This is a genomic window from Bartonella sp. ML70XJBT.G, from assembly GCF_028618575.1.
Classification (GTDB): domain Bacteria; phylum Pseudomonadota; class Alphaproteobacteria; order Rhizobiales; family Rhizobiaceae; genus Bartonella.
On record NZ_JAQITA010000008.1, the window covers coordinates 57,672 to 103,944 of the forward strand.

Consider the following 46,273-nt stretch of genomic DNA (forward strand, 5'->3'; position numbering starts at 1 on the left):
CATTTGCTCCAATGTGACAGAAAGATTGGCACGAACATGCGCCCCTTGTTGCGGTTGATTATATCGTGCAGAATTTGAAAAACCTTCTCTTCTGCCAAACAGATCACGAAAAATATCACTCGCATCAAATCCTGTGCCTCCTGAGGAAGTAAAATCAAAACCTTGTGCTCCTCTTGAAAAAGGATTATGATTATTGTTAAAATTTTCACCAGCACCATAGGTTTGATAAAGTGGTTTTCCCTCCATATCAATTTCACCGCGGTCAAATTGTGCCCTTTTGTCTTTATCACCTATAATTTCATAAGCTTGATTAATTTCAGAAAACTTCTCTTTAGCCTTTGCATCATCCATATTGTGGTCTGGATGATATTTCTTGGCCAATTTTCTAAATGCTGATTTAATTTCTTGCGGTTTTGCGGTACGTGCCACACCCAGAATTGTGTAGGGATCACGCATATTGCCCTCTTTTCAATTTTTCCGTATTCAAAATGTCAACTGATAGGTTGTTCAATATTCCTCATAGCTCATCAATCTTTTCTCAGAATGATTTCTCTCTGCCTTTATATGTCTATAAAGAAACCAAAATACCAGATAAAAGAGATATTTTATTTAATATAGCTCACTGTATTCTATACTAAAGAAAAAAATGATTTAAATACCATAATAATACATGACGGCATTGGCTTTTCAAAATAAGAAAAAACAGCGCTTTATTTTTTTATGATAAAGCAAATTAAAGAGTTCTCACTCATCCTCACGGATATTCGGAGATATTATGAGCAATAAAGTACAAACAGATGACGATTTTATACAAATGCAACAACCTTTTGCACTTTTTGCAAAGTGGCTTAAAGAGGCAACCGTGAACGAAATCAATGATCCTAATGCGATGGCTTTAGCAACGGTTGATGAAACGGGGGCACCTAATGTTCGTATGGTACTTCTCAAAGATTATAGTCCCCAAGGATTTGTTTTCTATACCAACTATGAAAGCCAAAAGGGGAAAGAAATTTTAAAATCAATGAAAGCATCTTTAAATTTTCATTGGAAGTCACTGCGCCGTCAGGTCAGAGTTCGCGGCATTGTTGAAAAAGTTAGTGTTCAAGAAGCAGATGCATATTTTCAATCGCGGCCCCGTAGTAGTCGAATTGGTGCATGGGCTTCCAAACAATCTCGGCCATTAGAAGACCGTTTTGTCCTCGAAAAAGCAATTGCCCAATATACAACACGTTATGCACTCGGAAATATCCCGCGCCCACCTTATTGGTCTGGATTTCGTGTTAAACCCCTTTCTATCGAATTCTGGCGTGATCGCCCGTTTCGTTTACATGACCGCCTGCTCTTTACACGCGATTCTGTTGAACAGGATAATTGGCAAAGGCAAAAACTTTATCCCTAATTTTCCAAATTCGCATAGTTATGAGGATTTTGTCCTCATAACTATAAAGCTCCCATTTGCAAAATTGAAAATGAAAGCATTAATTTGAATTGGAAGATAATATCTTCTATGGAAAAATTTGTTTGATAACAATTATTTGCTTACTGTATAACTTGAAAAAAGTTCCCGTGATCAAGATTAATTTAAAAGAAAAGGCTGTATTCAGCGAACCTTAAATGAGATCATCTGTCAGATTCAAACGGAGCATAGAAAAATGATCTTGTATCTTTCGACTCCAATGACATAAGCGGTCATGCATAATTTAATTTAAGATGAAAAAAATTAATTCGAATATTCCCACTTAAATCTGTTTTCAGTTTATCCTAGATAACAAGAAATTTAAAAACCAATGAAATCATTGCTTCACATTTTTGGTTCTCTCTTTTTTGAATGGGGACATACCCCTTATTAAAACAGAACGCCATTTTGTTGGGCATTCACGTGCTTTTTACAAAAAATATTTCTCAATGCACTCAAGTCTCTTGTACGACAGTGCCCATGAATGTAACGTAAAAAAACATTATGCCATACTCTCTTTACGCTTGCACAAGGACATGCCGGCAATATCATATCATTTACCATCCCCAATTTTATGACAGCTCTTATATTGGAGAGTATTCAGAGAAAGCACTTTTACTTCTCTCTTTAATTGTTTTTACCTACACATGAACTAGGTTTATAAACATGCAAGAAAATCATTTTCATTGATTTCATGTGAAAAGATTTAAGATAAGAGAAACTGATTGTCTTTGAAGTTGTTATTCAATATGAATGACAATGTGTCAGCATGATAAAGCAATATCTTATCACACATATTCATGGTAGCATTACATAACAGATGGTTTTATTTTTAGCTTCGTATTCTTAAATTGCAGGATAAAGTATCATCCATATACCACCGCATATTAAACCAGCGAAAACCGCAAAACCAATAAACGAATTCGATTTGAAAAGCTTGAGACATTGTGAACTGTCATTGATATCAATAACTTTAATTTGAACAAACATGTGGACACTTGCCACAAAAATCCCCAAAAAGCTAATAAGAGGGACTCCTGCCAAATAAAATGCCAAGCTGGTGAGAACCACAAAACCACTATATAAAAAGATCAAAGCACGCTTGGTGCCTTCACCAAAGAGCAGTGCCGTAGAACGTACCCCAACTGTAGCATCATCCTCTTTATCTTGATGCGCGTAAATTGTATCGTATCCTATTGTCCATAAGATGGATCCCATATAAAGTAAAATTGGTGCCCAACTCAGACTCCCATACACAACGGCCCACCCCATTAATGCCCCCCAATTAAATGCAATACCTAAAAAAAACTGGGGCCAATATGTTACGCGTTTCATAAAAGGGTAAAGTGCAACTGCTACCAATGACGAAATCCCTAGAAAAAAACTGTATCTATTAAATTGTGATAGAATGCCTAAACCAACCAAACATTGCACCAATATAAAAAGCTTTGCTTGAAAACGACTCACATGGCCTGTTGGTAATGGACGAGAACGTGTTCTCTCTACCTGAGAATCAATTTGATGATCGATAAGATCATTCCAAGTACACCCTGCCCCCCGCATCGCTACAGAACCTAAAAAGAACAGAAAGAGATACCAACACCAATGAAAGAACATTGATATAAAAGGTAATTGCTGCATTTCATAAGAGAGAAAAGCCATCGTTGTTGACCAAAAACAAGGCCACATCAATAGCTGCCACCCGATAGGACGGTCCCAACGTGCTAATTGAGCATAAAACCATACCGAAGCAGGCAGAAAACGATAGACCCACTGTTTGGAAGATGCATCCATCACTCGTCCCTGATTCTCGCAGGATTGAATATGTGCAATATTTTTACTTTTTTTCATCAAATAATCTTACCTTTAGTCTTGCGATAGAGGCATTTCATTCTTATGACAAGAATCAATTTAATTATCTTCTATGATAGGAGCAAATGATGAACATCCTTCTTATCGGCTCGGGCGGACGCGAACATGCTTTGGCGTGGAAAATAGCAGCATCGCCACTGCTAACGAAATTATATTGTGCTCCTGGAAATCCTGCAACAATGGAACATGGTGAAAATATTGATTTAAACATTGATGACCATTCTCTCGTCATTGACTTTTGTAAAACGCATTCTATTGATCTTGTCGTTGTTGGACCAGAAGCACCACTCGTTGCAGGTATAACAGATGCCCTTAATAAGGCTGATATCTGTGTATTTGGACCTACTCAACAAGCTGCCAAGTTGGAAGGTTCAAAAGCTTTTACAAAAGATCTATGCCGTCAAAATAACATTCCTACAGCCTCCTATCAATGCTTTGATGATTCTGCAAAAGCCAAAGCCTATATTCAGAAACAAGGTGTTCCCATTGTTGTTAAAGATGATGATTTAGCGGCCGGTAAAGGTGTTGTCGTTGCAACAACTCTGGAAGAAGCATTTAATGCTGTTGATGCCTGCTTTAAAAGTACCTCCTGCAATGCGGCAAAAAAAGTTGTTGTCGAGTCTTTCCTTGAAGGTGAAGAAGCAAGCTTCTTTTGTCTTTGTGATGGTAAAATTGCCCTTCCCTTTGGATCAGCACAAGACCATAAACGTGTGGGTGATGGGGATACTGGAGCAAATACCGGTGGCATGGGCGCTTATTCACCAGCTCCTATCATGACCAAAGAAATGATTGATCGTACCCTCAAAGAGATTGTTGAACCGGCTCTACATAGTATGAATGCAATGGGATCTCCCTTTAAAGGTATTCTCTTTGTCGGATTGATGATAACACAAAAAGGACCTGAACTTATTGAATTTAATGTGCGATTTGGCGATCCTGAATGTCAGGTTTTAATGATGCGTCTTGAAGATGATATTCTGCCAATTCTTTTTGCTGCTGCTCAGGGAAAACTTGAACAAAAATCCCTGCAATGGTCTCAAAAAACTGCCTTGACTGTCGTTATGGCTGCAAAAGGTTATCCAGAATCTCCCCAAAAAGGTACTGTTATCCGTAATCTTGACAAGGTCAATGCTCTCTCTGATGTGAAAGTTTTTCAAGCCGGCACTCTGTTGTGCAATGGAGAACTCATTGCTAATGGTGGACGCGTTTTAAATATAACAGCAACGGGCAAAACTGTTATGCAAGCACAAAAACGCGCCTATGAAGCTGTCGATTGTATTGATTGGCCCGAAGGTTTTGTCCGCCGCGATATTGGCTGGAGAGCCATTGCGCAAAAAAGCTGAATTCCTTGAACTTTTCCTTTTATGATTTCATAACTTCAAGCGGATAACATGTAACATGAATCTGCTAACCGTTCCACGCCTCTTGTGATTTTAGAAAAATATCAGTTATTTTTAAAAATAAAAATTATAAATAAACAATTCACGCCCTTCACGGAATAAGTAAAGCAATAATCTACCTTATGAGATTATGATTGGAACCATATAATTCTCAGTGTTTGTATTTCTTTAAAATTTATTTACCAAAGTATGAAAATAAATCTTACCTCTTGTCATTGCCTTGCACAAAAAATCCGTGAAATTTTTCTATTTTTACTTACCAACATGCTTTAATCACATCGCAAAATCAAAGCTTACATTTGTTCATAAGTTTTTTATTATCATTAAAACAATAACTTAATTGTCCTTAAGAAAACATTATTTTTGTCATCAAAATGGCAAAAATATCTACCGCGAAAACCTTCTGTAAACAGATGTTGTCAAGCAAAGCTCTCTTTGACAAGTGCAAACAAAACACAGCGGAATAAATAGCCATAGCAGTATAATCGTAGAAAAAAGCACATAAGGTCTATTGCAGGGCAACTCGATTCGCGATAACCAAACGCAAACCTAACGGATGGCTATAACGAAGTGAGAAACGCTTTTGCTTAGAATGCAGTGTTGTATAAAAAAAGCGGCGTAAATCAAAACGATCTTTGACAACCATAACACGATTATCTTCATTGATCATCAGCATAGGAAGATCATAAGTATCCGCCCATAAGCGCCAATCTAAAAGAACATTATTCAAATCTCTAGAAACTAAAAGAGGGATGCAAACTTCCTCATCTCTATGCAGCAATTCTAATGCAACGGCTCTTTCTCCTGAATGCGTTTCTACAGTACGTGCTGCAATTCCTTTGAAATGATAAGATGGCATTAAATGCGATAAGCTTGCAGGGGCCTCTGTTTTAAAGAAAACACCACGATCACTTAACGAACAAAGTATTTTATTGCCCGTTTTTGATGAAAAATAAGTCGTTGTTTGTGGCAAATGGCACGGATCCAACCGAAATTCAAGCACCGCTTTTGCCTGATTAAAGCATTGATTAGCCATATATAGTGTCCCAATTTATTTTAATAATACTATACCCTTTAACAGCTTTTTCTCATTGGATTATTAAAAGATTGAATAAAAAACAACTGGTTTCTTTTTTGGTTATTGAAATCTAAACAAAAACACATGACAAAATTTATCTCTCTTGCATTATAAGACTTTTCCAGGATTCATAATCCCTAAAGGATCGAGCACTTTCTTAATCGCTTGCATAATATCCAATGCAACAGGCGATTTGAAGGCACGAAGTTCCTCACGCTTAAGTTGACCAATTCCATGCTCAGCAGAAAACGCACCTTGATAGTGCATCACTAAACTATGAATACTATGGTTCATTTGTGACCATAACTGCAAAAATACTGCAGGATCAACTCCAACAGGTTGGGTAATATTATAGTGCAAGTTTCCATCGCCCATGTGACCAAAACAAACTATCCGCGCACCAGGAGCAATTTCTTCAACAATATTTTCTACATTGGAGATAAAATCAGGAATGGATGCAACAGGCACTGCAATATCGTGCTTAATAGATGCGCCTACTAATTTCTGTGCAGGTGATATACTTTCACGCAATTGCCAAAAAAAATCTTGCTGCTTTAACGATTGTGCAACAACGGCATCTTCTATCACACAATCTTTTAAAGACTCTTCCAAAATAACACTAAGTACTGAAAAGGCTTCCTTTTCCCCCTGTAATGATGAAATGTTAATCAATACATACCATTCATGCTCGTGTTCAAGAGGAGATCTTTCACACATCTTATAGTCTAAAGCCATTTGTAAGCTCAGTTTTCCCATAAGCTCAAAACCCGTCAACATCTCCCCTCCATGACATTGTGCAAGAGATAAAAGCTCTAGAGCCTTAGCTGGACTACATAAACCAACCAAAGCAACTGCTTTTCCTTTAGGTTTTGGAAACAGTTTTAAGACCGCTGCTGTTATAACTCCTAAAGTACCTTCTGCTCCAATAAAAAGGTTTTTCAAATCATAACCGCTATTGTCTTTCTTAACAAAACGTAAATCATTTAAAATACGACCATCAGGCAAAACGACTTCCAAACCAAGACAAAGTTCACGCATATTTCCATACGCTAAAACAGCTGTCCCCCCAGCGTTAGATGAAAGATTTCCCCCTATCTGGCAGGAACCTTCTGAAGCCAAAGAAAGAGGAAAAAAACGACCTGCTTCATCTGCTTTTTTCTGTAAGTCTTGTAAAATAACTCCAGCCTCCACCACAGCAAAATGACCTTCAAGATTTATACATCTTATCTTATTCAGTCGCTCCATAGATAAAAGAACGCTGTTCCCACTCTCATCTGGTTGTTGACCACCTACCAGACCCGTATTTCCTCCCTGCGGTACAATCGGTGTGCGCGATTGGCTAGCGAGTTGCATAATTGACGATACTTCTGCAGGAGAAGAGGGGCGTAAAAGCAATGGTGTCTTCCCATGGAATCGTCCGCGTTCTTCAAGCAAATAGGGTGCAATCAGTGCCTGATCTGTTATAGCGTTCCCAACACCAACAAGTTTTGTAAATTTTTCAATTAACTCCTGCTCCATCTTCATTCCTCTCTTGGAGCCGCTGCACGTATGAGACGATCATTAATTGCCTCACCTAACCCATATGTTGGAATCGGTTCTACGGCAATAGATCGTACCTTTAATGAATCCAACTCTCTCAAATATTGAAATAAATGAGAGGCGGCCTCTTCTAGCCGTCCGCTCTCGCTCAGATTTAAAACAGAAATAGCATTTTCAACCCCCATAATGCGTTCTCTACCAAATGCTAAAAGGGCTTCACCGTTTTCAACCTTATCCACATTTAAACGAATCACAGCATTTGGTGCATAATGCGATTTTAACATACCTGGTGCTTCAATCTCAGCCCGCTGATCTATCCGTTTTAATGATCTTCCTGCAACTTTTTCAATCTTTTGTGCCACAAGCCCTCCAGCACGCAAAAGGTAAATATCTTCATGACAAACCTTAATAATTGTTGATTCAATCCCTATTTTGCAACATCCTCCGTCCAGTATCAAAGGAACAGATCTCCCTAAAGATGCAAAAACAGCTTCAGCACACGTGGGACTAAGACGCCCTGACTGATTTGCACTAGGAGCAGCAAGAGGTCGACCAAAATATTCCACAATTTCTGCAAAACGACTATTGGGAAAACGAATAGCCAGTGTATTCAGACCAGAAGTGGTTAAAGAGTGGATATTATGCTGTGCCTTTAAAGGGAGAACAAATGTTAAAGGTCCTGGCCAAAATACCTCCATTAATCGACGCGAAAGAGAATCAATTTCAACATAGCGCTGCGCCATATCAATGCTGCTAACATGGGCAATAAGAGGATTAAATTGTGGACGCTTCTTTATCGAAAAAATAGAAGCCACTGCCTGCCCATTGGTTGCATCTCCTGCCAATCCGTAGACCGTTTCTGTTGGTAGAGCGACTAACTTCCCTTGTTCAAGAAATGCAACGGCTTGCTTTATCGAAGCGCTATTGAGAGGTAGAATTGTCATAAAACATCATTCCTATCCCCCCCTTTGAGAGGCGCAAAACTATAACGATGTAATCCCACAATTGGCCCATATTTATCAAGAGCAATACGATGTGCTCGCGTTGCGTAGCCTACATGCTTCTCTAAACCATAGCCTTTATAAACTTGTCCTGCATGTTCCATCATTCGATCCCGTGTTACTTTAGCAATAATAGACGCTGCTGCAATTGAAACCGAACGCTGATCGCCTTTAATCAAAGCAGTTGCTGGACATGGTAGCTCAAAGGGAATATCACGTCCATCAATGAGTGCATAGTGAACTGGAATTGCTAATCCTGTAAGACAGCGACGCATTGCTTCTAAAGTTGCTTTTCTAATATTAGACTGATCAATCGTATGAGCGCAAAGACTAGCAATTGAAATTGCTAAGGCATTTTGTAAAATTTCATTGTATAATTTTTTACGTTGTAGAAGAGACAACTTCTTTGAATCATTTAACCCATCAGGAATATGATCTTTATCCAAAATGACTGCTGCTGTTACTACAGGTCCAGCAAGAGGCCCACGCCCTACTTCATCAACACCCGCTATATGAAAAAAACCTTGGTTTTGCAAATCTGATTCATATGAAAAATTCGGCTGAAGTGGTAAATTGGACATTTTTTATAAATCACAAATACAAAGAAATATATCCATTTCACAGCCTGCTCTTTTCTGCAAGCCCTACAGTAAAAATAACTTCTCAAATATCTCCGTGAACTCTTCTATCAACACAGAAATAAAAGAAGGCAATTATAGAGTCTCTTGCAACACTCTCTGATTCTTCCGTGAAAATATTATCTTAGCATGTGCTTATCTGATCTAGAAAACAAAAATACTTATTCTCTTATCTCATCACTCCATTGCACATAATAAAAACCTTTATCAAATAAGCTCTTTCTTCACCTTTGTCTCTTCAGTCTTTCCTAAAGTTATGATCGGTTGCACAAACCAACTTGGATGCATCGATTTAATAAAAACAGCTGCTTGTTGTGCAGCTTGTTGATTCTTAAAAATACCAAAACAAGTTGCTCCCGTTCCAGACATACGAGAAAAAAGAGAGCCACACTCATCTAGTGTAGATAACACTTCCTGTAATTGAGGTGCAACTTTCAAGGCAGGAGCAAAAAGATCATTGCGCGTTTCTTGTAACGCCTCAACCAATGCATCAACTGTCTTCAGAGCTTCTGGATTAATCTTTAGAGGGAAATAGTTAGACTTTTCTAAAGCCTTAAAAACAGCTTTCGTTGCAATCTGTTGTCCATGATTTACTAACACCATGGCAAGAGAACAAGCCTCCTTTATTCGTGTCATATCTTGGCCAATCTCTTTGACAAAAAGCGGCTGCTGATATTCCAATGCCAAAAGGCACATGGGTACATCGGCACCAAGAACGACGCTCATTTCTGCTAATTTTTCATAAGAATAATCAAGATTCCACTGTTGATGCAATATACTTACAACAGCCGCGGCATCACCAGAGCCACCACCAATACCTGAAGCAATAGGCAATGTTTTAACAAGTTTCAAAAAAGCTGGTTTAGCATTTTCAGGAAAGGTCTTGCGCATAAAATCACGTGCGCGGATAACCAAATTCTCTGAATCAGCAATAAGGCCTTTTGCAAATGGACCTGTTAGAACAAAGTGATCATTTTTACACGGAGCATAGCTTAAACAATCACCACTGAGACTAAAATAGACTAAACTTTCTATTAAATGATAACCATCAGCGCGCTGTCCAACAATATGTAAAGCCAAATTCAGCTTAATGGGGGTGAATCTATAAGAATAACCTTTGAATGAAGTTCGTACATCCGAAATCATCTGACGTAATATTCACCTGTATAGGGATCCTTTACCAACCTACCCCGTTTTTTTGTACTCGGTTTAGCTTCTTCTATCCCTCCTCCCGACAACATCTTCTGCAACCGTTTCCTCATTAAATCATAAATATGAAAAGCTGCTATACACAATAAACTGAATGCAATCATTCGCACCACTTCAAGTCCGTTCTTTCTCACAACTATTTTTAGGTAAAATTACTAGCTCTCCCGCGTAGCTCTTAGATTGTCCCCCTCATCACAAACCATAACGTTGCCACAGTGCACGCTCTTGTGCGGTTATGAATACACTGTCAACTGCTGTAGAAACCACATGAGCCGTAACTCCTGCAGGCGTTTTAGGTCCTAAAAGACTTTTTGGAGGCGTAATTAATCGAAGTTTTGTATCATCCCCAAAGCGTTCTTTAATAACAGAACGCACATCATTCAATCCATCAACAAGGCCAAGTTCAATGCCTTTCTTCCCACTCCAAAACATTCCTGTAAAAATATCTGGATCATTTGATAGCTTTGCTGCACGCCGTTCTTTAACCAAATCAATAAACGTCTGATGAACTTCGAGTTGTAGAGATTTCAAATGCTCAATATCTGCCTTCTTTTCAGGTTGGAATGGATCCAAGGTAACCTTGTTTTTTCCCGCCGTGTAAACACGCCGCTCAACACCAATTTTCTTCAAAAGCTCAGGAAAACCAAAGGATGCTGACACAACTCCTATAGAGCCAACAATCGAAGAAGGATCAGCAAAAATCTCATCCCCCGCACAAGCAATCATATAACCACCCGATGCAGCTACATCTTCAATAAATACAAGAACCTGTTTCTTTTTTTCCTCTGCCAAATCACGGATGCGCTTAAAAATAAGACGTGATTGCACGGGCGAACCACCAGGAGAATTAAGAATAAGTGCAACAGCCGGCGCCTTTTTGTATGCAAAAGCCTTGTCTAAAAGATTTGCACACCTCCCCAAGGAAAGCGTCCGTGACATCAGTGTCGTTGAATCCATAATCGCCCCATGAAGGCGCACCACAGGGATTTCAAGTTTACTAGAATAAAAACGATGCGGAATAAGATTTTTGATAACTTCCATCAAAACAAAGCTTCCTTATAAGCTAGGAGAAAAGATAAACTAATAAAAAGGGAACAACATAACTAAACACAAAATTGGCGACACAAGTCCGAAATATAGTATCACATCCCACTTCACTCAAAATCTAAATCTCCTTTAGAGGGTTAAAGGTTAAGTTTGAATTTAAATAATAACTTGAAAAATACAAGATATCATTTAAAAAGTTCCCACAAACTTATACATCCATTATTGATTGCATCAATCCGCGGTGAAAAAGCATCACTCCTATCCTCATGCATAATCAATGCCGGTAATATAGATAGGGCCGCTCTACTTCCTCGTTTCGCATAAAATAAAACACGAATTGCCGCCGTTGTCGCACGTGCATGAACGGGAATGATACAGATACCACCAAAGCGTCCTTTTAAAGCGTAGAGAATATCATTTAGTGATTGCGGACGTGCAATTAACCCTAAATATCCACCTGGCTTAACAATTGCTGCTGCACTTCGTAACCAATGATCAAACATGTCTTCAGACATAACATGTGCCTCAGATTTTTGTTTATCAGGTGTTTTGCGATCGGTAAGATTGTTAAAAGGCGGATTCATAATCGCAAAATCAAAAGAATTATCCACCAATCCTACTTTTAAACGATTCTTCCCTTTCAAGGTAACATCTGCTTCTAACAAACAAATTCGCTCAGCTAATTTTTCATTCTGTTTGAGCATAAGTGTTTTTTGTGCGTAAGAGACCATAAAAACTGAGCGCTCAACCAATGTCACATGAACTTGTGGGCAACGCGCAGCAACCGCCAACCCTGCTGCACCAGCACCCGCTCCTAAATCAACAACCTTGCCCTTTAAATGACTGGGAACCAAACTGGCTAACAACATAGCATCCATTCCAGAGCGATGACCATGGGTGCGTGGTTGAACCAAATAAAACTTCCCGCGATGAAAACTGTCTATTGTTTCATCAGTCTGATTCGTTGTTTTATCCATTTATGAAAGCCTAATGTTTATTATAAACTATCTTTTTTCTTATTCAGTGCTGCTCAAACAAAGCTATTTCAAACTTTTCCTCTTGAACTTTATCACAGCAATATTCCACAAACTTCAAAACATTTCTTACAAAGATCATCCAAAGCTTGTGTCAAAACAAAACCCCCTTTATGTTAGTGGACAAAATAGAAATCACATAAGTCCATTGCAATACTCTAGGAGTAAACATATTGCGCGTAGCTACAAAACTAGATCAAACAAAAAACAATCAAATATCCCTCCAATCCCTCATTCATCTTACCCAAAATGATATGGAGCGCGTCAACCAATTAATCCTCTCTATGGCAAAATCAGAGGTTGAAATGATCCCTGAAATTTCCAACCATCTTATTTCATCAGGTGGAAAACGGTTACGTCCCATGATCACACTCGCTTCCGCTCATCTGTTTGGTTATCAAAATGATGGGCATATAAGGCTTGCAACAGCCGTTGAATTTATGCATACAGCAACCTTATTACACGATGATGTGATTGATGAGAGTGCTTTACGACGAGGAAAATCTACTGCACGAATGATTTGGGGAAATCAAGCAAGCGTACTTGTTGGTGATTTTCTGTTGGGACAAGCTTTTAAAATGATGGTTGATGTTGGTTCTATAGAAGCGCTCTCTGTCCTTGCAAACGCTGCGGCAATTATTGCTGAGGGAGAGGTGATGCAGCTTTCTGTTGCAAAAAATATTGAAACCAGTGCTTCAGACTATCTCAAAGTTATCAATGCAAAAACGGCAGCACTTTTTTCAGCTGCCGCTGAAGTCGGACCAATTATTGCTGGCTATGGAGATAAAGAGCGTTCTGCATTGCGTGAATATGGAACACTGTTAGGACTCGCTTTCCAATTGATTGATGATGCACTTGATTATGGTGGCTCTGCCCAAAGTTTGGGAAAAAATATAGGAGATGATTTTAGAGAAGGAAAAATCACAATGCCTGTTATTCTCGCATATGCACGTAGTGATACGGTAGAAAAAGCATTCTGGAAACAAGCTCTTGAAGACGGTCATAACAATAAGGAAGCCTTTGCATATGCACAGCAATTAATAGAAAAATATGATAGCCTCACAGATACCATAGAACAAGCTCGTCTTTATGGAAAGCGTGCAATTGACGCTCTTGCCCACCTCAACAAAAATCTTGCCCACAACGCTCTCACTGAGACTGTTGATTTTTGTATTGCGCGCGTAAACTGATACTTGGCAGGAAACACAATATTTTTCAACAAAAGTAATCGGACATGATCTATACACCATACAATCGATTGATTATCTTGAAAAGGATGAGCTCTATGTGCAGTGCTAGGGTATCCCGCTTTTTGACATTCTTTATCGCGGGTATCATGCTGATGCCATCAGCAACCTCTAGCAAAATAAACAGCACTCTAAATCCAACATCATTTACAGGTGCCTATTTAGCTGGAAGAGTGGCAAATCATGAAAATAAAATAGATCTTGCCATTCATTATTTTAAACAAGCACTCTCTTACAAACCTGATAATATTGAAACACAAAAAGAGCTCCTTGAGGCGATGCTTTCTGTGGGAAACTTTAAAGAAGCTGTTCAGCAAGCAAAAAAACTCAAAGAACAAAATGTTATAACTCCTTTTGTATCTTTGACATTGTCGATAGAAAGCCTCATCAAAAGAGATTACAAGAATGCTCACCTTCTTTTGCAATCAAAAGGCCCTCCTGCACGTCATAATAATCCAATACCTGAACTCATCGGTGCATGGATCACATTCGGATCTGGACAAAAAGCTCAAGCAATTGCTGATCTTGAAAAGATCAAGGGACCTGATTGGTATAGCCTTTTTATACATTATCATCTTGCGCTTATGAATGACCTTGCAGAGCGGACACAAGAGGCAAAAAAACATTTCATACAAGCACTCAATAACAAACAAGGGAATCTTATAGCTCCTAATACCTATGAACGTATTATTATAGCCTATGCCTCATTCCAATTGCGTCATAACATGCGCAATCAGGCTCTTCAAACTATGAGGCATGGCGAACAAATGTTGTCAGGCAGAGAGGTTCTTAAAAATATCCTGAAAAAAATTGAAAAAGGTGCGTCCTTAGAAAGATTAGTTAAAACACCTCAACAAGGAGCTGGTGAGGTATTGTACAACTTTGGAACAGCACTCAATTATAAAAATTCAGGACCAATTGCACGTATTTTCAAACAGTTATCTTTTGCCCTCTATCCTCAAAGTGATGCAACGCTGTTCCAACTCGCGCTTATTTCTGCTAAATTAAATAATCCTGATCAAGCCATTAAACTTTATCGCGCTTTACCACCTAAATCGCCTTATTATAAAGATGGACAGCTTCAGCTGGCATTTCTTCTTGCTAATCACAATAATTACAATGAATCTATCAAATTACTTCATGCATTAAATAAAAAATTTCCCAATGACCGCGCCATGTTAATAACGCTGGCTGCCTTTTATATGCAAGATCATAAATTTGTAGAAGCTACAAAAGTCCTAGATCGTGCTATTGCGCAGATAAAAAATTTTCAACGAGATGATTGGAAACTTTTTTATCAACGTGGTATTGCTTTTGAGCGTCTAGATCAATGGTCAAAAGCCGAAAGCGACCTGCGAAAAGCTCTTGAATTTGTTCCCAATCAACCGCAAGTTCTTAATTATCTAGGCTATTCACTTGTTGATCGTGATCAAAAACTTGAGGAATCGCTCAACATACTTCAAAAAGCTTCTGCATTACAGCCGCAAAACAGTTATATCCTCGATTCTCTAGGGTGGGCCTATTACAAGCTCAAACAATATAACAAAGCTGTGCAGATATTAGAAAATGCTGTTAAATTACAACCTGAAGATCCAACATTAAATGATCATTTAGGCGATGCCTATTGGCAAGTCGGACGCAAACGTGAAGCAATCTTTCAATGGAATCATGCCATTGATAATGAAGCAAAAGACTCCAAAAAAATCGAAAAAAAATTGAAATTTGGCTTGCAATAAACAACGATGCTTGACCACAAGCACATGAAATAATAGACAATGATAGAGGCTAAAAATCCTTTGGTGCTGTCTGTTGGTTAAATATTAAAAAGAGTATAACGTATTAAAAGAGTATAAAGTGTGAAACTACCTGAATATCTTAATCCCAAACGTTCTTTTCAGGGACTTATCTTAACTTTGCAAAATTATTGGGCTCATTATGGGTGTGCAATTTTGCAACCTTATGATATGGAGGTTGGAGCTGGAACTTTTCATCCCTCCACCACACTGCGCTCTCTTGGACCACGCCCTTGGAAAGTGGCTTACGTACAACCTTCTCGACGCCCTACAGATGGGCGATATGGTAAAAATCCAAATCGCTTACAGCACTATTATCAATTTCAAGTCCTTCTCAAACCTTCTCCCCCCAATTTACAAGAACTTTATATTAAATCGCTACAAGCTATTGGTCTTGATACAAAACTTCATGATATCCGTTTTGTTGAAGATGATTGGGAAAGTCCAACGCTTGGAGCTTGGGGACTTGGATGGGAGTGTTGGTGTGATGGAATGGAAATTTCTCAATTTACTTATTTTCAACAGGTTTGTGGCATTGAATGCGCTCCAGTTTCAGGAGAACTCACCTATGGGCTTGAGCGTCTAGCAATGTATATACAAGGTGTTGATAACGTCTATGATCTCAACTTTAATGGTTTAGAGGGAAAAGACAAAATAACTTATAGAGATATTTTTTTACAAACAGAACAAGAATATTCATACTATAATTTTGAATTCGCTGATACCAATCTTCTCCATCAGCATTTTATTGACGCAGAAAGCGAATGCATTGCACTTCTTGAAGCGGGAAAACCAAATCATGAAAATGGCATACATTTGTGTGTTTTTCCGGCTTATGATCAATGTATTAAAGCTAGCCATATTTTTAATCTTTTACAGGCACGGAGCGTTATTTCTGTAACTGAGCGACAGAGTTATATATTGCGCGTTCGCGATCTCGCACGCCGCTGTGGAGAAGCCTTCTTACACACAGAGGCAGGACAAATACAGACTAAAGGAGAAGCCTGATGTCTGATCTTCTTCTTGAACTTTTTAGCGAGGAAATCCCAGCACGCATGCAACGAAAAGCTGCTGCTGATCTTAAAAAATGTGTGACAGATCAACTTGTCAATGCAGGTTTAACCTATAAAGCTGCCCGCGAATATTGGACACCTCGTCGATTAACATTAGACATCCGGGAACTTTCTCTGCGTTCAAAAGATGTCCATGAAGAACGTAAAGGTCCCAGTACAAAATCACCACAGCATGTGATTGATGGCTTTCTACGCTCAACGGGTCTAAGGGATATTTCTGAAGCACATATTGCGCATGATAGTAAAAAAGGTGAGTTTTATATCGCTAAGATCATAAAAAAAGGCCGGAATGCAGAAGAAATTATCGCTGATATTGTACCGAATATTATTCGCAATTTCCCATGGCCAAAATCTATGCGCTGGGGAAAAGATTCAGAAAAAAGTGGAGCACTGAAATGGATTCGCTCTTTACAAAATATTCTCTGCATCTTTGGACCAGAAATTGGTGAAACGCATGTTGTTCCCTTTACTATTGGTTCCCTTAAAAGCAATAATCTGACCTATGGTCACCGTTTTTTAAGTGATGGAAAACCAATCCAAGTTCGTCGCTTTGAGGATTATATTACCAAACTTGAAGCCCATAAAGTTATCCTTGATGCGGAAAGGCGAAAGAATATTATTTTGGCAGATGCCCAAAATCTTTGCTTTGCAAGTGGCTTAGAGCTGGTTCAAGATAGTGCCCTCTTAGAAGAAGTTACAGGACTCGTTGAGTGGCCTGTGGTGCTTATGGGAAATTTTGACAAATCTTTCCTTGATATTCCTCCAGAAATTATTCGCTTAACCATTCGGGCCAATCAAAAATGTTTTGTAACAAGAAAACAAGGTGAAAAGGTCAAGCTTTCTCCTTATTTTATTCTTGTTTCTAATATCCTTGCAAGTGATGAGGGCAAGGAAATCTCTAAGGGAAATAGCAAAGTTGTCTGTGCTCGTCTTTCTGATGCCCTCTATTTTTGGCAAACAGACCAGCATGATCTGCCTGATATCAAAAACTTAGAATCTTCTATAAAAAAATTTGATCTTGATTTAAAAAAACCTCTCGATCAAAGAATGGCACGACTTGATCATTTAAATGTAACTTTCCATGCAAAGTTAGGTACGCAAGGTGCAAGAATAGAACGCATCGCTGCACTCGCACAAAAAATTGCTCCTTTGGTGCAAGCAGATCCTTTGTTAGCAAAACGTGCAGCAGTACTTGCAAAAGCTGATTTGCAAACAGAAGTTGTCGGAGAATTTCCTGAATTGCAAGGACTGATGGGCAGAAAATATGCTCTTCTTCAGGGAGAAGATCCTCGCGTAGCTGAAGCAATTGAAGACCACTATAAACCTCTTGGCCCAACAGATCGCATTCCACAAGGGCCTCTTGCTATAACAATTGCGCTAGCTGATAAAATTGACATGCTTGTCGGTTTTTGGCTGATTCATGAAAAACCAACCGGCTCTAAAGATCCCTATGCATTAAGACGAGCAGCATTGGGGATTATTAGGCTTGTGCTTTTGCGTGACTGGAAAATTAATCTTATGCCATTGTTTCAATTGGCAGCAAATCTTTTTTTACAACAAAAAAAAGAATACGGGACATGTCAAAGAGAAAATACACACTCTCCAACTCACTTTCTAGAAAACGTAGAATATATTTTGTCAGATCTATTGGTTTTTTTTCATGAACGTTTGAAAATTTATCTCAAAGAAGAAGGTGCACGTTATGATGCTATTGAAGCAGTCTTAAGTAAAAATGCTGATGATTTTTTGTGCGTCACACGTCACGTTGAAGCACTCATCGTTTTTATCAATACAAGTGATGGAAGCAATTTTTTAGCCGCCGTGAAACGTACCGTCAATATTCTTGAGAACGAATTTCAAAAAGATGCAATCATAATAAATGAAATTAATCCTGAGCTCTTTATTGAAAAAGAAGAAATACAACTCTATCAAGCAATTATTGAGATAGAAGATAAGATTTGTAACGATATCCGTGCAAAAAACTTATCACATGCACTTAATATATTAACGCCACTGGGAAAATTGATCGATAGATTTTTCGAAAAAGTATTGGTAAACGATAAAGATCCTAATATTCGCACTAATCGTCTCGCTCTTCTTGGACGTATCCGCACCACTACAGAGGCAGTAGCAGATTTTTCAAAACTCGTAATGTAAAATTTAAACAGCTTCTCAACTGAAAAAGTGCTAAAGTAGAGCTCTCTTCTCTTTTTGAACAGTTTTGTCATTGAACATTTAAAAAATATTATGCGAAAATTTCAGTATAAAGCTTGAGAAAGTTTTAATTGATTGTAGAATCTATATAGAAGAGAAATAAGCCTTCTTACTGCCTTAAATGATCAAGTATTCTTCAGCGCTTTTCTGTAAAAAGTTCAAATTCTCTTGGTAAATTTTACTTGGCTTACTACTTCATGCAGTTCATTTCATCCTTTCTACGAGACAATCCATACACTGAATACTCATCTCCATATCTCATAAAAAATCACCTCATGTGGCAAATTTTATACCATCTTATATGATAGCCTTAAATGATGGAATTTGACAGATAATAAGATAATAGCTGGTCAAAAATCTGGTAAATCCTCAAAAAGTAGCGCATGAATCGATAATGATAATTTACTGTTTTTATCTTTAAATAAGAATAGATGAATAAAAACTTTTTGGAAAAGAGCCAATACGCTTCTCAGGAAATGTCTTCATACAAGAGCTGTTGCAACATTTTGAGCTTATCAATAAAATGAAGCGGAAATCTTCATGTTGTCCTAAAGCTAAAAATAGCGATATCTTATGGTTCTTGCGTTATCTTCTTTATGAAGAACATGCCAAGATAAGCCTGAAAGCTGTAAAGATATACCTCAATGAAGTGTATCAATTAATATCATGAGATTAATTTGAAGACGTAGAATACTCAATTCCTCAAAAGAAACTGTACTACAAAGAATTCATTTTCTAAAAAGCCTAAGCTATTAATGAAGATATGTTTTTATTTTCTTCAGGGATTCTTCGCAAAGAGCCTCTTCAATAAGTTCATTCTCTTTGTGAGAAGTCAACTCTTTGGCAATAAGCGTACGAGCAACAGAAACTGCTAAATCAATAGCAGATGAAGAAACCATTCTTACAGCATCGGCTTCTGCTTGAGCAATTTTTTGCTCTGCCAATTTATTGCGATTCTTTACATATTCTTCTGCTTTTGCACGCGCCTCAGCAACCACAGCTACAACTTCATGCTTGGCTGCTGCAATAATCTCTTGCGCATCCTTTTCCGCTTCCGCGTGTTTGCGCTGATATTCAGATAGCAATTCTTGTGCCTCTTCACGAAGGCGTAAAGCTTCATCAAGCTCATCTTTGATACGTTTTGCCCGTGCGTCAAGATGGCGCACAGCCATCTGTGGAATTTTGAAATAGACCAAAAGAGCCAAAAAAAGAACTAATCCAACAAAAGCCCAAAAAGTATCAGTCATTTTTGTATCCTTTAGTAATCCGCAGCCTTAACAGTTGAATGAATAACCTCTTTGTTAACATCAACATCAATCAATTTTTTTACAATTTCAGAAGCCACTTCTTCAGCAATTGAGCCAACATTTTGCATAGCTTGATCTCGTATTTTTACTATCTTTCTTTCAGCATCTGCTAGCTTTTTCTCTAAACTTGCTTCAATTTCCTTGCGTTCAAGTTCAGCCTTTTCCTTTATCTCCTCACTAGCGGCTTGCGCTATAACATATGCTTGTGAACGTGCTTCTGCTAATTTTCGTTCATAAGTTTCAACCACGGTGTCTGCTTCTTGCTTCATACGCATTGCCTGATCCAAATCAGATGCGATTCGATCTCGACGTGTCTCAATAACACCGCCAATACGCGGTACAATCACACGAGAAATGAAAAGATAAAAAAGCCCAAAAGAAATTGCTAACCAAAAAAGGTGTGAAGCAAAATGCACAAAATCAAAAGGTGGAAATACACGATCTACATGCCCTGCTGCATTCTTGATATGCTCTATCGATGATTCCGTATTCTGTGCATAAGCGCTGGAAACAAACATCCTCTTTTATCCTTCAAACAACTTCATTGAAAGTTCTTGATACTGACAACAATTCACTTACATCCTTTGGCTCAAAGCCAAAAGGGCATGTCTGTCTCTTTAAAAAAAACCGACATACCCTTGCTTAAAAGCTGATTAAACAGCAAAAAGAAGCAACAAAGCAATGAGCAATGAAAAAATACCCAAAGCCTCTGTTACAGCAAAACCAAAAACGAGACGGCCAAACTGGCTATCGGCGGCAGATGGATTGCGTAACGCACCAGAAAGATAGCTCCCAAAGATATTTCCTAAACCCAAAGCCGTACCCGCCATACCAAAGCAAGCAAGACCAGCACCAATATATTTTGCTGCAAGCACCAATTCCATATTATTCTCCTTTAAAGCGAAATTGTACCATTCGACGGAAAACCGCCAGTTTTATTAATGTCCTGGATGAACTGCATCATTAAGATACATGCAAGTTAAAACCGTAAAGACATAAGCTTGAAGAAATGCAACTAAAAATTCAAGAGCAGTAATCGCTACGGTCATAATAAGTGGTAAAATTGAACCACCAATACCTATAATTCCTACCCCAATCATTGAAACAACAAAACCAGAAAAGACCTTGAGAGTAATATGACCTGCAAGCATATTCGCAAAAAGACGAAGTGAAAGACTGATGGGACGAGAGAGAAAAGAAATAACCTCAATCATCGTGACAAGAGGCAAAATCATAACAGGGACACCACTGGGAACAAACAGCTTCAAAAAACCAATCCCATGTTTATAAAAACCATAACCTATCACCGTCAAAATAACCAACATTGCCAATGCAAACGTGATCATAATCTGAGAAGTAACTGTATAAAAATAAGGGAAAAGACCAATAAAATTCGCAACCAAAATAAAACTAAACAGGGAAAAAACCAAAGGAAAAAACTGCATTCCCTGTACTCCAGATGATTCTCGCAAAGTTGACGCTACAAACTCATATGCCATTTCTGAAAGAGACTGCATCCGTGTTGGAACTAATCCACGACTTGATGATGACATGAAAAGAAAAACTGACGTTATAACAACTGTCACCACTATAAAAAGTGATACATTTGTAAATGAAAAATCCATATTTCCTATGGAAATCTTAATCAGTCGTGAAACCTCAAACTGATGAATAGGATCTGGAGCGTGCGATGTCACTTCAACCTCATTTATTGGACCTTTTATTGGACCCTTTATCTTGGCGCAATACGCCTTTTTTCTCTACTTGACTGGGAGCAATATACCCCACAGACCGAAGAATATTCAATACACCAGCAGCAAATCCAAGAAAAAGAAAAAACACCAACCCCCATGGTAATGAACCTGCTATCTTATCAAACCCCAACCCCAAAACAACACCCACAATAATACTTGCCAAAAACTCACTGGAAAGCTTAACTGCACGTGCTATTCCGCCTTGTTTTTCTTCTCCCTCATCCTTCTCTTCCTGCTTCTTTAATGCCTGTTTACGCATTAAAGCTAAACCTAACTTATGACTACGACATTCCAAATCCTCTAAATGAAAACAGTCCCCTTGCTTTTCTCCTTCAGCTCCCTCTCTTGGCACAACGGGTCCATTGCCCTTTGCCATCACAAGCTCCTTCGTTAAAAAGCAGAGTCAAAACGTACTTTACAAAACTTCGGACATCATATTGTTCATGATTTTATTCGTCAAGACGCTAAAAGAAATCTATCACAATTTATCGCAATAATAATATGCCTTCCAATTTTATAAATTTCAATCACTGATATATCTTAAAATAATCATCTCTCATCTGCAAATAATACAGTGGTTTTCATGAGAGCTTTTTTATCTTCAAATAATATTCAGACTTTGATTTATAGATTATTCTATAAAGAGAATTTTAGATATAGCGAATACAATTTTTTACAACTGTCACCGCTTTCTTGATCATCTCTTCACTGTTGAATATTGATAAACTAGAAAATGGTTTTGCTTTTTATTTGAATAGATCACTGTCAAGTTGCTTTTCTGTTCGATAATGTTAAATGTTAGCTGTTTTCTTTACACAAAATAACATTATAGTGCGTTTTTCCCAAAACGACTTTGTTTCATATATTTCTTCTTCTCACAACGTCTCTGTAAGCAGTCTTCTTTTTTCCGAGCAAGAGAAGTTGAAACAAATGAAGTTACGATATTCACTATCATGATACACCATTTTGAATTTCGCTCCACCAAAGTACGAAGTTTCCTCCCAGTGCCTCTCTTTAAAGAGTCTCACTTCTTGAGCGCCCATACATTTTATAGACACTTTGAATAGAATCTACTCTGAATATTCGCCATAAAATTAATAAAATACCACCTATGTAAGTTTTATGTGCCTCATATTACATGCTAAAGAACGACGTCTTGCGCTACAACAAAATGAATCACTCTCTTGCTCAATAAAGAACTGTTTTTTCTCTTACTAAAAATAACGCCATTATCTGTTGAATTGATCCATTCATTCTTGAGCTTAAAATAGTCTTGTTAATATAATAAGCTGACTTTTCAATATGTTACTTAACAGACTTTCACTTACTCAAAGCAAAAATTATTTCTTTCTGGAACGTGCTGCAAAAGGATTATCAGATGCTCGTAATGATATGCGAATTGGTACACCAGGCATATCAAACGTATCGCGCAATCCATTGGAAAGGTAACGTAAATATGATTGAGGCATTCCCTTTGGTCGCGAACAAGAAACCACAAACCCAGGAGGACGTGTCTTAACCTGTGTTATATATTTAACTTTCAGTCGGCGCCCCGAAATTGCCGGTGGAGGATGATGTGCAACAACAGTTTCAAGCCATCGATTCAATTTGCCCGTGGAAATACGGCGATTCCATACACGGTGCATCATCATAACATTTTCCATCAGTTTATCAATTCCTTGACCATATTGGCCTGATAAAGGGACGGCTCTTAAACCACGAACCTGTGGGAGAAGGCGGCTACATTTTTCATGCAAATCAATCAATGTTTCCTGACTATTCTCCACAAGATCCCACTTATTAAAAGCAATAAGCGGAACGCGTCCTTCACGAATCACAAGATCAGCAATTTGCAAGTCCTGCTTTTCAAAAGGTATCGTTGCATCAAAAACAATTACCACAACCTCTGCAAAACGAATGGCACGCAAAGTATCCGCAACAGAAAGTTTTTCCAATTTTTCTTGAATTTTTGACTTTCTACGCAAACCTGCAGTATCAAAAAGTTTAATCTGTCGACCGCGCCATTGCCAATCTACAGAAATAGAATCGCGCGTGAGACCCGCTTCTGGTCCTGTTAATAATCGTTCTTGTTTCAACATGCTATTGATGAGAGTTGATTTTCCTGTATTGGGACGCCCTGCAATTGCAATCCGAATGGGCTTATTTTCATCGTAAACAAACTCCTCTTCTTGCAAATCTTCCACATCATCACCAACAGATGCAGGCTCTACAGTAATAGTCTCCTCTTCGTGTTTTCTTTCAAAAGCGCGCACTCTACCAATAGCATCTATAATTGCATCACGAAGATCTGTAAGCCCCAAACCATGTTCAGCAGATATTGGACAGGGCTCTCCCAACCCTAATGACCACGCTTCATACTCTCCCCCTTTTGCTGCTTTTGACTCAGACTTATTGGCAACAAGCACAATTGGTTTTCCTGACTTGCGTATCAACGAAGCAAAATTTAAATCACTTGGTGTTATTCCGCTTTTCGCATCAAACATAAATAAAATAAGATCTGCTTCATCAATAGCTGCTTTTGTTTGAGAACGCATACGCCCCTCAAGGGTATGATCAGCTGCCTCTTCCAAACCGGCTGTATCAATCACATCAAAACGTAAATCTTGAAGTTTTGCCCCATGAATACGCCAATCACGCGTAACGCCTGGCTTATCGTCAACCAACGCCAATTTTTGCCCAACCAACCGGTTAAAGAGTGTTGATTTCCCAACATTGGGACGCCCAACGATAGCAATGGTAAGGGCCATAGATTTATTCCTTATTTGCCGTGGCCTCAGCTTGCATAAGCTCAAGCATAATTCGAGCCCGATCTATTACTTTTGATCTCAGCTCACCTTCTGTAGAAATTTTCCGAAAATAATCAGCTGCCTCATCCATCTTACCTACTTTATATGCGGCTAAGCCTAAAGCCTCTCTTGCTAACATACGCATAGGATCAATATCATTTGCCATCTCTTTGACACGCTTTTTGACATCATCGAAGGTTCCTGTATCAACCAAAATATAGGCAGCACGAATTCTTGCAACTTGCCGTAAAATTTGCGGTGCTTTTTCATCAACTGCAACGGAATCAAAAGCCTCTACCGATTTAACAACATCACCTTGTTCCATGAATAAAGAAGCCTCATGCAAACGAGCAAGAAAAGGATATCCTCCAAAATGAGAGACTTTAACATCTTCCAATTGCTTTAGCGCCTCATCAAATTGATGTGTATCCGTAAAATCAAGACTTTTCACAAATGCATCACCAATAGAACCAGCTTTTTTTATTTGCTCATGATGATAAACTTGATAAGCAACTATCATGAGTATAAAAAGAATAACTGCCCCAATAATCGAAAAACCATAACGTCTCCAAAAAGCAAGAGCCTTTTCCTGACGAAATTCTGCATTAACTTCAGCGATAAAACTATCATACGACATGTATCATACCTTGGAAAAATTACTTTCTTCTGCTTTTACGCATAAATGAACAAAGATGGTAGCCCTTATTAACTAAAAACTTTAAAATTTCTCATTCATGATTCTCAAATCAACATGTATTCGAATTGCTTGGACTTTTGCAACGGCACCAACAAAAAACAATATAACTGCCTTTTGGTTTATCTTGCGTTTTTTACCTCTTTAAATTTTGAGAGAAATGATCATTGCCTTAGATCTATCATGTTATCCTCCCCATTCTATCAAGAGTTCTTTATATTGATATTGCCCTCCCCTATGTATGGCAGCCATTGTTTAAAACTTTAAAACAAGAGTTGTATTATATTTTTCAAAATTCTCGCTTATAAAATAATAATGGGAAGGCAATTCTTTTAAAAAATCTTGAACAAAAAGCTATTGTTTGATTGTCATGATTGCCCCCCTACAACCCAATCAATAAATGCTGGAGATTCTTGAAAAAATTCAGTAAAAATCCAAATCTCAAACAAAACTCTTTAATACATATAATATCTCTTCACTTATTAACAAAATTTTGTGTTCGATACTTATAGTTCCTAAAAACATTTCATTGTAATGGCCAAATCCACATGAGCATTGGAACAGCAACTATGACTATCAAGACCGCTAGTGGTGCACCAAAGCGTGGATAATCACTAAAACGGTATCCCCCAGGAGCCATCACCAACATATTACTTTGATGTCCAATAGGTGTAAGAAATTCACACCCTGCACCAATGGCAACTGCCATAAGAAAAGCTTCAGGCTTATAATGAAGGGAATGGGCAAAACTTGATGCAATTGGTGCTACCATCATGACTGTCGCTGCATTATTCAAAAATGGCGTTACTAACATGGCTGTAACCAGCATCAGTGCTAAAGCACCAGATGGTGGTAAAAATATCGCCAATTCACTTAGCCATTGTCCTATAAGATCTGTACATCCTGTCTTCTCTAACGCCTCACTGACTGGAATAAGAGTTGCTAATAAAACTAATATTTGGCCATCTAATGCTTGATACAAATCACGGGCTGGTAAAACGCGAAAAATAACCATTGCTGCAGCAGCAGAAAAAAAAGCAAAAGCAACAGGAACAATATGAAACGCCGTAAAAATGATCGCTATAAATAAAATAGCCAAAGAGATGAAACCATGTCGTAAATTACCGAATACAATATTACGTTTGGCTAAGGGCAAACATTTCAATTCCCGTAACAAATTTGGAATAATCATATCTTGCCCTTGCAAAACAATCACATCACCAAGATGAAAAACAATATCACCAAGCCTTCCTCGTATCCTTTCATGCTGACGACTTAAGGCAAGAAAATTGACATTATAGCGATCAAAAAGTGAAAACTCTTTTGCACTGATACCAATAAGAGGCGAATTATATGTAACAACGGCTTCAATAATATCGATGTCACTGTCTTTATCACTCGTAGAAAGAGTTCTGTCCTTAGAAAATTCTAAACGAGCAGAATTCATTACACTATCTAATCCTGTATGCGAACCTTCCAGCAAAACAATATCGTTTTCAGACAAAACAAAATCTGGTAATGGTGAAATAGACACTTTGTTTCTGATGATTTGAAGCACCATAACATCACCACCTGATGGCTTCACCAAATCAACAACGGTTTTTCCTATAATCGGTGAATTTGTTGGAATATGTACTTCTGAAACATAGTTACGAATGTCAATAGCATCATCAAACGATACACCTGAACGGACACGAACAGGTAAACGCCAAGAAAAAAACACCACATATAATACTCCAACAGTAGCAACAGCTGCACCAACCGGTGTAAAGTCAAACATGGTAAAAGGAGCACCCGTTAAACGCTCTTGCATCGCTGAAATAACAACATTGGGGGAAGTTCCTATCTGTGTCATAAGACCGCCCAACAAAGAACCAAATGCCATCGGCATCAAAAAAACAGAGGGCGAAACCTGAGAACGGCGAGCAAATTGAAAAGCAATCGGAAGCATGATAGCCAAAGCACCAATGTTTTTCACAAACATTGACAAAAACACCACGGAAATAACCAAAAAAGCTAATTGAAGACGTACTGATTTTACATCTGGCCATATTCGTTGGATAATAAACTCCATGATACCAGAACGCGAGATAGCCGTACTGACAACAAACACACTTCCCACGATCATAACAATATCGTTACTGAAACCGCTAAATGCCTCCTTCGGACTGACAAGGCCAACAGCACAGGAAATCAATAATGTACAAATAGCAACAAGATCATAACGGAATCTATCCCAAATAAAAATAACCATCATAAATCCAATGATAGTAAACGCCATTATTTGATCTTCTGTCATGATACCCATCTTTCCCCGTTAGATTTCAATAAATAATAACATATGTTTTATTTTTTAACTTTCCCTATAAATAGCAGCAAGATAAAAGCTGACATGAGAACACTTTTAAATATTTTAATCACAAACATAATCGTAATCGACAGAGACTTCCTTCTTCTTTTATAAAATGTTGAAATTAAAGAAATTTGGTGACATCTGATGAAAGCATATTGCAAAAAAGATGAGAATGATTCTACATGTACAAAGCGGGTGGAGGGAGATAACTGTTCGGTGCATACTCTATCTGAACCTTTGTCGTCGCTTAAAGGAACTCGTCTATATTCTCACATAAAATGATAAAAGCGAAAGAAGAAATGATGGTTAATCTTAATAGTGGGTATCGCAGTAATCTAAGATACTGGCTAACTTGTATTATTGGTTTTTTTACTATCCTCACAATTATAATTGTTGGTGTTTTTTATATAGCAAAACCCTATCTTAATAATTTCGTGAAACAAGAAATAGCCCGCCGTTCTATAAAAGCGGAAACATCCGATGTTAGTATCATAGGCAAAGTCAACTTAACAAATGTTACTCTCCCGACCCCTGCTGGCACATCACTTAAAATTGGTGCTCTTTCTGCTCGTCCTCCTCTTTCTTTTATCCCTGGCGCTTTTACATTCTATAATGTTGATTTGAAGTATCATAATATTCGTGTGAAAATTCCCCAAATTTCTCTCAGTGGTGTCTTCTTAAAGGAAAAAGATAGTACAATCACGTCGCGCCTTTTGCAATCAGTTATGCGGATTGAACTTTCCTCAATCGTTGCTCCGGATATACAACTTTCTATAGAAAATACCCCTGAAAATGTTGAAAAATTTGAAATGAAGAATTTTCAGCTTTCTGATTTAAAAAATGGGCATATCCGCTCTATTGGCTTTAAAAACATGGACTTAACAACGATGGCAGCAAATGGTGCTAAACAGATGTCTCTTGTCGCTAAAAGTGATGTAATAAAAGCCCATGATATTGATATTCATTACGCATACTCCATTATTCTGGGAGAAAACAACGTCCTCAATCAAGGAAAAACCGTTACTGGTGCCATTTCTTTGAATAATATAAGAGTTGATCTTTTTCAAGAAACAGAAAAAAATGCTTCTTTCTCTCTCGGACAATTTACAACATCTGGTCTAAAAATGAAGCCGCTTAAACAAACACCGGAAAAATTGATCAAAGCTTATCTTAACGCAAGAAAACAAAATAATCAGGATGCTGAAAAAACAGCACGGAATGGTATTCTTTTAAACATATTGCTTGCTATTACCTCAGCTGATGCAGAAGTGAATAACCTCGCCATTGATATACCACAGTTGAAAGCAACGCTTGAATCATTCCAATTCAAACCAAGCCTGTGGAAACAACCAATACCGAAAAAACTTCTTCTTTCTCTTCATAACTTTTCAGTTTTACCTAAAAAAATAGAAGAAAAAGACCTCGAGTTACTCAAAAAAATAAACCTTGAACGTTTTGATCTTTCAGGAAAATTAGATATTTCTTATGATGAAAAAAAACGTATGCTTTCTCTTAATGCAATGTCTTTCAACATAAAAAATATTGGATCCGGAAAAGTAACCGCACAGGTTGTTGATGTTGATGAAAAACTTTTTTCTGCCCAAAAAGACTTCATGATCGCTGCTTCTCAAAACCTTGGTCTTACCGATATTGATATCAGCTATACAGATGCTGGTTTTATCGATAAACTTTTTTCTTATCTTGCACAAAATCTTAGTGACACAAAGCATGATCTTAAAAAAGAACTCTATGATAACTTCTATCTGATGATGACACAAACTCCAAAACTCCTGCTAAAAAGTCATGACGAAGCGGAAAAGATTTCAAAAGCTTTTGGTGAGTTTGCTGAAAATCCTCAAACCTTAGTTGTCAAAATTAAAGCAAAAGACAAAAGAGGACTTACAATAGATGATCTTGAATCTGCTTTACAAAATGATTTGTCCACAGTTTTGAACAAAGTACATCTCTCTGTAAAGAATGAAGCATCACCTTAAAAGCCATGTTTTGCATTCAGCATGATGATGTTGTCTATAATTTAAAAGCTTTATTCCTCTTTTTTCTTTTGTATGATACAAAAAAAGCATCATACGGAGTGGTTTGTGCAAAATATATTTTGTGAAATTGCTGATAGTTGGAGTTGTTCATGTCTGATTTATCTTCAAATCGCCTACCCAATCGTGCTTCTCGTGTTACCAACCAAGCACTTTCCGCTATCGAGCGTTTTCTCCATATTGAAGCTCTCAGCGGTATTGTCCTTTTATTAGCTGCTGCTGCTGCACTCATTTTTGCCAATTCTCAATATGCGTCTCTTTATGAATCCTTTTGGCATACACCTTTTGGCTTTAGCTTTGGTCATTTCTCCCTCTCATGGGATTTGCACTTCTGGGTTAATGATGCCCTTATGACTATTTTCTTTCTCGTCGCAGGAATGGAAATTCGGCGTGAAATTCATGAAGGTGCTCTTGCCGACTTTAAACAAGCAGTACTACCAGTCGTTGCAGCAGTAGGTGGGGTTTGTCTTCCAGCAATTATTTATTTTAGCTTCAACTTTAATGGGGGACATACAAATGGTTGGGCTGTGCCAACAGCAACAGATATTGCCTTTGCGCTAGGCATTCTGGCTCTCCTTGGCAAAAAAATTCCTTCTCACCTTCATATTATCCTCTTATCTTTAGCAATTATTGATGATATCATTGCGGTTCTCATTATTGCTTTCTTCTACTCAACAAATATTGATCCTAGTGGCCTTATTATTGCCGCAGCAGGTATTGCTTTAGTGTTCTTTTTTCAATGGATTGGCCTTGCATCAGCATGGCTTTACATTCTGCCTGGTGCAATCATCTGGTGGGGATTAATGGCAACAGGTGTTCATCCATCCCTTGCCGGCGTGATTTTAGGCATGATGACCCCTGTTTTTCCTACCCGTACTCTTGTGGCACCACTCACCATGCTGAGCAATGCAATGCAAGTTCTTCAAGAAAAAAATACCAAAACAGATCTGCATCATATTTCAACTGCATTAAAAAAAATGCGTAAAGGACAACGCGATATGATCGCACCAGTCATACGTGTTCAAAAAGCATTGCATCCATGGGTTGCTTACGGCGTTATGCCAATTTTTGCCTTTGCAAATGCTGGTGTTAGTTTTGCAAATTTTGATCTTTCTTCTCATGAATCATTGTTCATTGTGCTTGGTGTTGTGATTGGTCTGTTTGTTGGTAAACCTTGTGGTATTATTGCTGCTAGTTATCTCGCAGTAAAATCAGGATTATGTCGCTTGCCTCCTCAGATGACATGGTCAGGTCTTTTACTCATTGGCTTTTTAGCAGGAATTGGCTTTACAATGTCTATTTTTGTTTCAATGCTTGCTTTTAAGGATATTATCCTACTTGATTCCGCAAAAATTGGTGTCCTTTGTGGATCTGGTTTATCGGCTCTGGCTGGTCTTGGATATGGCTTCATATACATTAAGCGCAATAAAAAAAGCTCTCCATAGTTCTCAGTAAAGCAAATAACAGTGTGTTTTATACTCACTTTTAAAAAATAATTTAGCTTATTCATTGCGCTAAAATTTATTCTAATGATAGAGACAAATAAGGAAATTTTTAACCTGCATTGTCTCTTCACCAATAAGTCCATAAAGACTTCTTTCCTTTAAAACCTACTCTCCCGATAAACTTTATAAAAAAGTGGGATCAAAATAATGTCTGGCTTGCGTATAAAAATATGTCTTCATCTGGTTAAATCTTAACTCACAAAAGCAAAGAGACATTGCCTATTGAGATTATAACAAAGCAATCACCATAGAACAAATTGTTCATTGTGAGTATTGGCAGAAAGATAGATGATCCTTTAACGTATCTCAATACACAACCATTGCGCAAACTGTGATTAAAACAGAACGCCATTCAGTTGCCAATTCACAGGCTTGTTTTAAAGAGGCATCTCTCAAGGTACACAAGGCCATTTCGCGACGGCACCCATGAATGCTATAACAATAAAGCCATTGAGCACGAACATCTTTACGCTTGTGAAGTAATAAGCCGGCACCATCGTTATATTTGCCAGCCCCCAATGTTGCTACAGCTCTTGGCACTTAAGACGATTCATAAGAGGCATTTTTACTCCTTTCTTGTACAGTTTTTAGCCACACGCCAGCCTCGCTTTTGACGTGCAAGCAAGTGATCTTGATTGATTCAAGATAGGCAGATTTGAAACGAGAGAATCTTACGATATTCGGGACTCTCATTCAATATGAATAACGCTAAATTAGCTTTATAAATCAATGTATTGTATACAACATAATACATGATGTTTTGTTGATTGAGAGCTATCCTACTATGCTGTAAAATATTGTCATTTAGGGTAGTGATATAAAACTCTACACACTTTACGTCTTTTTAGATGATGTCGTGGATATTCAAAGCATGACTTTCCATAAAGCCCACGAAGTGAATCATACGAATGATCAGTAGATGAAAGCAATCGAAAGGAGCTAGATTGTTTCTAGATTAGCAGTGGTGGGAGTCTTCGTTATTGAAGACTAGGAAGAGATCAAGAGAAAATGTTTTACTGCGCTTACTGTAAAATACCCTATATCCAAGACCTATAAGCGCAAATAAATCAAAAGCCATAAATCAATTATGATAGGGAAAAAGAGGACTTTTATTTCCTCCGTTGAGAATATTTTTTAGGAGCAACTATTGTACAAACATTTATTTGAGATTTTTATTCATCTTTCACGAAAAAAATAAATCTACGAGATACAGATAGAGTTTTCTCATTATCACTTTATGAAAATACAAAATATCCATGAAATATAGTGCATAAGCTCTATTTTTTATATTTGTCTCAACACTTCAATGAAACCACGTCCATGAACTTCATCTTCGCATTTACAACATTTCCTCTCTAAACATGTTTCTTTGAAAAGATGGTATACTTATTCTTTTTTCCTAGACATTTATGCAACAAATTCTCTACTGCCCTATACACTCTGTACATATGCATTTCATATTTTTTAGAAATCTTTTTAGAGTTAAAAAATGTCTATCCCTTATCAAGTCCATAAACCGCATGTAATGTTCTCACAGCAAGTTCAGTGTAAGCGCTATCAATCAAAATAGAAATCTTAATCTCTGAGGTCGTGATTGCTTGAATATTAATGCCTTTTTCCGCCAAAGCCTTAAATGCCGTAGCCGCAACACCTGCATGGCTGCGCATTCCAATACCAATAACAGAAACCTTGGCAAGATCACTCTCAAATTGGATAACATCAAACCCAATTTCTTTACGATTTTTCTCAAGAAGAGCAACAGCCTTATCCACATCTGCTGACGGTACAGTGAAAGTCATATCTGTTTTTGAGCCATCTTCAGAAATATTTTGTACAATCATATCGACATTAATTTGTTCTTCCGCCAAGGGACCAAAAATTGCTGCAGAGATCCCTGGACGATCTGCAAGCCGACGCAAAGAAATTTGCGCTTCATCCTTAGCAAAAGCGATACCCGTAACATTTTGTTGTTCCACGATTTCATCCTCATCACAAATAAGTGTTCCAGAAGTATTCATTGTCTCCCCCACATCTAATAGATCGGGATCCTCAAAACTCGAACGCACAAAAGTACGGACTTTATGAACCATTGCCAATTCAACAGAACGAACCTGTAAAACTTTTGCACCAAGAGAAGCCATTTCCAACATTTCTTCAAAAGCAACTTTTGATAAACGGCGTGCCTTAGGCTCTATGCGCGGATCCGTTGTATAAACACCATCCACATCTGTATAAATATCGCAGCGATTAGCCTGTATAGCTGCCGCTATAGCAACAGCACTTGTGTCTGACCCCCCACGCCCTAAAGTAGAAATCCGATTATCTGGAGATAACCCTTGAAAACCAGCAATAACAGCGACCTGACCTTCCTGAAAACGCTGTATTAAAAAAGATCCATCAATATCTGTAATACGTGCACGACTATGCGCACTGTCGGTGCGAATAGGAATTTGCCAACCAAGCCATGAACGAGCATTCACGCCCATTTCTTGGAGTGTAAGAGCCAATAAACCCGCTGTCACCTGTTCCCCAGAAGAAACAACAACATCATATTCGTAAGCATCTTTATATATTGGTGAAGCTTCACAAGTCCACTGAACAAGCTCATTGGTTTTTCCAGCCATCGCGGATACCACAACCGCAACCTCATTGCCTGCATCCACCTCCCTTTTAACATGCCGCGCAACATTATGAATACGTTCAATGTTTGCTACAGATGTTCCGCCAAATTTCATGACAATGCGTGCCATCGCTCACACTCTTACCTTTTCATTTCTTCTCTCAAACGACAGTGAGAATAGAGACTTACTACCGTATCAGCAAACTATTCTTTCACATACCCAATATCTATCATTTGTGCAAGTTTCGTTATGTTTATATTAATTTCTCTTGACTTTAAAATAAAATCCATCTGACTTAATCATAAAAAAAAAGTAAAAGGAGCGCGACATGATAAATGAAAAGCATACAACTATTGACCAAGATGAAATTGATCATTTTTCACGTATCGCTGCAGAATGGTGGAATCCAAAAGGAAAATTTCGCCCTCTTCATCAATTCAATCCAACACGTCTTGCTTACATTAGAGAAAAAATCTGTTCAGAATTTAATCGTGATCCTGTTTCACTGACACCCTTCGAAAATTTGAGACTTCTTGATATTGGCTGTGGTGGTGGCTTGCTATGCGAACCAATGGCACGTCTTGGTGCTACAGTTGTGGGAGCTGATGCTGCGCATACCAATATTGAAGTCGCAAAAATCCATGCAGCCCAAAATGATCTTTCCATTGATTATCGCACAACCACTGCAGAAGCACTTGCCAATGACGGTGAACAATTTGATATCATCCTCAATATGGAAGTTGTTGAACATGTGGCTGATGTTAATCTCTTCATAGCAGCCACAGCAAAAATGCTCAAACCACAAGGAGTGATGTTTGTCTCGACACTCAACCGCACATGGAAATCATGGGGACTGGCTATTATAGGTGCTGAATACATTCTCCGTTGGCTTCCCAAAGGAACCCATGACTATAAAAAATTCTTAAAACCTCAAGAACTTAAAAACTTCCTATTGCAAAATACTCTTACTGTTGTTGATGAGATTGGGATTACTTATAATCTATTAAATGACAGCTGGAATCGTTCAAAAGATATGGATGTTAACTATATGCTTCTGGCAAAAAATACTCGGTGAGCATACACTTACAATTTCTCTACGTCTTGCAACAAAGAATTAAGCTTTCCCTCCTCTTCTAAAGTATACAGATCATCACAACCGCCTACATGATAATCACCTATAAAAATTTGTGGAAATGTATTACGCCCATTAGCACGCTGCACCATTTCTTGGCGAAGAGAAGTTGATGCATCAATGTCTGTATATTTTACCCCCTTTTTATCAAGTAAATCTCTTGCTCTCGTGCAGTAAGGACAATGAAGACGTGTATAAAGGATGATCTCTTTCATAATGTATTCTCCAATCTTTTCAAACTCGTTTTGGCTTGAAGCTTCTCTTAAAAATTAGGAAGAATAGAAGCCTCATTTAGTACACGCGAAAATGTTAACACATCAACTTGACGCGCACCTGCACGTTTTAATGTTGTAGCAGCTGCTGTAACTGTTGCGCCTGTTGTGAAAACATCATCAATGAGCAAAATAGAACGCCCCCTTAAATATTTTTTCACTTTATCAGGCACCTCAAAGGCATTTAACACATTTAATTTTCGTTCCCTAGCAGATAAATTCACCTGCGGACGTGTATGTCGACAACGCACAAGCCAGCCAGGCTTAAATTTTTTTTTCTGCGCTCCTGCAATATAACGAGCAAGTTCAGCAGATTGATTATAGCGTCTCTTCAAAAAACGACGAAAATGCAAAGGAATGGAAATAATAACATCACACTCATCTATAATCTCACGCCCAGCAGATATCATCCAATTCGCCATAAAAGATGCCAGCTCTATATGATCTCCATATTTCAATCGCGTTACCAAAGCTTGCGCCACGCCTTTGTGAACAATAGCTGAGCGAACACGCGAAAAAGGATAGGAGTTTTTAAGAGCTTCTCCACTGAGAAAACCATCCCCCATATCACAAACAAAAGGAATTCCCATAACAGGACAATAGGGTTTTGTAATAAATTGGAGGCCTCTCCAACATTCCGGACAAATCGTACCACAAGCAGAAACTCTTTGCTTGCATCCAGGACAAATTGGCGGATATAAAATTGTGAGCAAGCGTTCAAGTAACTTACTTAATATACTCCCGCCATTTAACGCTACTTCTTGCAAGTATAACATCGTTAATTTAGGCTTTTATAGCTTCCCTATACAAAAAATCCTTTTACATTTTTTAACTTTAATTTCTTTAAAAACTCTTACTTCTTATAAATTTGTTTTTCTTTCACATCATAAGCTTGACAGAGCTTGCGCAAAAATGAACCTTCTCAAAATATATGCTTTACAAATTGAGAGACTTTAACAATATGTCGCATCCTTTCATTTTTGATCACGACCGCATTGAACAATTCCGCAAACGTGCTTTCCAAAAAGCAAAAAAAGGACATGACTTTTTACTATCCCATATGGCTGAAGATCTCTTTAGGCGCCTCAGTACTGTTGATCGTCTCTTTACATTAGCGCTCGATTTACACAGCCATACAGATCTTGCCGCACAAACTCTCCTGAGATCTGGAAAAGTCCACTGCATAGAACGTATTGAGACCGATATGCTTTATCAAAGTCATGACAAAAAGTTTCATTTACGTTCTCGAGAATTTCTTGATTTTCCTCCCAATTATTGTGACCTTATCGTGTCACTTCTTTCACTACAATTAACCAATGATACCCCTGGTGTTCTTAGTCAGATAAAAAATATCCTTAAACCAGATGGCTTATTTCTGGCTGTTATGGCGGGAGCTGGTACACTTAGAGAATTACGTGAATGCCTCCTCCAAGCTGAAATGGAAATTTATGGTGGAGCAAGCCCTAGGATCTACCCTTTTGCCGATATTCGCGAGGTAGGTGCTCTTTTGCAGCGTGTTGGTTTTGCTCTGCCTGTCGCAGATGTTGAAGATGTTACCATACGCTACAATACAATGTTTGATCTTATAAATGACCTTAAAGCTATGGGAATGCAAAATGCGCTCATCAATCGCTCTCGGCGTCCTGTATCCAAACGCTTTTTTCTCCGTGCAGCTGAAATTTACGCACAACGATTTAGTGATCCTGATGGCCGCATTCGCGCACATTTTTCTTTTATTTGGCTGTCTGGTTGGGCTCCTCACCCAAATCAGCAAAAACCCATAAAACCAGGATCAGCACAAATATCTCTTGCAGATGTTTTCGTAAAACACCCTAAAAAACTGTAGATTAACATAGAAATTATTTTTCAAAGATGCTTCTATCCGTTGTTCGTAACATCTGACTGGTTATCGTTCCAGCCAACATTGAATCACTTACATTGAGAGCTGTACGCCCCATATCAATGAGAGGTTCAATAGACATAAGTACAGCAACCAAGGACACCGGAAGCCCCATAATGGGCAATACTATTAATGCAGCAAAAATAGCACCACCACCAACACCAGCAACACCAATAGAACTCAAGGTTACAACACCAACAAGAGTCGCAATCCACATAGGGTCAAGAGGGTTAATCCCCATAGAGGGCGCGATCATAGATGCAAGCATTGCTGGATAAAGACCTGCACAACCATTCTGTCCAATTGTTGCTCCAAAAGAAGCTGCAAAACTGGCTATTGATTGTGGTACGCCAATCCATTGCGTTTGCGCCTCAATATTCAAAGGAATACTTGCAGCACTGGAACGACTGCTAAAAGCAAATGTCAAAACCGGCAAAACTTTTTTGAAAAAACGGAAGGGATTAATTCCTGATATGCCAAGCAACACACCATGAATGCCAAACATAAGGATAATACCAACATAGGAAGCGATAACAAAAACCAATAAATTTAAAATATCAGCAATATGCGAAGATGCTCCTACTTTAGCCATCAGTGCAAAAATACCATAAGGTGTCAAAGCAATTATAATACGGACTAACCGCATAATCCAAGCTTGTGCTACTTGAATAAATAAAAGGGCTTTCTCCCCTTTTTCTGGATCATCTTTCTTTAAAAGAAGAGCCGCAGCCCCTAAAAATGATGCAAAAATAACAATACTGATAATGGATGTACGTTTAGCTCCACTTAACTCTGCAAAAGGATTTTTAGGAATCAAAGATAAAATCATCTTTGGAATATTCATATCTCCAAGTTGAGAAATGCGATCCCCGAGAACAGCAGAAACATTTTGCCCTTCATGGATCAAACCACTCGCTGTTAATCCAAAAACATTAACAACGAAAACTCCAACCAACGCTGAAAGAGCAGTGGTAAAAAGCAATATTGAAATTGTCATTATACTCATCTTGCCAACAGCATAAACAGAATGTAAATGGGCAACTGCTGAAACGATAGAGGTAAAAACCAATGGCATCACAATCATTTGGAGTAACAAGATATAGCCATTACCAACAATGTTAAACCATTCAACGGATTTCAACAAAGTGGTTTCACCTTCTCCATAAATAATCTGCAAAACACTTCCAAAAATCAAGCCAAGGATAAGCCCTAGCATAACACGTAGTGAGAGGCTCCATTTCATCCTCTTACTTTGGGCAAGCCATAATAAGAAAATAACAAATAGAAATAAATTGATAAAAAAATTAAATGTCATCGTTCATGCCCACTATGTTATGCTTGAGATTGAATAATATGCACAATCTAAAACAAATGCCTGATCTTCGAAAATGGAATATAAAGCTTACAAAGCTTTTATAAAATCATTATTTTTTTAATTTATAGGTTAAAAGAGGAATTTTTATCTACTAATAACTGTTTAAAGAAGATAAAAAATTAAATGAAATTATCCCCCTCTTAATCCATAAAATTTTATGGATTAATACAAATATTATCATTATATATCAAAACTGAAAAAACAATTTTAATATACATTATCATATAAATAATATGGGCATTTTCTCCTGCTGCATAAAGCAACAAAACCTTTTATTACGCTATGTAAACTGCCGTATCATTCTATAGCTTGTTTTTCTTCATACATCCCCAAATTATCCTCGCCAATTTTATGATCAATCTTATAGATTGTTTTTTGCATCATTTCTTTTAAAATACAGATCATATTATCGAAAAGAACCCTGACATATTCTTTCTCAGTTCACGGTGTAAACCTTTTTTTGTTATTTGAAACGCCTGTTGTACATTCTCTGCTGTAATAAACATTCTTTTTAAAGAGTAAAAAATATAAACACAATGATTGTGGGACTTATAACCTCATATTCAAGGATATATAGATAGGTATTATCTTATGTTTTTATGTATCGCATTCTTTCATGGGACCATCCCCTCACAAAGCACAGCATATTATTATCCTGCACATTGTACGCTGGTTTTAAAGAAATGCCTCTCAATGCTCCCAATTCTACCACACGGCGTAACCTCTAAACAGTATGGTGTAAAGCTATTGAGCACTACGTTCTTTAAAAGCTATGAAGGGGTAAAGTGAGCATCCTCATCATTATTTATTAGCTCACTATTTTTCGAGAGCCCTTGTATTGAGACGGCTTATAAGAGGCATTTTTATTCCTTTTTTCAGTAGTTGTTCTTTACCAATCCCGCTTGCAACATACAAGGAACTGATTTTAATTGTTTCACTATAAGGGGATTTGAAATGAAAAAATTTTATAAGTTTTGAGTCTCTTATTTAACATGCAAAATAATAATTTATCATTATAAATCAATATATTACTGAAATATCGCGCGTATTATTTAATATAAATTGGCATAAATTATCAAAAAACAGCACATATCATCGGTATAAATGAATTAAACAATATTTGGCATCCTAGCAGTTGTTTTCTACATTTACCTGTTTATGACAACAAGAGCTCAATTTCTTTATGCCTAATGTCGTATTTTTTCTTCTGTATTTGTATTATTGGGATATACTAAGATATATAGTCTCAATCAGATAGAATAATCTTTATCTACTATATTAAAATAAAAACGATAATGATTTAGAATACCGTGTCACTCAAGGATATATAAAGATATGCAAGAGAAACCTCGAGCTCCTTATACTGAGAGAATATAATCATAAGCAATTTGCGAGATTAAAGCTTTCCAAGCATATGGAATGAATGATTGGAATAATTCAAAAGAAATTTTCTTTTAGAAAAATTGAAACAAACTTTTATAAAAATGTTTAAGTACACAAAAAAACTCTCAATTTTCCAACTGGTATTAGCCGAGAAAAGCATCTTATGGATACGAGAAAAGATAACACTCAATCCTCTGAATTGTAAAAAAAAACGCTGCTATAATTTGTGCTCTTGCTATACAGATAATCTTGTAAAAGAGAGAAATAAAAGCCTCAACGAGATATTACCACTTTAAAAGTAAAAATAGAGCAATATATGCTTATTATCTCATAATAAAAATTTTTTTCTTATTCGTATAATAATTGAGTTTTTATAGTCTTATTTTAAAGAACATAATATACTCTGTCTATATAGAATAAATAATATATTTTAAGATAAAAAAATCAATAATTAAGTAACAAAATAATCGTTAATTTTGTAATCGTATTTAAAAATACTTTTTAGAATAACATATTTTATTTATAATCATTTATTTTCTTTATAACTTAAAAGAGAACTCTGAATATAACTAAATTTTCTCACTTTATCGTGAAAAATTTTTTCTTATACATTCCAAATGAAAATCGTTTTGTTGATAAAGACGTTTAAGAAATAGCTCATGCCTCTTTATGAATCACATTAATGTTCAGAGCAGAGATACAATTTTGATTGAGGAAATATTATAATGATGCTGAGCTATTATTTCTATTAAGTTAAACGACAATGCTCAATCACTTTTAACGTTATACCCTTGATAAAGCTGAAAAATTAGCTTTAAAGCCAAATGAAATGTCTCCTAAAAAGAAACCACAAATGAGCCATAATAATGATACACAGCTCTGTAAAAGTGCAGAGCCGTTTTTTGCTTTTAAATTTAATAAGCACATTCTAAAAATAGAGGCTCTACAGTACCACTCCACAGTGAATGATAAAAAGATAAAAACCTCTCCGCATCTGTCTGTCCCATTGCAATCACTTCTTCTAAAGGAACCAGAAAAATTGTCTCATCCAAACCATCCGCATCATACTGTCGGCGATTTGTTAAGCCCTTGCGTGAAATAGCAACAGCTTGACGGGCTATTTCTAAAATGGTGGTCTGACGAAAAGGTGTTCTTAATCCTTCTTTAGGAACACGTTCACGCATCTCCAAAACTTCTTCAAAACACCAATCTTTTGTCAAAGCCTCTGCTTCATTAAGCGCTTCACTATCGTAAAGAAGCCCAACCCAAAAAGCCGACAATGCACAGATACGCTTCCAAGAACCACAATCAGCGCCTCTCATTTCTAAAAATCTTTTTAAACGGACTTCGGGAAATAAAGTCGATAAATGATTAATCCAATCTCCCATATTGGGTACTGAATTTGCAACCTGCCCTCTTAATGCCCCATTTATAAATTGACGAAACGTGATATGTGTACAATCATAATAATGACTGTCTCGCACAATGAAATACATAGGGACATCAAGTGCCCATTCAACGTAATCAGCAAAACCAAAACTCTCGGAAAAGACAAAGGGAAGGACTCCAGATCTCTGATTATCAGTATCGCACCAAATTTCAGAGCGCCAAGATAAAAAGCCATTCGGTCTCCCCTCTGTAAAAGGAGAACTGGCAAATAATGCTGTCGCAATAGACTGTAATTTCATAGAAACTTGCATTTTTCGGCGCATATCAGTTTCAGATGAAAAATCAAGATTAACCTGAACTGTCGATGTGCGATACATCATATCAAGACCACTGTGCCCCACTTTTGGCATATAATTAGCCATAATCTGATAGCGTGATTTAGGCATTCGAGGTGTTTGCGCTAAGGTCCACTTTGGACTAGCACCCATTCCGAGAAAACCAATCCCCAATGGTCTTGAAACTTTCTTGAGAAGAGTTAAATGCTCCATGAGCTCATAATAAGTATGACCAATTGTTTTTAGTGGTGCACCAGATAATTCAAATTGCCCTCCAGGTTCTAAAGAAATGGCACCTTGATCAACTGATCCTATTAACCCAATAATATTCCCTTCATCTAAAATAGGCCGCCATCCTAAAGCTTCTTGCATTCCCTCTAAAAGTGCACGAATCCCTCTTGATCCTTCATAGGGGACGGGAAGAAACCCATCTATGTAGAATGGGAATTTTTCATGTTCTGTACCGATACGCCAATTATGCTCTTCTTTACACCCCCCTTGGAAATAGCTCACCAAGGAATCTAAGTTATTAATTTCACTCTCATCATTTACATCAAGCGCCATAACTTACTGTATCCTATCATCAGTGACATCTTTAAAGGAATCGTTTAGAATAATTCTTACACGCTTCTCAATGAATTGACCAATCCCCCACCGTAACATTAAGAAGAGCCAAAGCAGCAACAGCAGCAGTATCAGCACGTAAAATACGCGGTCCTAAAGATATCGGAATCACAAAAGGGTGCTTTTTTAAAAAGTTTCGCTCTTTTTCACTAAATCCACCTTCTGGTCCAATGAGAACACCAAGCGTTGTCATATCGTGCCTTTGTAAAAGATGTAATGGATTATGCGATTTGCACGCTTCATCACAAAAGAATAAAGGACGTGCTCTATCCCAATCTGCTAAAAGTTCTGCTAAAGAGACAACAGTTGCACATTCAGGCAAATATAAAATGCCACATTGTTCAGAAGCTTCAATAACATTAGCCTCCATACGAGCCATATTGATACGCGTAACCTGTGTATGATGCGTTATAACAGGCTGCAAAGTCGACACCCCCATTTCAACAGCTTTCTGCACCATATAATCCAAACGCGCGTTTTTAATTGGAGCAAAACAATAAATGAGACTTGAATGCGTCGTTTGCAATCTTTCTTGACGGATAAGCTGAACCACAACAAATTTTTTTTTAACGGTAATGAGTTTAGCAAGCCATTCGCCATCCTGTCCATTAAAAAGTAAAATTTCCCCTCCTTCTTGCATCCGCAAAACACGTACAAGATAAGAAGCTTGCTCCCCCTCTATCTTTATTTCTTCATTCAAAGCAAGTGGTTGTCGGATAAATAATCTTTTAAGTTTATAATTTATGCGCATAAAAAATCGTACCAAAACTCATTATGATTATCGTGCAAATGAAGAAAACCATATAACAAAAAGAAAAAATTATATCTATAGAGCTATAACATATAAAGAACTATAGAATTTTTTAGCTTTATGAGATAGGCATGGAACAAATTAGACTCTAAATGATTCTATTTATCTACAACTTTATAAAAACACACTGTTTATCATTACATTCAATCATTGATAGCATGATTGGAGGAGAAGTATGACTGCTAAAAAAGCCGCAATTATTACTGTTACCACCCTTTTAGCTTTTATTCTCATTACTATAGGAATTGGCTCTGTTGGAGCCGATGAGGATCATACAATTAGCAAGGATGGTTATGGTATTTCTTCTAAGCCCATCATCTAATTTTATGCTACAAATAACTTGTTGATTTATCATGCCTTTTTTAGGGTGAGGGGTGCTACAATAAAAACGAGGGGATAGGATTTTCCAACACGCCTCTCAATTATTGTGAATCAGCACTTCTTTTCGAGGTCTTTTTTTTCCATACCAGATGCCCAGAGAGTCTTTAATTTTAGAAATTGACTTGAAGCTATAATGTAGCTACTCTACAATAGATATTAATGCATTGGAGGATACTATGAAAGCCGATTCAGTTGTTCGTGCCCGCATTCCCACTGAAATGAAAAAACAAGCAATGATTACCTTAGAACGCATGGGATTAAGCGCATCAGATCTTATTCGCATAACATTCTTGCGTGTAGCTGAAGAAGGTTGTTTGCCTTTTGATATCAAAGTACCTAACCGTATCACACGCAAAGCTATAAAGGAATTAGATGAGGGTAAAGGTAAGATGTTTAAAGACGCTGATGCCTTATTTAAAGACTTAGGAATCTAATATGCTGATCCTGTTCGTTCAGGACAATTCAAACGTGACGTGCGCAAGGCGGAAAAACGCGGTAAAAATATGAATAAACTGCGTACACTATTGAGCTTGCTGATCGAGGGGAAACCATTACCAAGACATTATTGCGATCACCCACTAAAAGGTGATTGGGCAGATTGTCATGATAGTCATATCGAACCAGATTGGTTGCTAATTTATCGGATTGAAGGTGAAAAATTACATCTTATTCGGACTGGGACACACTCTGACCTTTTTAAGGAGTAATAATAGCTAAGAAAGCTCTAACTTTTAGTTAACCACTTTTTAAAGTGTGAGAAGTGATTATCGAGCGCCTCCATAAAACGAGCTAAATCGATTACAAACATGAAGACAATAAGGGCAATCCACTTCATAATACGTGACATCATCTTTATACCTTGGTACGTCTCTATCATCTCATGAAGGAGCTGTTGTTCCGTTTCTGTCAGTTGTTTTGTGTTATCTGTTTTCTTGGACATCTTTCCAACCACAGACCTGTGCTCCCTGTTGATTATGCTTTAAAATATCTCTTGCTAGATTGGGACTGATGACCTGAACATCTTGTTTATCCAAATAAATGGGCAACCAACCAACACAAGAAACAGACCTATTTGCTGCGCACCCAACGAGACAGAGCAGCACGCACACCAGAATCACTTTTTTGATTAACTTCATTTTCAACCTCAAGACGTGTTCTCGCTCTCTTTAAGGCTGTCTCTACCTGCTTATGCCGTTCGCTTTGCTTGCCAAGATGAAAGGCTTTCGCCAAAGCAATAAAAAAAACGGCTATAGCCGTTAACAGAAGAGAGAGGTTTCTTTTCAACCAATAAATCACAAGCGCTGCTCCTTAAACCGCTTGGCTACAATCACAACACCTGTGAGCGCCGCTAAAACCATTATCCCTGCCAATGCCCATTGCACTGGTCCATTGCCAACCAAAAGTCCTCCAAACCCAGAACAAGACCCTATAATCGGGGCAAGCGCCTCTAATTGGAAAAGACCTGCTCTATTCTTGGTTTCCACTGTTTGGTAATTGGAAGAAACATAAGACCCCTTTGCCCATAACCCTGATTCAGCGGCTCTACGGTTAGCTAATCCTTTAAGACGTTTGCCTCCTACCTTATTCCATTTCTGTAATTCCACCGGAACCGATTCGTAATCCCCTTGATTAAGCTTTTTCAATAATGTCGATTGGCAAAAAGCTTTCGTTCCTACATTATAACAAAAGGACACCAATGCTGCGAATTGGCTATCTGTTAACGAAACCGTCACCGATTGTTCTACCGCCTTCTCAAATTGCTTTAAGTCCTCACAAAGAATTTCTTCGGCTTGCTCTTTTGTAAGACGCATGCCCTTGTGAACCAAAGGTTTGCCCGCATGGCTGGTATGACCGTAACCAATCGTCCAGATGCACGCCTTATCCCTATACGCCTCTAATCGCAAACCTTCCCATTGTTTAATCAGCTCTAATCCTTCTTGTGAGATCCTTCTCATCTGCTCCTCCATAAAAAAAAGCCCCACATAAGCGGGGCTCGATAAAGATGTTTTTTGATTATTCTATAAGCTCTTCACTCTTTATTCTCTCTGATCAATAGCTCAACTTCCTCAACACTAAAACCAAGATGAAAGAGCGGTGCATATTCGCTTTCTTGTAATTCATACTGACAACGCTTTGCTATAATTTCACCATTTTGATCAAACGGCATGGTTGTTGTCACACAAACCCTATGCCTCTCATCTTCTATACCCTCTTCCCCCTCCTCTAGCTCTTTGATCGCAATCCAATAAAAACGCGTCGCTAAAAGCTCCTCTAAACGCCTTACCGTTTCTGCCTTATCAAAGGAAAGCATATTCAAATAATCTTGCTTGCTATTTAAATGCTCTGGATACTCCATCATCTTGCCCTCCTTTATCAAAAACGGCGGGGACGACTACAACCGCGCGCTCCATACTTCTCATCAGAGAAACTTCGAGAACTCGAACCATTCCGATAAAAGGAACCACTCTTCGTCGTATCCTCCCAGCTCCCTCCACCACACACGACATTCAAAGCTGTCGTAAAACTCGTCCACAACGTGGAGCTCGATTGGGTCTGCATGGCAAAAGTTCCCGATAAAAATTGCCAAAGATAACCGCAACCATCCTCGCAACCAATATGAGAAATCATTCGCCTATTCCCCGTATCAACGTGACCTCCTGAGGTCTTCGGAGTTGGTGCACGATTGCCTTGAATACTCGTCTTCTCATGACAACACATTGATTTATAATGATAATTTAGCATTATTCATATTGAATGAGACTCTCGAATAACCTAAGATTCTCTTATTTCAAACCTGCTTATGTGGCATCAATCAAAATCACTTGTTTGCATATCACAAGCGGGGCTGGCATGTGGGTAAAAATTATATAAGAAAGGATTAAAAATGGCTCTTATGAACCGTCTTAATGCAAGATCTGTCGCAACATTGGGGGCTGGCAAATATAATGATGGTGCCGGCTTGTTACTTCATAAGCGTA

Annotated in this window: 39 protein-coding genes and 3 pseudogenes (1 of these 42 running past the window's edge); 13 read left to right on the forward strand and 29 right to left on the reverse strand. The window is 37.8% G+C overall.

Annotated elements, in window-relative coordinates; all coding sequences use genetic code 11:
* Window positions 1–456 carry the 5' portion of a J domain-containing protein gene (locus tag PVV64_RS05130; RefSeq protein WP_273760060.1) on the reverse strand. It extends 447 nt beyond the left edge of the window, so 456 of the gene's 903 nt are visible here — the first part of the coding sequence; it begins with the start codon at window positions 454–456; the stop codon falls past the left edge of the window.
* Window positions 457–775: 319 nt separating this feature from the next.
* Here PVV64_RS05130 and pdxH point away from each other — a divergent pair, with 319 nt between their 5' ends.
* The gene (pdxH, locus tag PVV64_RS05135; protein WP_273760061.1) at window positions 776–1,399 is read left to right on the forward strand and encodes a pyridoxamine 5'-phosphate oxidase; all 624 of its coding nucleotides are present in this window, start codon (window positions 776–778) and stop codon (window positions 1,397–1,399) included.
* Window positions 1,400–2,302: 903 nt separating this feature from the next.
* Here the strand turns inward: pdxH and ubiA are convergent.
* Complete coding sequence (gene ubiA / locus PVV64_RS05140) at window positions 2,303–3,307, reverse strand: 4-hydroxybenzoate octaprenyltransferase (protein WP_273760062.1); 1,005 nt, start codon at window positions 3,305–3,307, stop codon at window positions 2,303–2,305.
* A gap of 89 nt (window positions 3,308–3,396) precedes the next feature.
* Here ubiA and purD point away from each other — a divergent pair, with 89 nt between their 5' ends.
* On the forward strand, window positions 3,397–4,671 hold the full coding sequence (purD, locus tag PVV64_RS05145) for a phosphoribosylamine--glycine ligase (protein WP_273760063.1): 1,275 nt from the start codon (window positions 3,397–3,399) through the stop codon (window positions 4,669–4,671).
* Window positions 4,672–5,236: 565 nt separating this feature from the next.
* Here purD and PVV64_RS05150 read toward each other — a convergent pair.
* The 7 genes from PVV64_RS05150 to PVV64_RS05180 all read right to left on the reverse strand — a co-directional run bounded on the left by PVV64_RS05150 (window position 5,237) and on the right by PVV64_RS05180 (window position 12,217).
* Window positions 5,237–5,764, reverse strand: coding sequence for a DUF6101 family protein (locus tag PVV64_RS05150; RefSeq protein ID WP_273760064.1), 528 nt, complete (start codon window positions 5,762–5,764; stop codon window positions 5,237–5,239).
* Window positions 5,765–5,914: 150 nt separating this feature from the next.
* Window positions 5,915–7,324: an FAD-binding oxidoreductase gene (locus tag PVV64_RS05155; protein ID WP_273760065.1), complete on the reverse strand. Its 1,410-nt coding sequence runs from the start codon at window positions 7,322–7,324 to the stop codon at window positions 5,915–5,917.
* Window positions 7,325–7,326: 2 nt separating this feature from the next.
* A complete protein-coding gene (locus PVV64_RS05160; RefSeq protein WP_273760066.1) occupies window positions 7,327–8,289 on the reverse strand; it encodes an L-threonylcarbamoyladenylate synthase in 963 nt (320 codons plus the stop codon).
* The gene (locus PVV64_RS05165; protein ID WP_273760067.1) at window positions 8,286–8,927 is read right to left on the reverse strand and encodes a ribonuclease HII; all 642 of its coding nucleotides are present in this window, start codon (window positions 8,925–8,927) and stop codon (window positions 8,286–8,288) included. Before PVV64_RS05165 ends, PVV64_RS05160 begins: the two co-directional genes overlap by 4 nt.
* A gap of 264 nt (window positions 8,928–9,191) precedes the next feature.
* Window positions 9,192–10,130 carry a 4-(cytidine 5'-diphospho)-2-C-methyl-D-erythritol kinase gene (locus tag PVV64_RS05170; RefSeq protein WP_273760068.1) on the reverse strand — a complete coding sequence of 313 codons (939 nt, stop codon included), beginning with the start codon at window positions 10,128–10,130 and terminating at the stop codon, window positions 9,192–9,194.
* Between the two features lie 255 nt (window positions 10,131–10,385).
* Window positions 10,386–11,234 (reverse strand): S49 family peptidase, encoded by an 849-nt coding sequence (locus tag PVV64_RS05175; protein WP_273760099.1) that lies wholly within the window; start codon window positions 11,232–11,234, stop codon window positions 10,386–10,388.
* 191 nt (window positions 11,235–11,425) lie between these two features.
* Window positions 11,426–12,217, reverse strand: coding sequence for a tRNA1(Val) (adenine(37)-N6)-methyltransferase (locus PVV64_RS05180; protein WP_273760069.1), 792 nt, complete (start codon window positions 12,215–12,217; stop codon window positions 11,426–11,428).
* A 230-nt stretch (window positions 12,218–12,447) separates the two neighbouring features.
* Between PVV64_RS05180 and PVV64_RS05185 the strand changes: the two genes are divergently transcribed.
* The 4 genes from PVV64_RS05185 (at window position 12,448) to glyS (ending at window position 18,544) form a co-directional block, all read left to right on the forward strand.
* Complete coding sequence (locus PVV64_RS05185; protein WP_273760070.1) at window positions 12,448–13,464, forward strand: polyprenyl synthetase family protein; 1,017 nt, start codon at window positions 12,448–12,450, stop codon at window positions 13,462–13,464.
* Between the two features lie 95 nt (window positions 13,465–13,559).
* The gene (locus PVV64_RS05190) at window positions 13,560–15,257 is read left to right on the forward strand and encodes a tetratricopeptide repeat protein (protein WP_273760071.1); all 1,698 of its coding nucleotides are present in this window, start codon (window positions 13,560–13,562) and stop codon (window positions 15,255–15,257) included.
* A 120-nt stretch (window positions 15,258–15,377) separates the two neighbouring features.
* Window positions 15,378–16,322 (forward strand): glycine--tRNA ligase subunit alpha, encoded by a 945-nt coding sequence (locus tag PVV64_RS05195; protein WP_273760072.1) that lies wholly within the window; start codon window positions 15,378–15,380, stop codon window positions 16,320–16,322.
* The gene (glyS, locus tag PVV64_RS05200) at window positions 16,322–18,544 is read left to right on the forward strand and encodes a glycine--tRNA ligase subunit beta (protein WP_273760074.1); all 2,223 of its coding nucleotides are present in this window, start codon (window positions 16,322–16,324) and stop codon (window positions 18,542–18,544) included. The genes PVV64_RS05195 and glyS overlap by 1 nt, the downstream gene beginning before the upstream one ends.
* A gap of 809 nt (window positions 18,545–19,353) precedes the next feature.
* Here the strand turns inward: glyS and PVV64_RS05205 are convergent.
* The 8 genes from PVV64_RS05205 to PVV64_RS05240 form a co-directional block, all read right to left on the reverse strand.
* Window positions 19,354–19,848 (reverse strand): F0F1 ATP synthase subunit B, encoded by a 495-nt coding sequence (locus PVV64_RS05205; RefSeq protein WP_273760075.1) that lies wholly within the window; start codon window positions 19,846–19,848, stop codon window positions 19,354–19,356.
* An 11-nt stretch (window positions 19,849–19,859) separates the two neighbouring features.
* Window positions 19,860–20,426, reverse strand: coding sequence for a F0F1 ATP synthase subunit B (locus PVV64_RS05210; protein WP_273760076.1), 567 nt, complete (start codon window positions 20,424–20,426; stop codon window positions 19,860–19,862).
* A 135-nt stretch (window positions 20,427–20,561) separates the two neighbouring features.
* On the reverse strand, window positions 20,562–20,792 hold the full coding sequence (locus PVV64_RS05215; protein ID WP_006589457.1) for a F0F1 ATP synthase subunit C: 231 nt from the start codon (window positions 20,790–20,792) through the stop codon (window positions 20,562–20,564).
* A 54-nt stretch (window positions 20,793–20,846) separates the two neighbouring features.
* A complete protein-coding gene (locus PVV64_RS05220) occupies window positions 20,847–21,605 on the reverse strand; it encodes a F0F1 ATP synthase subunit A (protein ID WP_273760077.1) in 759 nt (252 codons plus the stop codon).
* 7 nt (window positions 21,606–21,612) lie between these two features.
* Window positions 21,613–22,038 (reverse strand): AtpZ/AtpI family protein, encoded by a 426-nt coding sequence (locus PVV64_RS05225; protein ID WP_273760078.1) that lies wholly within the window; start codon window positions 22,036–22,038, stop codon window positions 21,613–21,615.
* A gap of 964 nt (window positions 22,039–23,002) precedes the next feature.
* A complete protein-coding gene (gene der / locus PVV64_RS05230; protein ID WP_273760079.1) occupies window positions 23,003–24,430 on the reverse strand; it encodes a ribosome biogenesis GTPase Der in 1,428 nt (475 codons plus the stop codon).
* A 4-nt stretch (window positions 24,431–24,434) separates the two neighbouring features.
* The gene (locus tag PVV64_RS05235; RefSeq protein WP_273760080.1) at window positions 24,435–25,106 is read right to left on the reverse strand and encodes a tetratricopeptide repeat protein; all 672 of its coding nucleotides are present in this window, start codon (window positions 25,104–25,106) and stop codon (window positions 24,435–24,437) included.
* A gap of 583 nt (window positions 25,107–25,689) precedes the next feature.
* A complete protein-coding gene (locus PVV64_RS05240; RefSeq protein WP_273760081.1) occupies window positions 25,690–27,462 on the reverse strand; it encodes an SLC13 family permease in 1,773 nt (590 codons plus the stop codon).
* Between the two features lie 356 nt (window positions 27,463–27,818).
* On the opposite strand from PVV64_RS05240, the gene PVV64_RS05245 reads away from it, so the two are divergent.
* Both PVV64_RS05245 and nhaA read left to right on the forward strand, forming a co-directional pair.
* Window positions 27,819–29,510: a hypothetical protein gene (locus PVV64_RS05245; RefSeq protein WP_273760100.1), complete on the forward strand. Its 1,692-nt coding sequence runs from the start codon at window positions 27,819–27,821 to the stop codon at window positions 29,508–29,510.
* A gap of 149 nt (window positions 29,511–29,659) precedes the next feature.
* Window positions 29,660–31,022, forward strand: a pseudogene (gene nhaA, locus PVV64_RS05250) (Na+/H+ antiporter NhaA).
* Between the two features lie 386 nt (window positions 31,023–31,408).
* On the opposite strand, the pseudogene PVV64_RS05255 reads toward nhaA, so the two are convergent.
* Together PVV64_RS05255 and PVV64_RS05260 are read right to left on the reverse strand one after the other, a co-directional pair.
* A pseudogene (locus PVV64_RS05255) lies at window positions 31,409–31,635 on the reverse strand (integrase arm-type DNA-binding domain-containing protein); the annotation flags it as partial.
* A 930-nt stretch (window positions 31,636–32,565) separates the two neighbouring features.
* Window positions 32,566–33,822, reverse strand: a complete 1,257-nt coding sequence (locus PVV64_RS05260) for an aspartate kinase (protein WP_273760083.1) — start codon at window positions 33,820–33,822, stop codon at window positions 32,566–32,568.
* Between the two features lie 199 nt (window positions 33,823–34,021).
* Between PVV64_RS05260 and ubiG the strand changes: the two genes are divergently transcribed.
* Complete coding sequence (ubiG, locus tag PVV64_RS05265; protein ID WP_273760084.1) at window positions 34,022–34,768, forward strand: bifunctional 2-polyprenyl-6-hydroxyphenol methylase/3-demethylubiquinol 3-O-methyltransferase UbiG; 747 nt, start codon at window positions 34,022–34,024, stop codon at window positions 34,766–34,768.
* Between the two features lie 8 nt (window positions 34,769–34,776).
* Here ubiG and grxC read toward each other — a convergent pair whose 3' ends face one another.
* Together grxC and PVV64_RS05275 are read right to left on the reverse strand one after the other, a co-directional pair.
* Window positions 34,777–35,040 (reverse strand): glutaredoxin 3, encoded by a 264-nt coding sequence (grxC, locus tag PVV64_RS05270; RefSeq protein WP_273760085.1) that lies wholly within the window; start codon window positions 35,038–35,040, stop codon window positions 34,777–34,779.
* A gap of 47 nt (window positions 35,041–35,087) precedes the next feature.
* Complete coding sequence (locus PVV64_RS05275) at window positions 35,088–35,873, reverse strand: ComF family protein (RefSeq protein ID WP_273760086.1); 786 nt, start codon at window positions 35,871–35,873, stop codon at window positions 35,088–35,090.
* 185 nt (window positions 35,874–36,058) lie between these two features.
* Between PVV64_RS05275 and PVV64_RS05280 the strand changes: the two genes are divergently transcribed.
* Window positions 36,059–36,943: a methyltransferase domain-containing protein gene (locus tag PVV64_RS05280; protein ID WP_273760087.1), complete on the forward strand. Its 885-nt coding sequence runs from the start codon at window positions 36,059–36,061 to the stop codon at window positions 36,941–36,943.
* Window positions 36,944–36,956: 13 nt separating this feature from the next.
* Here PVV64_RS05280 and PVV64_RS05285 read toward each other — a convergent pair whose 3' ends face one another.
* The 3 genes from PVV64_RS05285 to PVV64_RS05295 all read right to left on the reverse strand — a co-directional run bounded on the left by PVV64_RS05285 (window position 36,957) and on the right by PVV64_RS05295 (window position 42,854).
* Window positions 36,957–38,312: an L-cystine transporter gene (locus tag PVV64_RS05285; protein WP_273760088.1), complete on the reverse strand. Its 1,356-nt coding sequence runs from the start codon at window positions 38,310–38,312 to the stop codon at window positions 36,957–36,959.
* Between the two features lie 2,357 nt (window positions 38,313–40,669).
* Complete coding sequence (locus PVV64_RS05290) at window positions 40,670–42,043, reverse strand: glutamate--cysteine ligase (protein ID WP_273760089.1); 1,374 nt, start codon at window positions 42,041–42,043, stop codon at window positions 40,670–40,672.
* Window positions 42,044–42,110: 67 nt separating this feature from the next.
* Entirely contained in the window at window positions 42,111–42,854 is a 744-nt protein-coding gene (locus tag PVV64_RS05295) for a 16S rRNA (uracil(1498)-N(3))-methyltransferase (protein ID WP_273760090.1), read from the reverse strand.
* Between the two features lie 235 nt (window positions 42,855–43,089).
* Here PVV64_RS05295 and PVV64_RS05300 point away from each other — a divergent pair, with 235 nt between their 5' ends.
* The 3 genes and pseudogenes from PVV64_RS05300 to PVV64_RS05310 form a co-directional block, all read left to right on the forward strand.
* Window positions 43,090–43,236: a hypothetical protein gene (locus tag PVV64_RS05300; protein ID WP_273760091.1), complete on the forward strand. Its 147-nt coding sequence runs from the start codon at window positions 43,090–43,092 to the stop codon at window positions 43,234–43,236.
* A 235-nt stretch (window positions 43,237–43,471) separates the two neighbouring features.
* Window positions 43,472–43,729, forward strand: coding sequence for a type II toxin-antitoxin system RelB/DinJ family antitoxin (locus PVV64_RS05305; protein ID WP_273760092.1), 258 nt, complete (start codon window positions 43,472–43,474; stop codon window positions 43,727–43,729).
* 18 nt (window positions 43,730–43,747) lie between these two features.
* Window positions 43,748–44,002: pseudogene (locus PVV64_RS05310) on the forward strand (type II toxin-antitoxin system YafQ family toxin); the annotation flags it as partial.
* Window positions 44,003–44,019: 17 nt separating this feature from the next.
* Here PVV64_RS05310 and PVV64_RS05315 read toward each other — a convergent pair.
* The 5 genes from PVV64_RS05315 to PVV64_RS05340 all read right to left on the reverse strand — a co-directional run bounded on the left by PVV64_RS05315 (window position 44,020) and on the right by PVV64_RS05340 (window position 45,923).
* Window positions 44,020–44,247, reverse strand: coding sequence for a hypothetical protein (locus tag PVV64_RS05315; protein WP_273760093.1), 228 nt, complete (start codon window positions 44,245–44,247; stop codon window positions 44,020–44,022).
* 116 nt (window positions 44,248–44,363) lie between these two features.
* Window positions 44,364–44,591: a hypothetical protein gene (locus PVV64_RS05325; protein WP_273760095.1), complete on the reverse strand. Its 228-nt coding sequence runs from the start codon at window positions 44,589–44,591 to the stop codon at window positions 44,364–44,366.
* Window positions 44,588–45,250, reverse strand: coding sequence for a lysozyme (locus tag PVV64_RS05330; RefSeq protein ID WP_273760096.1), 663 nt, complete (start codon window positions 45,248–45,250; stop codon window positions 44,588–44,590). The genes PVV64_RS05325 and PVV64_RS05330 overlap by 4 nt, the downstream gene beginning before the upstream one ends.
* A gap of 74 nt (window positions 45,251–45,324) precedes the next feature.
* Entirely contained in the window at window positions 45,325–45,654 is a 330-nt protein-coding gene (locus PVV64_RS05335; RefSeq protein ID WP_273760097.1) for a hypothetical protein, read from the reverse strand.
* Between the two features lie 14 nt (window positions 45,655–45,668).
* Window positions 45,669–45,923 carry a hypothetical protein gene (locus PVV64_RS05340; RefSeq protein WP_273760098.1) on the reverse strand — a complete coding sequence of 85 codons (255 nt, stop codon included), beginning with the start codon at window positions 45,921–45,923 and terminating at the stop codon, window positions 45,669–45,671.
* Between the last annotated feature and the right edge of the window lie 350 nt (window positions 45,924–46,273).

Excerpts from the sequence above, each read along its gene's own strand:
- pdxH (WP_273760061.1), top strand. The coding sequence starts at position 776 with ATGAGCAATAAAGTACAAACAGATGACGATTTTATACAAATGCAACAA.
- ubiA (WP_273760062.1), bottom strand. The coding sequence starts at position 3,307 with ATGAAAAAAAGTAAAAATATTGCACATATTCAATCCTGCGAGAATCAG.
- purD (WP_273760063.1), top strand. The coding sequence starts at position 3,397 with ATGAACATCCTTCTTATCGGCTCGGGCGGACGCGAACATGCTTTGGCG.
- PVV64_RS05150 (WP_273760064.1), bottom strand. The coding sequence starts at position 5,764 with ATGGCTAATCAATGCTTTAATCAGGCAAAAGCGGTGCTTGAATTTCGG.
- PVV64_RS05155 (WP_273760065.1), bottom strand. The coding sequence starts at position 7,324 with ATGGAGCAGGAGTTAATTGAAAAATTTACAAAACTTGTTGGTGTTGGG.
- PVV64_RS05160 (WP_273760066.1), bottom strand. The coding sequence starts at position 8,289 with ATGACAATTCTACCTCTCAATAGCGCTTCGATAAAGCAAGCCGTTGCA.
- PVV64_RS05165 (WP_273760067.1), bottom strand. The coding sequence starts at position 8,927 with ATGTCCAATTTACCACTTCAGCCGAATTTTTCATATGAATCAGATTTG.
- PVV64_RS05170 (WP_273760068.1), bottom strand. The coding sequence starts at position 10,130 with ATGATTTCGGATGTACGAACTTCATTCAAAGGTTATTCTTATAGATTC.
- PVV64_RS05175 (WP_273760099.1), bottom strand. The coding sequence starts at position 11,234 with ATGGAAGTTATCAAAAATCTTATTCCGCATCGTTTTTATTCTAGTAAA.
- PVV64_RS05180 (WP_273760069.1), bottom strand. The coding sequence starts at position 12,217 with ATGGATAAAACAACGAATCAGACTGATGAAACAATAGACAGTTTTCAT.
- PVV64_RS05190 (WP_273760071.1), top strand. The coding sequence starts at position 13,560 with ATGTGCAGTGCTAGGGTATCCCGCTTTTTGACATTCTTTATCGCGGGT.
- glyS (WP_273760074.1), top strand. The coding sequence starts at position 16,322 with ATGTCTGATCTTCTTCTTGAACTTTTTAGCGAGGAAATCCCAGCACGC.
- PVV64_RS05205 (WP_273760075.1), bottom strand. The coding sequence starts at position 19,848 with ATGACTGATACTTTTTGGGCTTTTGTTGGATTAGTTCTTTTTTTGGCT.
- PVV64_RS05210 (WP_273760076.1), bottom strand. The coding sequence starts at position 20,426 with ATGTTTGTTTCCAGCGCTTATGCACAGAATACGGAATCATCGATAGAG.
- PVV64_RS05215 (WP_006589457.1), bottom strand. The coding sequence starts at position 20,792 with ATGGAATTGGTGCTTGCAGCAAAATATATTGGTGCTGGTCTTGCTTGC.
- PVV64_RS05225 (WP_273760078.1), bottom strand. The coding sequence starts at position 22,038 with ATGGCAAAGGGCAATGGACCCGTTGTGCCAAGAGAGGGAGCTGAAGGA.
- der (WP_273760079.1), bottom strand. The coding sequence starts at position 24,430 with ATGGCCCTTACCATTGCTATCGTTGGGCGTCCCAATGTTGGGAAATCA.
- PVV64_RS05235 (WP_273760080.1), bottom strand. The coding sequence starts at position 25,106 with ATGTCGTATGATAGTTTTATCGCTGAAGTTAATGCAGAATTTCGTCAG.
- PVV64_RS05240 (WP_273760081.1), bottom strand. The coding sequence starts at position 27,462 with ATGACAGAAGATCAAATAATGGCGTTTACTATCATTGGATTTATGATG.
- PVV64_RS05245 (WP_273760100.1), top strand. The coding sequence starts at position 27,819 with ATGGTTAATCTTAATAGTGGGTATCGCAGTAATCTAAGATACTGGCTA.
- PVV64_RS05260 (WP_273760083.1), bottom strand. The coding sequence starts at position 33,822 with ATGGCACGCATTGTCATGAAATTTGGCGGAACATCTGTAGCAAACATT.
- ubiG (WP_273760084.1), top strand. The coding sequence starts at position 34,022 with ATGATAAATGAAAAGCATACAACTATTGACCAAGATGAAATTGATCAT.
- grxC (WP_273760085.1), bottom strand. The coding sequence starts at position 35,040 with ATGAAAGAGATCATCCTTTATACACGTCTTCATTGTCCTTACTGCACG.
- PVV64_RS05275 (WP_273760086.1), bottom strand. The coding sequence starts at position 35,873 with ATGTTATACTTGCAAGAAGTAGCGTTAAATGGCGGGAGTATATTAAGT.
- PVV64_RS05280 (WP_273760087.1), top strand. The coding sequence starts at position 36,059 with ATGTCGCATCCTTTCATTTTTGATCACGACCGCATTGAACAATTCCGC.
- PVV64_RS05285 (WP_273760088.1), bottom strand. The coding sequence starts at position 38,312 with ATGACATTTAATTTTTTTATCAATTTATTTCTATTTGTTATTTTCTTA.
- PVV64_RS05290 (WP_273760089.1), bottom strand. The coding sequence starts at position 42,043 with ATGGCGCTTGATGTAAATGATGAGAGTGAAATTAATAACTTAGATTCC.
- PVV64_RS05295 (WP_273760090.1), bottom strand. The coding sequence starts at position 42,854 with ATGCGCATAAATTATAAACTTAAAAGATTATTTATCCGACAACCACTT.
- PVV64_RS05300 (WP_273760091.1), top strand. The coding sequence starts at position 43,090 with ATGACTGCTAAAAAAGCCGCAATTATTACTGTTACCACCCTTTTAGCT.
- PVV64_RS05305 (WP_273760092.1), top strand. The coding sequence starts at position 43,472 with ATGAAAGCCGATTCAGTTGTTCGTGCCCGCATTCCCACTGAAATGAAA.
- PVV64_RS05330 (WP_273760096.1), bottom strand. The coding sequence starts at position 45,250 with ATGAGAAGGATCTCACAAGAAGGATTAGAGCTGATTAAACAATGGGAA.
- PVV64_RS05335 (WP_273760097.1), bottom strand. The coding sequence starts at position 45,654 with ATGATGGAGTATCCAGAGCATTTAAATAGCAAGCAAGATTATTTGAAT.
- PVV64_RS05340 (WP_273760098.1), bottom strand. The coding sequence starts at position 45,923 with ATGATTTCTCATATTGGTTGCGAGGATGGTTGCGGTTATCTTTGGCAA.